The sequence below is a fragment of the Stenotrophomonas sp. SKA14 genome (assembly GCF_000158575.1).
Lineage (GTDB): Bacteria > Pseudomonadota > Gammaproteobacteria > Xanthomonadales > Xanthomonadaceae > Stenotrophomonas > Stenotrophomonas forensis.
Map to the genome: position 1 here is coordinate 3,036,546 of NZ_DS999412.1, position 57,671 is coordinate 3,094,216.

Annotated in this window: 43 protein-coding genes and 1 pseudogene (2 of these 44 cut by a window edge); 33 read left to right on the top strand and 11 right to left on the bottom strand. The window is 67.3% G+C overall.

The window, feature by feature from the left end:
- The 21 genes and pseudogenes from SSKA14_RS13735 to SSKA14_RS13835 all read left to right on the top strand — a co-directional run.
- Positions 1–42, top strand: partial view of a bifunctional diguanylate cyclase/phosphodiesterase gene (locus SSKA14_RS13735; RefSeq protein WP_008268399.1) — the final stretch only. Its footprint begins 2,091 nt before the window's first position; 42 of the gene's 2,133 nt are visible here — the last part of the coding sequence; its start codon lies off the left edge, out of view; the stop codon is at positions 40–42.
- Between the two features lie 138 nt (positions 43–180).
- A complete protein-coding gene (gene flhB, locus SSKA14_RS13740) occupies positions 181–1,311 on the top strand; it encodes a flagellar biosynthesis protein FlhB (RefSeq protein ID WP_006443036.1) in 1,131 nt (376 codons plus the stop codon).
- 44 nt (positions 1,312–1,355) lie between these two features.
- Positions 1,356–3,416, top strand: coding sequence for a flagellar biosynthesis protein FlhA (gene flhA / locus SSKA14_RS13745; protein WP_198283631.1), 2,061 nt, complete (start codon positions 1,356–1,358; stop codon positions 3,414–3,416).
- Between the two features lie 145 nt (positions 3,417–3,561).
- Positions 3,562–5,184, top strand: coding sequence for a flagellar biosynthesis protein FlhF (gene flhF / locus SSKA14_RS13750; RefSeq protein WP_008266184.1), 1,623 nt, complete (start codon positions 3,562–3,564; stop codon positions 5,182–5,184).
- On the top strand, positions 5,171–6,058 hold the full coding sequence (locus tag SSKA14_RS13755; RefSeq protein ID WP_008267550.1) for a MinD/ParA family protein: 888 nt from the start codon (positions 5,171–5,173) through the stop codon (positions 6,056–6,058). The genes flhF and SSKA14_RS13755 overlap by 14 nt, the downstream gene beginning before the upstream one ends.
- Positions 6,055–6,798 carry an RNA polymerase sigma factor FliA gene (locus SSKA14_RS13760; protein ID WP_008266765.1) on the top strand — a complete coding sequence of 248 codons (744 nt, stop codon included), beginning with the start codon at positions 6,055–6,057 and terminating at the stop codon, positions 6,796–6,798. The genes SSKA14_RS13755 and SSKA14_RS13760 overlap by 4 nt, the downstream gene beginning before the upstream one ends.
- A 57-nt stretch (positions 6,799–6,855) precedes the next feature.
- Positions 6,856–7,248 carry a chemotaxis response regulator CheY gene (cheY, locus tag SSKA14_RS13765; protein ID WP_006365466.1) on the top strand — a complete coding sequence of 131 codons (393 nt, stop codon included), beginning with the start codon at positions 6,856–6,858 and terminating at the stop codon, positions 7,246–7,248.
- A complete protein-coding gene (locus SSKA14_RS13770) occupies positions 7,248–7,853 on the top strand; it encodes a protein phosphatase CheZ (protein WP_006442968.1) in 606 nt (201 codons plus the stop codon). Before cheY ends, SSKA14_RS13770 begins: the two co-directional genes overlap by 1 nt.
- Positions 7,854–7,855: 2 nt before the next feature.
- Positions 7,856–9,682 carry a chemotaxis protein CheA gene (locus tag SSKA14_RS13775; protein WP_008266869.1) on the top strand — a complete coding sequence of 609 codons (1,827 nt, stop codon included), beginning with the start codon at positions 7,856–7,858 and terminating at the stop codon, positions 9,680–9,682.
- A gap of 101 nt (positions 9,683–9,783) precedes the next feature.
- Positions 9,784–10,524 (top strand): flagellar motor protein, encoded by a 741-nt coding sequence (locus tag SSKA14_RS13780; RefSeq protein WP_006442919.1) that lies wholly within the window; start codon positions 9,784–9,786, stop codon positions 10,522–10,524.
- Position 10,525: 1 nt separating this feature from the next.
- Positions 10,526–11,392, top strand: a pseudogene (gene motD / locus SSKA14_RS13785) (flagellar motor protein MotD); the annotation flags it as partial.
- Positions 11,393–11,546: 154 nt separating this feature from the next.
- Positions 11,547–12,329 carry a ParA family protein gene (locus tag SSKA14_RS13790; protein ID WP_008267261.1) on the top strand — a complete coding sequence of 261 codons (783 nt, stop codon included), beginning with the start codon at positions 11,547–11,549 and terminating at the stop codon, positions 12,327–12,329.
- Complete coding sequence (locus SSKA14_RS13795; RefSeq protein ID WP_008265588.1) at positions 12,326–13,549, top strand: chemotaxis protein CheW; 1,224 nt, start codon at positions 12,326–12,328, stop codon at positions 13,547–13,549. The genes SSKA14_RS13790 and SSKA14_RS13795 overlap by 4 nt, the downstream gene beginning before the upstream one ends.
- A gap of 81 nt (positions 13,550–13,630) precedes the next feature.
- Entirely contained in the window at positions 13,631–13,939 is a 309-nt protein-coding gene (locus SSKA14_RS13800; protein ID WP_040007804.1) for an STAS domain-containing protein, read from the top strand.
- The gene (locus tag SSKA14_RS13805) at positions 13,936–14,301 is read left to right on the top strand and encodes a response regulator (protein ID WP_005409521.1); all 366 of its coding nucleotides are present in this window, start codon (positions 13,936–13,938) and stop codon (positions 14,299–14,301) included. The genes SSKA14_RS13800 and SSKA14_RS13805 overlap by 4 nt, the downstream gene beginning before the upstream one ends.
- A gap of 45 nt (positions 14,302–14,346) precedes the next feature.
- Positions 14,347–16,338: a chemotaxis protein CheA gene (locus tag SSKA14_RS13810; protein ID WP_008266824.1), complete on the top strand. Its 1,992-nt coding sequence runs from the start codon at positions 14,347–14,349 to the stop codon at positions 16,336–16,338.
- 382 nt (positions 16,339–16,720) lie between these two features.
- Positions 16,721–18,970: a methyl-accepting chemotaxis protein gene (locus tag SSKA14_RS13815; RefSeq protein ID WP_008264588.1), complete on the top strand. Its 2,250-nt coding sequence runs from the start codon at positions 16,721–16,723 to the stop codon at positions 18,968–18,970.
- Positions 18,971–19,173: 203 nt separating this feature from the next.
- A complete protein-coding gene (locus SSKA14_RS13820; RefSeq protein WP_006442864.1) occupies positions 19,174–19,947 on the top strand; it encodes a flagellar brake protein in 774 nt (257 codons plus the stop codon).
- 182 nt (positions 19,948–20,129) lie between these two features.
- Positions 20,130–20,621, top strand: a complete 492-nt coding sequence (locus SSKA14_RS13825) for a chemotaxis protein CheW (protein WP_006442860.1) — start codon at positions 20,130–20,132, stop codon at positions 20,619–20,621.
- A gap of 136 nt (positions 20,622–20,757) precedes the next feature.
- Positions 20,758–21,141, top strand: coding sequence for a hypothetical protein (locus SSKA14_RS13830; RefSeq protein ID WP_006442858.1), 384 nt, complete (start codon positions 20,758–20,760; stop codon positions 21,139–21,141).
- 101 nt (positions 21,142–21,242) lie between these two features.
- On the top strand, positions 21,243–23,618 hold the full coding sequence (locus SSKA14_RS13835) for a methyl-accepting chemotaxis protein (RefSeq protein ID WP_008268031.1): 2,376 nt from the start codon (positions 21,243–21,245) through the stop codon (positions 23,616–23,618).
- 55 nt (positions 23,619–23,673) lie between these two features.
- Here the strand turns inward: SSKA14_RS13835 and SSKA14_RS13840 are convergent, their stop codons facing one another.
- A complete protein-coding gene (locus SSKA14_RS13840) occupies positions 23,674–24,684 on the bottom strand; it encodes a hypothetical protein (protein ID WP_040007808.1) in 1,011 nt (336 codons plus the stop codon).
- A gap of 109 nt (positions 24,685–24,793) precedes the next feature.
- Here SSKA14_RS13840 and SSKA14_RS13845 point away from each other — a divergent pair, with 109 nt between their 5' ends.
- The 6 genes from SSKA14_RS13845 to SSKA14_RS13870 all read left to right on the top strand — a co-directional run bounded on the left by SSKA14_RS13845 (position 24,794) and on the right by SSKA14_RS13870 (position 33,178).
- On the top strand, positions 24,794–26,128 hold the full coding sequence (locus SSKA14_RS13845; RefSeq protein ID WP_008267395.1) for a PLP-dependent aminotransferase family protein: 1,335 nt from the start codon (positions 24,794–24,796) through the stop codon (positions 26,126–26,128).
- A gap of 127 nt (positions 26,129–26,255) precedes the next feature.
- On the top strand, positions 26,256–28,526 hold the full coding sequence (locus tag SSKA14_RS13850) for a methyl-accepting chemotaxis protein (protein ID WP_008264606.1): 2,271 nt from the start codon (positions 26,256–26,258) through the stop codon (positions 28,524–28,526).
- 37 nt (positions 28,527–28,563) lie between these two features.
- Positions 28,564–29,433 (top strand): CheR family methyltransferase, encoded by an 870-nt coding sequence (locus SSKA14_RS13855; RefSeq protein ID WP_040007811.1) that lies wholly within the window; start codon positions 28,564–28,566, stop codon positions 29,431–29,433.
- On the top strand, positions 29,430–30,026 hold the full coding sequence (gene cheD / locus SSKA14_RS13860) for a chemoreceptor glutamine deamidase CheD (RefSeq protein WP_008264676.1): 597 nt from the start codon (positions 29,430–29,432) through the stop codon (positions 30,024–30,026). The genes SSKA14_RS13855 and cheD overlap by 4 nt, the downstream gene beginning before the upstream one ends.
- On the top strand, positions 30,023–31,096 hold the full coding sequence (locus SSKA14_RS13865) for a chemotaxis response regulator protein-glutamate methylesterase (RefSeq protein WP_008268640.1): 1,074 nt from the start codon (positions 30,023–30,025) through the stop codon (positions 31,094–31,096). The genes cheD and SSKA14_RS13865 overlap by 4 nt, the downstream gene beginning before the upstream one ends.
- Before the next feature lie 84 nt (positions 31,097–31,180).
- Positions 31,181–33,178 (top strand): hypothetical protein, encoded by a 1,998-nt coding sequence (locus SSKA14_RS13870; RefSeq protein WP_008265429.1) that lies wholly within the window; start codon positions 31,181–31,183, stop codon positions 33,176–33,178.
- 69 nt (positions 33,179–33,247) lie between these two features.
- On the opposite strand, the gene SSKA14_RS13875 is transcribed toward SSKA14_RS13870, so the two are convergent.
- From SSKA14_RS13875 to SSKA14_RS13890, 4 genes are all read right to left on the bottom strand, one after another.
- Entirely contained in the window at positions 33,248–33,673 is a 426-nt protein-coding gene (locus SSKA14_RS13875; RefSeq protein ID WP_008265594.1) for an energy transducer TonB, read from the bottom strand.
- Positions 33,674–33,790: 117 nt separating this feature from the next.
- A complete protein-coding gene (gene acnB / locus SSKA14_RS13880; protein WP_008268105.1) occupies positions 33,791–36,394 on the bottom strand; it encodes a bifunctional aconitate hydratase 2/2-methylisocitrate dehydratase in 2,604 nt (867 codons plus the stop codon).
- Positions 36,395–36,438: 44 nt separating this feature from the next.
- Entirely contained in the window at positions 36,439–36,837 is a 399-nt protein-coding gene (locus SSKA14_RS13885; RefSeq protein ID WP_008267153.1) for a type II toxin-antitoxin system VapC family toxin, read from the bottom strand.
- A gap of 6 nt (positions 36,838–36,843) precedes the next feature.
- Positions 36,844–37,068 (bottom strand): AbrB/MazE/SpoVT family DNA-binding domain-containing protein, encoded by a 225-nt coding sequence (locus tag SSKA14_RS13890; RefSeq protein ID WP_008268694.1) that lies wholly within the window; start codon positions 37,066–37,068, stop codon positions 36,844–36,846.
- Positions 37,069–37,369: 301 nt separating this feature from the next.
- On the opposite strand from SSKA14_RS13890, the gene acnA reads away from it, so the two are divergent.
- On the top strand, positions 37,370–40,123 hold the full coding sequence (acnA, locus tag SSKA14_RS13895; RefSeq protein WP_008265509.1) for an aconitate hydratase AcnA: 2,754 nt from the start codon (positions 37,370–37,372) through the stop codon (positions 40,121–40,123).
- A gap of 151 nt (positions 40,124–40,274) precedes the next feature.
- On the opposite strand, the gene SSKA14_RS13900 is transcribed toward acnA, so the two are convergent.
- Positions 40,275–41,825 (bottom strand): BCCT family transporter, encoded by a 1,551-nt coding sequence (locus SSKA14_RS13900; RefSeq protein WP_008264452.1) that lies wholly within the window; start codon positions 41,823–41,825, stop codon positions 40,275–40,277.
- A 170-nt stretch (positions 41,826–41,995) separates the two neighbouring features.
- On the opposite strand from SSKA14_RS13900, the gene betI reads away from it, so the two are divergent.
- The 5 genes from betI to SSKA14_RS13925 all read left to right on the top strand — a co-directional run bounded on the left by betI (position 41,996) and on the right by SSKA14_RS13925 (position 48,886).
- Complete coding sequence (betI, locus tag SSKA14_RS13905; RefSeq protein ID WP_008264954.1) at positions 41,996–42,586, top strand: transcriptional regulator BetI; 591 nt, start codon at positions 41,996–41,998, stop codon at positions 42,584–42,586.
- 39 nt (positions 42,587–42,625) lie between these two features.
- On the top strand, positions 42,626–44,098 hold the full coding sequence (betB, locus tag SSKA14_RS13910) for a betaine-aldehyde dehydrogenase (protein WP_008264682.1): 1,473 nt from the start codon (positions 42,626–42,628) through the stop codon (positions 44,096–44,098).
- 101 nt (positions 44,099–44,199) lie between these two features.
- Positions 44,200–45,882, top strand: a complete 1,683-nt coding sequence (betA, locus tag SSKA14_RS13915) for a choline dehydrogenase (RefSeq protein ID WP_008268752.1) — start codon at positions 44,200–44,202, stop codon at positions 45,880–45,882.
- Positions 45,883–46,140: 258 nt separating this feature from the next.
- On the top strand, positions 46,141–47,817 hold the full coding sequence (locus tag SSKA14_RS13920) for a long-chain fatty acid--CoA ligase (RefSeq protein ID WP_008265257.1): 1,677 nt from the start codon (positions 46,141–46,143) through the stop codon (positions 47,815–47,817).
- Between the two features lie 199 nt (positions 47,818–48,016).
- Positions 48,017–48,886: a crotonase/enoyl-CoA hydratase family protein gene (locus tag SSKA14_RS13925; protein WP_008265715.1), complete on the top strand. Its 870-nt coding sequence runs from the start codon at positions 48,017–48,019 to the stop codon at positions 48,884–48,886.
- 12 nt (positions 48,887–48,898) lie between these two features.
- Here SSKA14_RS13925 and SSKA14_RS13930 read toward each other — a convergent pair whose 3' ends face one another.
- From SSKA14_RS13930 to SSKA14_RS13950, 5 genes are all read right to left on the bottom strand, one after another.
- Complete coding sequence (locus tag SSKA14_RS13930) at positions 48,899–51,622, bottom strand: response regulator (RefSeq protein WP_083797370.1); 2,724 nt, start codon at positions 51,620–51,622, stop codon at positions 48,899–48,901.
- 1 nt (position 51,623) lies between these two features.
- Positions 51,624–52,763: a two-component system response regulator gene (locus SSKA14_RS13935; RefSeq protein WP_008267350.1), complete on the bottom strand. Its 1,140-nt coding sequence runs from the start codon at positions 52,761–52,763 to the stop codon at positions 51,624–51,626.
- Positions 52,764–52,980: 217 nt separating this feature from the next.
- Positions 52,981–54,492 carry a lysine--tRNA ligase gene (lysS, locus tag SSKA14_RS13940; protein WP_040007817.1) on the bottom strand — a complete coding sequence of 504 codons (1,512 nt, stop codon included), beginning with the start codon at positions 54,490–54,492 and terminating at the stop codon, positions 52,981–52,983.
- Between the two features lie 178 nt (positions 54,493–54,670).
- Positions 54,671–56,311 carry an acetolactate synthase large subunit gene (locus tag SSKA14_RS13945; protein WP_008267048.1) on the bottom strand — a complete coding sequence of 547 codons (1,641 nt, stop codon included), beginning with the start codon at positions 56,309–56,311 and terminating at the stop codon, positions 54,671–54,673.
- Positions 56,312–56,374: 63 nt separating this feature from the next.
- Positions 56,375–57,671, bottom strand: the 3' portion of a protein-coding gene (locus tag SSKA14_RS13950; RefSeq protein WP_008268567.1) for an NAD-dependent succinate-semialdehyde dehydrogenase. The gene runs 89 nt beyond the window's last position; 1,297 of the gene's 1,386 nt are visible here — the last part of the coding sequence; its start codon lies beyond the right edge, outside the window — the gene reads right to left on this strand; its stop codon occupies positions 56,375–56,377.

The window sequence follows — 57,671 nt, forward strand, 5'->3', positions numbered from 1 at the left end:
GAACTGGCGCAGAGCCCGCCGACCCAGCATCCACCGGGGTAACTCCGGGCTGCACGCCTGCGGGGTACGGCCTGGTGCTGCCCGCACCTGCCCTGGCAGGTGCCCATCCTGGTTGGCACCTGAACCCGTCGCGGAACAGTTCTTGCACGCACCCCGGCATCCCCTGCCGCAGTGCCCGTGATGTCCGAGAACGAATCCGCCGGCGAAAAGACCGAACAACCCACCGAAAAACGCCTGCGCGACGCCCGTGAACAGGGCAACCTGCCGCGCTCGCGCGAACTCGGCACGGCCGCCGTGTTCGGCGCCGGCGTGCTGGCGGTGATGGCCATGAGCGGCTCGATCGGCCGCGGCGCGACCGCCTGGATGAAGCATGCGCTCAGCCCGGAACAGAGCCTGCGGCAGAACCCGAAGGAACTGTTCGGCCACTTCGGCGACCTGCTGCTGCAGTTCCTGCTGGTGATCGCGCCGCTGGTGCTGGTCTGCCTGCTGGCCAGCTTCGTCGCACCGCTGGTGATGGGCGGCCTGCGCTGGTCGCAGAAGGCGTTGCTGCCCGACATCAACCGGCTGAACCCGATGAGCGGGCTCAAGCGCCTGTATGGCCCGGAGGCCATCGCCGAGTTCACCAAATCACTGCTGCGCGTGGCCTTCGTCGGCGTGGCCGCCGGGCTGGTGGTGTGGACCGGTTTCGACACCCTGCGCGGGCTGATCCACCACCCGCTGGAGACCGCCATCACCGACGGCCTCGGCTTCACCCTGCGGCTGCTGCTGGCCACCGCCGGCGCGATGCTGGTACTGGCCGCCATCGATGCCCCGTACCAGCGCTGGAACTGGATGCGCAAGCTGAAGATGACCCGTGAAGAGCTGCGCCGGGAAATGAAGGAAAGCGAGGGCAGCCCGGAAGTGAAGGGGCGCATCCGCCAGCTGCAGCAGCAGATGGCCAACCGCCGGATGATGGAAGCGGTGCCCACCGCCGACGTGGTGGTGGTCAACCCGACCCACTACGCGGTGGCCCTGAAGTACGAAGGCGGCGCCATGAACGCCCCCACCGTGGTCGCCCTGGGCGTGGACGAGACCGCCCTGCGCATCCGTGAAGTGGCCGACGGCAACAAGGTCGCGATCGTCTCTGCCCCGCCTTTGGCACGCGCCTTGTATCGGGAAGGCCAACTCGGAAAGGAAATCCCCGTGAGACTGTATTCGGCCGTCGCCCAGGTCCTGTCCTACGTCTACCAGCTGCGCTCCTGGCGCACTGGGCCGATGCCGGACGCCCCGCACATCCAGGTGGATGAATTCGGCAAGGGAGGCCGCCCGTGAGCGCCCAGCCCTCCTCCGGCTTCAACACCCGCCGCGCCCTGGAGATGATCCGCCAGGGACTTGGCGCGCCGCTGATCGTGCTGGCCCTGCTGGCCATGGTCGTGGTGCCGCTGGCCGCACCGGTGCTCGATGCACTGTTCACCTTCAACATCGCGATCTCGCTGATGGTGCTGCTGGCGGTGGTCTACGTGAAGCGCCCGCTGGACTTCACCATCTTCCCGATCGTGCTGCTGATCACCACCATGCTGCGGCTGGCGCTGAATGTGGCCTCCACCCGCGTGATCCTGCTCAACGGCCAGAACGGTCACGACGCTGCGGGCAAGGTCATCGCTGCGTTCGGCGAGTTCGTGATCGGCGGCAACTATGCGGTCGGCATCGTGGTGTTCGCGATCCTGACCATCATCAACTTTGTGGTCATCACCAAGGGCGCCGGCCGCGTCTCGGAAGTGACCGCGCGCTTCATCCTGGACGCGATGCCCGGCAAGCAGATGGCGATCGACGCCGACCTCAACGCCGGATTGCTGACGCGTGAAGAGGCCAAGGCGCGCCGCGAGGAAGTCCGCGAGGAAGCCGACTTCTACGGCGCGATGGACGGTGCCAGCAAGTTCATCCGCGGCGACGCCATCGCCGGCATCCTGATCCTGTTCATCAACATGCTCGGCGGCCTGGCCGTGGGCGTGATGCAGCACGGCATGCCGTTCGGCCAGGCGGCCGCCACCTACACCCTGCTATCGATCGGTGACGGCCTGGTGGCGCAGCTGCCGGCGCTGCTGGTGTCCAGTGCGGTGGCGATGCTGGTCACCCGCGCCTCGCGTTCTCAGGACATGGCCCAGGCCATGACCGGCCAGGTGTTCGGCCAGTACCGCGCACTGGCGATCACCGCCGGCATCCTCGGCCTGGTCGGGCTGGTGCCGGGCATGCCCAACGTCGCTTTCCTGACGCTGGCGGCAATTCTCGGCTTCATCGCCTGGAAGCTGTACCGCAAGGAGAAGGCACCGGCAGCCAATGCGGCGGCCGCGGGCGGCGACGCTTCCGCGCTCAATGCACTGGGCCGCCCGGCCGCACCGGCACCGACCGCCGAACTGAGCTGGGATGAGCTGCGCCCGGTCGATCCGCTGGGCCTGGAGGTCGGCTACCGATTGATCCCGCTGGTGGATGCCAACCAGGGTGGCGAGCTGATGGCGCGGATCAAGGGCGTGCGCCGCAAGCTGACCCAGGACGTCGGCTTCCTGATCCCCTCGGTGCACATCCGCGACAACCTGGAACTTCCGGCCAACGGCTACCGCGTGCTGGTGCATGGCGTGCCGGTGGCCACCGCCGAGATCCACCCTGACCGCGAGCTGGCGCTGGACCCGGGCAGCGCGTTGGGGGCACTGGAAGGTATCGCCGGCAAGGACCCCGCGTTCGGCCTGGATGCCACCTGGATCCAACCGCACCAGCGTGCCCAGGCCGAAACGCTGGGCTATACCGTGGTCGATCCGGCCACCGTGGTTGCCACCCATCTGTCGCACCTGATCCGCGAGCACGCGCCGGAACTGCTCGGCCACGAGGAGGTGCAGCACCTGCTGGCCAACCTGGCCAAGAGCGCGCCCAAGCTCGTCGAAGATCTGACGCCGAAGGCCCTGCCGCTGTCGGCGGTGGTCCGCGTGCTGCAGAACCTGCTGGTGGAGCGCATTCCGATCCGGCAGCTGCGCAAGATCGCCGAAGCGCTGGTCGAGCATGCGCCCAGCAGCCAGGACCCGGCCGTGCTGACCGCCGCGGTGCGCACCGCACTGGGCCGTTTCATCGTGCAGGAGATCGCCGGAATGTCGGCGGAGCTGCCGGTGTTCACCCTCAACCCGCAATTGGAACGTGTCTTGCAGGAGTCCACGCAGGGCAACGGCGCCGCGCTGGAACCCGGACTCGCTGAGCGACTGCACCAGAGCCTGGCCGAATGTGTCAGCAAGCAGGAAGCCCGCAACGAGCCCGCGGTCGTGCTGGTACCCGGCCCGGTGCGCGCCGCGCTGGCCCGCCTGGTCCGCCACAGCGTTCCGTCGCTGTCGGTCCTGGCCTACAGCGAGGTGCCGGAAGACAAGCGCCTGAAGCTGGTCGGAACGATCAGCTGACGCCGCCCTTCGATGCGCCAGAAAACAGACACCACCTTCGAACCAACGCAACAGACAGACACCAAGGGGAACCCGCACCGTGCAGACCACCGACCACCCGAGTTCCCCGACCGCCACCCCGCCGTCTTCGTCCCGTGACCACAGCATGAAAATCAAACGATTCGTCGCCGCCGACATGCGCTCGGCCATGAACCTGGTGCGCAAGGAACATGGTCCTGACCCCGTGATCCTGTCCAACCGCCGGATCGAGGAAGGCATCAAGATCGTCGCCGCCGCCAACTACGATGAGAGCGCCGTGCAGCGAGCACTGGAACCCTCGCGCCGCGACTTGGCCCCGCCGCCGGCGCCCAAGCCGCGTACCGCCGCCGATGCGGTGATCGCCGCCGTCACCCGCCGCCGCAGCAACACCCCGGCGCCGGAACCGGTGGCCGCCACCACATCGGCCGTGGCCGCCCTCGCCCGCGCCGCCGTCGGCGCCACCGGCCGCACCCTGGACAGCGCCGACGAGATCGTACCGACCCGCGGCAGCACCGGCTTCGCCGCCACGTTGGCGCGCGCCGCCGTCAACGAACCGGCGCTGCCGGAGCAGATCTTCGCCCCGTTCGCCGAGGCCATCGTCGCGCCGGCCGCCGTCGCTGCCGCACCAGCCAACCGCGCCCGCTTCCCGATCGACCCGCCGCACGAGGCGCATCACGAAAGCCCGGCGGCGGCCGTGCAGCCGCCGCCGCTGCCGACCGCTGCCGTGGCCGACGTGCAGCCCGGCATCGCCGCCAGCGAACCGGCGCCGGTGGACGCCAACGACGAAGCCAGCCCGGCCCCGGTGCTGGCTCCGGCCCCGACGCTGACGGTGGTCGCCCAGGACGATGCCGAGATCCGCCAGCTGCGCCATGAAGTGGCCGGCATGCGCCAGGTGATCGAGCGCGAGATGAACCGCTTCACCGACGAGCGCCTGCGCGGCTGCCCGGTACGCGCCACCGCGCTGGACCTGATGGACGAATACGGCTTCGACGCCGGCCTGGCCCGCGACGTGGCCATGCAGATCCCGCTGGAGACCGAAGCGCACCGTGGCCGCGGCCTGATGCTGGGGCTGATCTCGCGCAAGCTGCCGATCGCTCCGGTCGACCCGCTGGAAGAAGGCGGCGTGATCGCCCTGGTCGGCCCGACCGGCGCCGGCAAGACCACCACCATCGCCAAGCTGGCCTCGCGCTTCGCCGAGAAGCACGCCCCGCGTGACGTCGCCCTGGTGACCACCGATACCACCCGCATCGGCGCCCGCGAGCAGCTGTACGGCTACGGCCGCCAGCTCGGCATCGCCGTGCACGAGGCCAACAGCGGCACCGACCTGGACCAACTGCTGGAACGCCTGAAGGACTACAAGCTGGTGCTGATCGACACCGCCGGCCTGGGCCCGCGCGACCGAGCACTGGCCGCCCAGCTGCAGTGGCTGCGCGCCGCCCGCCAGGTCCGCACCCTGCTGGTGCTGCCGGCCAACACCAGCTTCGGTGACATGGACGAGGTGGTCCGCCGCTTCGGCGCCGCCAACCTGCAGGGCCTGGTACTGAGCAAGCTGGACGAGACCGGCCGCTTCGGCAACGCGCTGTCGGTGGCCGTCGACCACGCCCTGCCGATCACCTGGGTGACCGATGGCCAGGACGTTCCGGAGGACCTGCACCGGGCCAGCGCAGCCAATCTTGTACTTCGCCTTGAAGATTTGCGCCGAGCGGCCGATATGCCCTGCAACCCGGAGTTGAACCATGCCGTCGCGTGAGTACGCCAAGCTGACCAAGACCTTCCCGCTGTCGGCCACCCGCAGCGAGCCGCTCGGCCCTGTGCGCACCATTGCCGTCACTGGTGGCAAGGGCGGCGTGGGCAAGACCAATGTCTCTGCCAACCTGGCCGTGGCGCTGGCCGGCATGGGCAAGCGCACGCTGCTGCTGGACGCCGACCTCGGCCTGGCCAACATCGACGTGATCCTGGGGCTGAACCCCACCTTTACGCTGGCCGACCTGGTCGCCGGCCGCTGCTCGCTGGAAGACGTCATCGTCGAAGGCCCGAATGGCGTGCTGGTGGTCCCGGCCGCGTCCGGCCGCCGCCACATGGCCGAGCTGGCCCCGGCCGAGCACGTCGGCCTGGTCAACGTGTTCTCCGAACTGGAACGCGAGCTGGACATCATGGTGGTGGACACCGCCGCCGGCATCACCGACGGCGTGCTGACCTTCTGCCAGGCCGCGCAGGACACCGTGGTGGTGGTCTGTGACGAGCCGGCCTCGATCACCGACGCCTACGCACTGATCAAGGTGCTGTCGCGCGAACGCGGCGTGGACCGCATCCAGGTGGTGGCCAACATGGTGCGCGACCCCAACGAAGGCCGTGTGCTGTACGAGAAGCTGACCCGCGTCTGCGAGAAATTCCTCGCCGATGTCTCGCTGAACTACCTGGGCTGCGTGCCGCAGGATGACTGGCTGCGCTTGTCGGTGCAGCGCCAGCAGCCGGTGGTGAAGGCCTACCCGTCCAGCCCGGCGGCGCTGGCAATCACCGAGATCGCCCGCCGCACCGCACGCTGGCAGGCGCCGACCGAACCGCGCGGCGGCGTCGAGTTCTTCCTCGAACGCATCCTCAAGCAACGTGGGGTGGCCGCATGAAAGGCGCAGCCCAGTACCGGGAGGTCCAGCGCTCGGCCGCCAACGAGGTGATCGCCCAGCACTCGGACCTGGTGCGGCGCATCGCCCACCACCTTGCCGCGCGCCTGCCGGCCAGCGTCGAAGTCGACGACCTGATCCAGGCCGGCATGATGGGCCTGATCGAAGCTTCGCGCAGTTACGACGCCGACCAGGGTGCCTCGTTCGAGACCTATACCTCGATCCGCATCCGCGGTTCGATGATCGATGAAATCCGCCGTGGCGACTGGGTGCCGCGCTCGGTGCACCGCCGCGCCCGCGACGCCGCCGCCACCATCCGCCGGCTCGAGCAGAGCAGTGGCCGTGCCGCCAGCGCTACCGAAGTGGCTGCCGCGATGGAGATGCCGCTGCCCGAATACCTGCGGCTGATGGAAGACGCCGCACGCGGCCAGGTGCTGAGCCTGGAGTCACGCATCGAGGACCAGGGCGAGCTGGACACCGTCGCGCAGGGCGGCCCGACCCCGCAGCAGGTGCTGGAGCGCGGCGAGTTCGGCCGCGAGCTGGGCAAGGCCATCGGCCACCTGCCCGAGCGCGAACAGCTGGTGCTCTCGCTGTACTACGAGCAGGAACTGAACCTGAAGGAGATCGGCGCGGTGCTCGGCGTCAGCGAGTCGCGGGTCTGCCAGATCCACGGCCAGGCCGTGCTGCGCCTGCGCGGCCGGCTGAAGATTTTCGAGGCGGCGGACGCCGGCCTGGAAGAATGAACATCCCCGAGGCGGCTGCCCCCGGCCGCCCGGAATGAACAACAAAGGAACTCTGCTTTGAACAAGAACATGCGCATCCTGATCGTCGACGACTTTTCGACCATGCGTCGAATCGTCAAGAACCTGCTGGGCGATCTGGGCTTCACCAATACCGCCGAAGCCGAGGACGGGCATGCTGCGCTGTCGCTGCTGCAGAGCCAGCCGTTCGATTTCGTGGTCACCGACTGGAACATGCCGGTGATGACCGGCATCGAGCTGCTCAAGGCGATCCGTGCCGATGCCAAGCTGAAGACCCTGCCGGTGCTGATGGTCACCGCCGAAGCCAAGCGCGAGCAGATCATCGAAGCCGCCCAGAGCGGCGTGAACGGCTACATCATCAAGCCGTTCACCGCGCAGACCCTGGAAGAAAAGCTGGGCAAGATCTTCGAACGCCTGGCGGCCAGCGCCTGATGGACACCACGGTCGACAAGAACGCCCTCGCCCTGCGCCTGCAGGAAGCCCTGGACGCACTGGAGTCGGGTGACGAGGCCGCCTGGCGGCAGCGCATCGACGGACTGGTCGCGCTGCGCACGCAGCCGATGATGAGCGGCCTTTCGCGGCTGGCCCGCGAACTGGGGCAGGCGCTGGGTGAACTGCCGACCGTACCCAGCGAAGCCGGCGAGCTGGATGACGCCTGCGCGCGCCTGGACCACGTGGTGGCGATGACCGAACAGGCCACGCACCGCACCCTCGACCTGGCCGAGGAATGCCGCAGCCTGACCGAGCAACTGCGCGCCGAAGGCCTGCAGCCGGGCCAGGACGCGCAGCTTGAGCGCATCCGCCACAACCTCACCGAGATCGCCCTGACCCAGAGCTACCAGGACCTGACCGGGCAGATCATCCGTCGCGTGGTCGGCATCGTCCGCCGCGTGCATGAAGGCTTCGGCGCGCTCGGCCTGCCGCCGGAACAGCATCGCACCGACCCGGAACTGGCCGGGCCGGCACTGAAGGGACTGGACCGCCACGCGGTTTCGCAGAACGACGCCGACGACCTGTTGTCGGATCTGGGGCTGTAAGCATGAGCGCGGTATCCGACGACATCACTGCCGATTTCATCATCGAGGCCCAGGAAATCCTGGATCGGCTGGGCGAACAGCTGGTGTCGCTGGAGCAGGCACCGCAGGACAGCGAGCAGCTCAATGCGGTGTTCCGCGGCTACCACACGCTCAAGGGCGGCGCCGGCTTCCTCGGCGTCACCGCCATGGTCGAGCTGTGCCACGCTGCCGAAGAAGCCCTCGGCATCGCGCGCGCTGGCCAGGCCGTGTTGCAGGCCCATCACTTCGACGCGGCCCAGCAATCGCTGGATTACCTGCAGTCGATGCTCGATGCAGTGTCTTCCGGCACCGAACCGGGCTACGCCCCGCCGGAGCTGATCGCACAATTCGACATGCACGGTGGCGGAACCGTGGCCCCCACCGCCTCGGCACCCGCTGCCGCTGGCGGCGACCTGATCACCGAAGACGAATTCGAGGCCCTGCTCGACCAGCTGCACGGCGGCAACGCGCCCACTGCGGTTGCGCCAGCGCAGAAGGCGGACGACGGCCTGATCAGCGAAGACGAATTCGAAGCCCTGCTCGACCAGCTGCACGGTGGTGCGGCCCCCGGCAGCAAAGCGGTCGCCGCCGCGGCGGTTGCTCCGCCGCCGGCACCCCGCCCGGCGGCGCCCACCCCGCCCGCGAAGCCGGCCGCCAAGCCGCTGGCCGAGGCCGAGCACACCGTGCGCGTGGATACCAAGCGCCTGGACGCGATCGTCAACCTGATCGGCGAGCTGGTGCTGTCACGCAATCGGCTCAAGACCCTGCGCGCACGCCTGCGCGACGAAGAGCTCGACCGCGCGGTCTCCACCCTGGACATCGCCACCGCGCGCCTGCAGTCGGCGGTGATGCGCACCCGCATGCAGCCGGTCGGCAAGGTGTTCTCGCGCTTCCCAAAGGTTGCCCGCGACGTCGCCCGCTCGCTGAAGAAGGAAGTGGACCTGGAACTGATCGGCGCCGAGACCGAGCTCGACCGCAACCTGGTCGAGGCCCTGGCCGACCCGCTGGTGCACCTTGTCCGCAACGCCATCGACCATGGCGTGGAAATGCCCGACCTGCGCGAAGCGCAGGGCAAGCCGCGGATGGGCCATGTGCGGCTGTCGGCCCAGCAGGAAGGCGACTATGTCAGCATCGAGGTGCAGGACGATGGCGCCGGCATCGACCCGGAAAAGCTGCGTGCGAAGGCACGCGAGAAGGGCCTGATCGACCCGGAAGCCGCGGCCCGCCTGAGCAGTGAGGAATGCCTGCACCTGGTGTTCCTGCCCGGCTTCTCGACCAAGCAACAGGTCACCGATATCTCCGGCCGTGGCGTCGGCATGGACGTGGTGCAGTCGCGCATCCGCGAACTGAGCGGCCAGATCCAGATCCAGTCGGAACTGGGCCGTGGCAGCCGCTTCCTGATCCGCGTGCCGCTGACCCTGGCGATCCTGCCGACCCTGCTGGTGCAGGCCGGCGAGGATGTCTATGCGCTGCCGCTGGCGCGCGTGATGGAAGTGCTGCATGCGCCGCGCACCTCGCTGGGCTGGTTCGATGGCCGTGCCGTGCTCGACCGGCGCTCGCATACCCTGCCGCTGGTCGATCTGCGCCAGTGGCTGGATGTGACGCCGGCCGCCTCGACCCTGCTGACCATCGTGGTGCTGCAGGCTGGCGAGGCCCGCTTCGGCCTGGTCGTGGACCAGGTGCGCGGGCGCGAGGAGGTGGTGATCAAGCCGCTGCCCAAAACCCTGCGCGGCCTGCGTGGTTATGCCGGTGCAACCTTGATCGGCGATGGTCGCATGGCGCTGATCCTGGATGTGGATGGCCTGCGATGAACCCCGCCGGGCCCTGCCCGGCGGCCCGAAAACTGTGACTACCGTCTGTACGCGATCTCCCGGTGTCTCAAGTCCCATTCATACACGCCGATACCGGAACCATGGATAGACTCAGCCTCATTGGACTCTTTCTCGCCCTGGCCTCGCTGGTCGGTGGCAGCATCCTCAAGGGCGCCGGCCTGGCGTCGTTGTGGTCGCCTGCGGCGTTCGTGATCGTCATCGTCGGCACCATCGCCGCGATCCTGCTGCACACCTCGCCGGCAGTGTTCAAGCACGCGTTCAAGATCGTGCGCTGGGTCGTGCGCCCGCCGCACAGCGACCGCCGCGAGTTGATCCAGCAGATCGTCGAGTGGAGCAACATCGCCCGCCGCCAGGGCCTGCTGGGCCTGGAATCGCAGGTGGAAGCACAGCAGGACCCGTTCCTGCGCAAGGGCCTGCAGTTGCTGGTCGATGGCGTTGAACCGGAGTCGATGCGGCACATGCTGGAAATCGAACTGGGCAGCCAGGAACACCAGGACCAGGCCGGCGCCAAGGTCTTCGAGGCGATGGGCATCTATGCGCCGACGCTCGGCATCATCGGCGCCGTGCTGGGCCTGATCGCGGTGATGAAGAACCTGGCCGATCCGAGCAAGCTCGGCCACGGCATCGCCGCCGCGTTCACCGCCACCATCTACGGCATCGCCTCGGCCAACCTGCTGTTCCTGCCGATCGCCGCCAAGCTCAAGAGTGTGATCTCGCACAATACCCGCGACCGCGAAATGGTCATTGAAGGCCTGATCTCGATCGCGCAGGGCGAGAACCCGCGCAACATCGAAACCAACCTCTCCGGCTTCCTGCACTGACATGGCCCGCCGCAAGCACCACGAAGAGCACGCCAACCATGAAGCATGGGCGATCCCCTATGCCGACCTGATGACGCTGCTGCTCGCCTTCTTCGTGGTCATGTATGCCATTTCCTCGGTCAACGAGGGCAAGTACCGGATCATGGCCGACGCGCTCACCGATGCCTTCGGTGGTGCGCCGCGCACCATCAATCCGGTGCAGGTCGGCAACAAGCAGGTGCAGGGCGGCGGCTGGGACAGTCCCTCGGTGATCAAGTCCGGCACCAAGATCGGCCCGTCCGCACCGGCGCCATCGCATGACCCGACGCTGCTGCCGTCGATGGCCTCGCAGATGCGCATGCCGGTATCGGTGCACAACCAGGAACAGATCGCGCGCGCCGAGCGCCAGCTCAACAGCATCGCCGACCGCCTGACCGCCGCGCTGGCGCCACTGATCGACCGCGGCATGATCAGCGTGCGCCGCACCGAACTGTGGATCGAGGTCGAGATCAACAGTGACATCCTGTTCCCCACCGGCTCGGCCGCACTGGACGTGCACGCACGCCAGACCCTGGCCAGCCTGGCCGACGTGCTGCGCGATGTGCCCAACAGCGTGCGCGTGGAAGGCCACACCGACAACGTGCCGATCGCCACCGCCACCTTCCCGTCCAACTGGGAACTGTCGGCCGGGCGCGCGGCCAGCGTGGTGCACCTGTTCGCCGACCAGGGCGTGCAGCCGTCACGGCTGGCGATGGTCGGCTACGGCCAGTTCCGCCCACGCGAAGAGAACGACAGCGCGCAGGGCCGCAACCGCAACCGCCGGGTGATGGTCATCATCCTGGCCGACACCTCGCACTCGGTCGATCCGCTCGGGCAGCGCCTGAACGCTGCCACCGGCGCCGTCGACACCAGCACAACCGAACAAGCCGCCGCAACTCCGGCTACCACTCCCACCTCCCCCATCGCACCGGTGAAGTTGCCGCCGGTGCCGGCTGGCAGCCGCGTCGGCGCCGCCGTTCCCCCGGCAATGAAGGAGTAAACCGATGCGCATCTGGGCAGTCGCCAACCAGAAGGGCGGAGTCGGCAAGACCACCACCACCCTCGCCCTCGGCCGCGGCCTGGCCGCGCTCGGCCACCGCGTGCTGCTGATCGACCTCGATCCGCATGCCTCGCTCAGCCGCGCCTTCGGCGTGCCGGTGGATCCGCCGCCGGCCGGCGTGCTGGAACTGTTCGGCGCCCCACCGGCCGACCTGTCCAGCCTGTGCCATGCCAGCAACATCCACGGTCTGGACTACGTCTGCGCGCAGTCGGCACTGGCCACGCTGGAGCGTCGCAGCGCCAACCAGCCCGGCCTCGGCCTCGCCCTGCAGAATGCACTGGCGCGCCACCAGGGCCAGCACGACTACATCCTGCTGGACTGCGCGCCGACCCTCGGCCTGCTGATGATCAATGCGCTGGCGGCTGCCGATCGCCTGATCATCCCGACCCAGGCCGAACCGCTGGCCCTGCACGGCCTGGATGGCATGGTCCGCACCGGGGAGATGGTCGAGCGCTCGCGCCGCCGCCCGCTGCCGATCTCGATCCTGCCCACCCTGTTCGACCGCCGTACCCGCGCCGGCAACGAGTCGCTGCGCACCATGCAGGACCGTCATGGTGCGCGCGTATGGGAAGACGCGATTCCGATCGACACCCGCATCAGCAATGCCGCCGGCCTTACCCTGCCCAGCATCGGCGAGGACTACCCGGGCCGCGGCCTGGCGGCCTACCGCCGTGCGTTGAACTGGATTCTCGGCGAGGACGCTCGCGCCCTGGAGCAGGCCGCATGAACAGCACCGGCGTACTCGACGACTACCTGGACGAACTGCTGGGCGAAGCGATTGTCGCCGCGCCACCCGCTGCGCCGGCGCCCGCCAGCACCCGGTCGAACGCGGCGAGCGAAGCGGCCGCCGAGCGCGAGCCGACCTGGGACGACCTGCCGGCCGAAGTGATCTACGAGACCGACACCGTGGCCGCGGCCGCGGACGAGGCCGCGCTGGAAGCCGCCTTCGAGGCGGCCGCAACGATCGAGCGCGAGCCAACCTGGGACGACCTGCCGGCCGAGGTGATCTACGAGACCGAAACCGTGGCCGCTACCCCGGCCGCGGACGACGCCGCGCTGGAGGCCGCGTTCGAGGCCGCCGCAACACCTGCCGCCGCCGAAGGCGAACCGACCTGGGATGACCTGCCAGACGAGGTGCTGCATGAGACGACCGCGGCCCCGGCCACCGCAAGCACCGGCCCGGAACCCACCTGGGACGACCTGCCGGACGAAGTGATCTACGAGACCGATACGGCTGACAGCCATCGCCTCGCCCATACCGACAGCCCGGGCCTGCAGGCGGCATTCGAAGCCGCCGCGGGCGGCGAGGATGTCACCACACCGCCGCCGGCCGTGGTTGCGGCGCCGGTACCACCGGCGGCACCGCGGGCGGCCCCCGCACCCACCGCACGCGCCGCAGCCGCACCGCCACCGCGGGTCGCCGTGGACGCCCCCGCAGCCAGCCGCCCCGGCAGCTGGCAGGAGCTGCAGGCCCAGGCGCAGCACCCGGCCAGCAGCCCGCACCCGCAGAACCGCCGCGCCGGCGAGCGCACCTCGCGCTGGCTGCGCCTGCGCTGCGGCACCCAGGCCTATGCGCTGGAGCTGCTGAAGGTGCAGGAAGTGGTGCTGCCGGTGCCGCTGCTGCCATTGCGCGGCACCGCACCGGCCATGCTCGGCATCATGAACCTGCGCGGCCAGGTGGTGCCGGTGATGGACCTCGGCCTGCACCTCGGTGCCGCCGCCGCCGAGGACGACGCGCAGACCCGCATCGTGGTGCTGGAGGAAGACGGCGAGACCATCGGCCTGCGCGTGTCGGCAGTGGAAGACGTCGCCAACCTCACCGACTCACAGATCGAGCCACCCGATACCGCGCGCATCTGCCAGATCTCCAACGATCTGTTCCGCGGCGTGGCCCGGGTCAGCCAGCGCCCGATGATCCTGCTCGACGCCACCCAACTGTTGAGCTGAGTCCGCGCATCGCGCCGATTCTTCTAAAGAACCCCGCCGGGGTGCCGTTATGGATCACGGAACCGTTTGTCCGGAGCAACGATGAGCACTGTCGAACTGGGTGAGGATCTCGGCATCGAGAGCAGCACCGAGCTCAAGAACCGCCTCGCCCCGCTGGTGGCGCAGGCCGGCGAGCTGACCCTGGATGCAAGCCAGGTCGCCCGCATCCACACCGCTGCCATACAGGTGCTGTGTGCGTTCGTGCAGGCCCGCCGCGAGGCAGGCCTGGGCACCGGCTTCCACGGTTGCACCGCAACCTTCCGTGACGCCGCGCGCCTGCTGGGCGTCACCCAGGCCCTGGGCCTGGACGCAACCCATGACAACCTGAAATCTGTGGAGAACGCTGCATGAGCGCACGTATCTTGGTGGTGGACGATTCGGCGTCGATGCGCCAGATGGTTTCCTTCGCCCTCACCTCGGCCGGTTTTGCCGTCGAAGAAGCTGAAGACGGCGCGGTCGCGCTCGGTCGCGCCAAGGGCCAGCGCTTCAATGCGGTGGTCACCGACGTCAACATGCCGAACATGGACGGCATCGCGCTGATCCGCGAACTGCGCCAGCTGCCGGACTACAAGTTCACCCCGCTGCTGATGCTGACCACCGAGTCGGCCGCCGACAAGAAGTCCGAAGGCAAGGCCGCCGGTGCCACCGGCTGGCTGGTCAAGCCGTTCAATCCGGAACAGCTGGTCGCCACCGTGCAGAAAGTGCTGGGCTGATCGCCCGGCACCGCTCCCCTTCTTCGCTTCCGGACCACCACTGCCATGAGCATGGACCTGCAACGCTTCCACGCCACCTTCTTCGAGGAGAGCCGCGAAGGCCTCGACGCGATGGAGGCTGGCCTGCTGGCCCTGGAATCGGGGCAGCAGGACGCGGAGATCATCAATTCGGTGTTCCGCGCCGCCCACTCGATCAAGGGCGGCGCCGGCACCTTCGGCTTCGATGCGATCGCCGGCCTGACCCACGTGCTGGAAACGCTGCTCGATGAGCTGCGTGCCGGCAAGCGGGCACTGGAAGGCCACGCCGTCGACGCCATGCTGTCCTCGGTGGACGTGCTGCGCGCCCTGTTGCGCGAAGCCGAACACGGCCAGGCCGCCGATCCCGCGGCCGTCGCCGCGGTGAAGGCATGCCTGGAAGCGGTGCTCTCCGGCCAGGCCGCGCCGAGTGCCCCGGCCGCCGCAGCCGCCAAGGTGGACGACACGCCGGAAGCCTGGCAGATCGGCTTCACCCCGGCACCGTCGCTGTTCATGAGCGGCAACGATCCGCTGCGCATCATCCGCGAACTGGAACACCTCGGGTCGCTGCAGGTCGCCGCGCGCATCGAGCGCCTGCCCGGCTTCGCCCAGCTCGACCCGCTCGAGGCCCACCTGGCGTGGGACCTGGGCCTGGTCGGCAAGGTGCCGCGCAGCAAGATCGAAGACACCTTCGCCTGGGTGCTGGACGACTGCGAACTGGACATCCGTCCGGCGGCGCCGCCGAGCCTGGCTACCCAGGCACCGGCCGCATCAGCCCCTTCCACACCGGCTCCTGCGACCCCGGCCGCACCCGCTGCGCCTGCGGCCAGCAGCGGCGCACCCCAGGAAGCCGAGACCTCGATCCGGGTCAGCGTCGACAAGGTCGATGCGCTGATCAACCTGGTCGGCGAACTGGTCATCACCCAGGCCATGCTCAAGCAGGTCTCGCATGCGCTGGACCCGGTCCACGCCGAGAGCCTGTTCGCAGGCCTGGACCAGCTTGAACGCAACACCCGCGACCTGCAGGAAGCGGTGATCGGCGTGCGCATGCTGCCGGTCGACGCGGTGTTCCGCCGCTTCCCGCGCCTGGTCCGCGATCTGTCCAGCCGCCTCGGCAAGCAGGTGCGCCTGCGTACCGTCGGCGAAGGCACCGAGCTGGACAAGGGCCTGATCGAGAAGATCGCCGATCCGCTGGTGCACCTGGTGCGCAACTCGATCGACCACGGCCTGGAAATGCCCGACGTGCGCCGCGGTGCGGGCAAGGACGAAACCGGCACGATCACCCTGGCCGCCTCGCACCAGGGCGGCCACATCGTCATCGAAGTCAGCGACGATGGTCGCGGCCTGGACCGCGCCAAGATCCTGTCCAAGGCGCACGAGCGTGGCCTGGCCGTACCGGACAACCCGACCGATTCGCAGGTCTGGGACCTGATCTTCCAGCCCGGCTTCTCCACCGCCGATGCGGTAACCGATCTGTCCGGGCGTGGCGTCGGCATGGACGTGGTCCGCCGCAACATCCAGGCGCTGGGCGGCGAGGTGCAGATTGAAAGCAGCCTCGGCGCCGGTACCCGCACCCTGATCCGCCTGCCGCTGACCCTGGCCATCCTTGATGGCATGACCGTGGCGGTGGCCGGTGAAACCCTGATCCTGCCACTGGCCTATGTGCTGGAAGCCCTGCAGCCGCAGGCCGAGGACATCCGCAGCATGGCCGGCGAAGGCCGCGTGCTGCGGGTGCGTGGCGAGTACCTGCCGATCCTGTCGCTCAGCGAGTACTACGGCTACGGCAACCGTGCGCCGGGCAGCGAATCGCTGGTGGTGGTGGTCGAAGGCGATGGCCAGAAGATCGCGCTGGAGGTGGACGAGCTGGTCGGCCAGCAGCAGGTGGTGGTGAAGAACATCGAGAACAACTACCGCCGCATCGGCGGGGTATCCGGTGCCACCATCCTCGGCGACGGCCGCGTCGCCCTGATCGTCGACATCGGCGGTCTGGTGCGCTCGCTGCGGATGCCGCAGGCCGCCTGATTCCCATTGCAGGTTGTCCAGAACCGCCGCCCTTCGGGGCGGCGGTTTTTGTTTGCGCGCGCCCCGGCGATGGGCTCCGATCCCTTTCCTGCGAAATGGGATCGGAGCCCAGCCCACGGCGCGGCGCATTCCGTGAACTCCGTCGGCGCGATGGTTTCGCGTGCAACCTGGACAACGCAGCGAAAGCCCCGTCACGGCAGCACTTTCGCGCCCGCACCCCTACGCAACCGAATGTGATCTGCATCCATAAAGTCCGCGCGGGCCGCGCCGTTATCCCGCAATGACGGCCGTCACCGAACCCCACCGGGCACCTCCGTTCGCTCTGCAACCACCCCCAGCCGCCGCGTCTGCGCCGGCACCCTGCCCACCTGGAGCACCCTGCATGAAGTGGTTCCAAGATCTGCCCATCGCCCGCAAGCTGGCCGTGGGGTTCACCCTCACCACGTTGATGACTCTGGTCCTTGGCGCCTTCGCACTGTTGCGCCTGAGCGAGGCCAACACGCAGCTGGGCGAGATGGCCGGCAACGATATTCCGTCGGTTCAGCACCTGGGCGAGGCCCGCTCGCAACTGGGCGAGTTCCGCACCTACGAACTGGCGCTGCTGAGCATGCTCGACCAGCCCGACAAGGTGGCCGACTACAACAAGCGCATGGACGACACCGCCAGGACCGTGCACGAAGAACTGGCCGCCTACGCGGCGTTGCCAGCGCTGGCCAGGGAACGCGAGCTGTACCAGGCCGCCAACGTGCAGCTGGAGCGGTACTTCGCCGCCAACAAGGCGATGCGTGACGCCGTGGCTGCCGGTGACGGCGCACTCGCGCAGCAGATCTCCGACGAGCAGTCGCGCCCGGCGCGTCGTGAACTGTTCGCGGCAATGAAAGCGCTGGGCACCCACATCGCCGGCCTGATGGACGGCAAGATCGCCGCCGCCAATGCCACCCACCGCACCAGCATGATCGCCATCATCGGCTGCGTCGTGCTGCTGTCGCTGGTCGCGGCGGCGCTGGCCACGGTGATCTCTCGCGCCGTCACCGGCCCGCTCGGCAAGGCCGTGCACGCGATCCAGGCCGTCGCCCGCGGCGACCTCAGCGTCAGCACCCAGGCCACGAGCAAGGATGAGGCCGGCAAGATGCTGGCCGCCACCGCCGAGATGACCGCCATGCTGCGCCGCTTCAGCGAGCAGACCCAGCTGATGGCGCAGATGCATGCCGGCCCGGACATCAGCCACCGCATCCCGGAAGACTTCCCGGGTGTCTACGGGCAGCTGGCCGGCGGCATCAACACGGTGATCTTCGAGCACCTGGACGCGATCCGCGATGCCATCGACGTACTCAACCAGTACGCCAGCGGCAATCTGGCCCCGGATGCGCGCCGCCTGCCCGGCAGCCGCGCGATCCTGCACGAATCGATGGACGCAGCGAAGGCCAGCCTGCTGGCGATCAACACGCAGATCCAGCAGCTGGCCGAGGCCGCCGCCGCCGGTGACTTCAGCCAGCGCGGCGACGCCCAGCGTTTCCAGCACGACTTCAAGCTGATGATCGAGCACCTGAACACCATGATGCAGGTGGCCGACGGCAACCTCGGCCAGCTTTCGCAGCTGCTGCAGTCGATCGCCGCCGGCGACCTGACCGCACGCATGGACGGCCGTTTCAACGGCGTGTTCGCCCGCATGCGCGACGACGCCAACACCACCGTTGCGCAGCTGACCCAGATCGTCGGCCAGATCCAGGCCAGCGCCTCCAGCATCACCCTGGCCGCCGGCGAAATCGCCTCGGGCAACAGCGACCTGTCGCGCCGTACCGAACAGCAGGCCGCCAACCTGGAAGAAACCGCCGCCTCGATGGAGGAACTGACCTCCACCGTGCGCCAGAACGCCGAACATGCCCGCCAGGCCAACCAGCTGGCCATCGGCGCGCAGGGCGTCGCCTCGCAGGGTGGCGAGGTGGTCGGCCAGGTCGTCACCACCATGTCGGCCATTGAAGCCTCGTCGAAGAAGATCGCCGAGATCATCTCGGTCATCGACGGCATCGCCTTCCAGACCAACATCCTGGCGCTGAACGCCGCGGTGGAAGCGGCACGTGCCGGTGAACAGGGCCGTGGCTTCGCCGTGGTCGCCAGCGAGGTGCGCACCCTCGCCCAGCGCTCGGCCGCCGCCGCCAAGGAAATCAAGGGCCTGATCGACGACTCGGTCGGCAAGGTCGCCGAAGGCTCCAGCCTGGTGCACCAGGCCGGCAGCACCATGGGCGAGATCGTCGCCTCGGTGCAGCGCGTGACCGACATCATGGCCGAGATCTCCGCCGCCTCGCAGGAACAATCGGCCGGCATCGAGCAGGTCAACCAGACCGTGGTGCAGATGGACGAAACCACCCAGCAGAACGCTGCGCTGGTGGAAGAAGCCACCGCCGCCGCCCGCGCCATGGAAGACCAGGCTGTACAGCTGGGTGAAGCCGTGGCCCGCTTCCGGCTGGCATCGCCGGCGACCACCGCCGTTCCGGCACGCCCGCTCGCGGCACCGGTACCGCGCCAGGTCGCGGCCGCCGCACCGGCAGTCAAGCCGGCGTCGACACGCACGCTGCGCAGCTCGGCAGCACTGCCGGCATTGGCCGCCGACGGCGACTGGCAGGAGTTCTGAGCCCACGCGCAACGCATCCGCGCATGACGTGGGTCTACCTGCGCAGCACGCCGGGGTCAGGTTCCTTTCCTCCGGGAAAGGGATCTGACCCCTCGCGCGTGGAAAGTGATGCAATTCTCACTTCATAATCCGATGCAGAGGCCGATATCCCCATCGAGCCTCGCGCCAACGCGTGCTGGCGCCCGCCCCTGACCGTAGATTCCATGTCCGACGGCAACGACACTGCAGTGCATGATGTCCACGCGGCCGATGCCGCTGACGAACGTTTCCTGGTCCGCAACCCGCGCCAGCTGCGCCAGTTGCTGCGCTCGCTGATCGACCAGCGATCGCTGATCAATGCGCATATCGACGGCCGCGACCGCTCGTTCCCGACGGCGCTGCTTGATCTTGACGAGGACGAGGATTACCTGCTGCTCGATGGCAGCCCGCAGGAAGCGTCCAACCGCGCCGCCGAGCAGGCCGACCACCTGCTGTGCTTCGCCCAGCTTGAACGGGTGCTGGTGCGGTTCCGCCTGCATGAACTGCAGCGCGTGGACAACGACGGCCACGTTGCGTTCCGTGCGCCCTTGCCGGACGAGCTGGTGCACCTGCAGCGACGCGAGCTGTACCGGCTGGAGACCCCGGTCACCGACTCGCCGCAACTGCTGCTGCCGCCCGGCGAAGCCCGCGCCGAAGCGCTGTCGATGCGGGTGGTGGATATCAGTGGCGGCGGCCTGGCCGTGGTCGTGCCCAACGACTGCGCGGTGTTCGGCCTGCAGAAGCGTTATCCGGCGCAGCTGTCACTGCCGGATGGCCCGGACCTGGACATCGAACTGGTGGTCTGCAACCTGCTGCCGCAGCGCCAGCCCAACGGCATCGAGGTCAAGCGCGTGGGCATGCGCTTCGACACCCTGCCGCGTGGCGCCGACAGCGCCATCCAGCGCTACATCTTCCGCATCGACCGCCAGCGCAAGGCCCGCCGCAACGGCGAGATGTAGTCACGTGGTAGTGCCGGCCGCTGGCCGGCAACCTCGCGACAATGCGGGTCCGGCCATTGCCGGCCAGCGGCCGGCACTACCGCTCCCCGGTAGGATGCCCAGGGCGCCACAGCTAAAGTCCCCCAGCGAGGGGCCGATATCGAGCCTGACACCGGGACTTCCGGCAGAACCAGGACCCCTCGATGAACGACAAGACCAGCTCCGCCGCCAGCGCCGGTGGCGAATTCCTCAGCTTCACCCTCGGTGCCGAGCACTACGGCGTGGACATTCTCAAGGTCCAGGAAATCCGCGGCTATGACGCGGTGACCCGGGTGCCGGATGCCCCGGACTACATCAAGGGCGTGATCAACCTGCGCGGCACCATCGTGCCGGTCATCGACCTGCGCCTGAAGCTGCGCCTGGACAACGCCCGCTACGACGCCTTCACGGTGATGATCGTGCTGAACGTGGAAGACCGCGTGGTCGGCATCGTCGTTGACAGCGTCTCGGACGTGATCCCGCTGTCGGCCGAACAGATCCGCCCGACCCCGGAGTTCGGCGCCGCCGTCGACACCCGTTTCATCTCCGGTATCGGCACCCACGACGACCGCATGCTGATCCTGCTGGACATCGAGACCCTGCTCGACAGCGCCGACATGGGCCAGGCCGCCGTTGCCGAAGACGCCGCCGCCTGATCCAGCGGACCTGCTTCACGTTCTGGTCACACAACCCTTCAGTTCCCCCTGGCGGTGCCGATAGGGGGACAGAAGCCGGTCGCGCAGGAGCGCGCAGAACCGGAACGACCATCACCATCCCCGGAGATACACCTCGATGAAGTCCCTGCTTGCGTTCGTCTCGGCCGCTGTCCTGGCCACCACCGCCTCCTCGGCATTCGCCCAGTCGGCCGACATGATCCCGCCGGAACTGGCACCGCGTTCGGTCGGCAAGGACGGCATGGTCTGTGGCAAGGTCGAAAAGGCCCGCTACGCAGAAGGTTCCGAAGGCCAGCCGACCTTCCTGTACATGGGCGGCGCCTTCCCGCGCCACACCTTCTCGGCCCGCATCGCCGGCGAGAACCGCGGCAAGTTCTCCTTCCCGCTGGAAACCCTGGAAGGCAAGACCGTGTGCGTGATCGGCAAGATCCAGCGCGACGCCTCGCGTGCGGAAATCGAAGTCAGCTCGCCGGCTGGCCTGAAGCTGGCCAACATCAAGTAATCCGCTGTCCGTCGAACCACGCCGGAGCTCGTGCCGGCGTGGTTTCTGCTGCAACCGGGCCCGATGCCCGGGCGCGTCTGCCTTAGGAGCTCGCAACGCCCATGCCGTGGATCAACAACCTGAAACTGATGCCGAAGCTGCTGCTGACCTTCGGCGTCCTCCTGCTGGTGATGCTGCTGCAGGGCATCGTCGCCTATCGCGGCCTGCATTCGCTGAACAACGTCACCACCGAGTTGGCCGGTTCGCGCATGGAAAGCATCCGCATGGCCGGCGAGATGCGCGGCATGCTGGGCGAGTACCGCAATGCCGCCTACCAGCAGCTGATCCGCGCCAGCGATGACGTCAAGTCCGACGCACGCAAGCAGGCCGTAGAGCTGCGCGAGAGCATGGACAAGTCGATCAAGGGCTACCCGGCGCTGGTCGACAATGCGCAGCAGAAGAAGCTGTTCGACACTTTCGCCAAGGAATGGAAGGACGCCCTGGCCTCCTATGACAGCGTCACCGAGATGCTGGAACTGGACCTGCCGGACGACGCCATCGATACCTTCGTCGGCGAGACCCGCACCAAGCACCGCAAGGCCGCTTCGGCGCTGGAAGCACTGATCGCCGAAGACAACCGCCTCGCCCGCGCCTCGCGCGAAGAGGCCGAATCCACCTACGCCGCCTCGGCCGTGCTGACCGTGATCGCCCTGCTGGGCGGCGCCGCGCTCGGCCTGGTGCTGGTCTGGCTGTTCGCCCGTGCCCTGGTCGGCAGCGTGCGTGGTGCCGTCTCGGTGGCCAACGACGTCGCCGGCGGCAAGCTCGACGGCCACATCGACGTCAGCCGCCAGGACGAAGTGGGCGAGCTGATGCAGGCCATGCAGCGCATGCAGCGCGACCTGCGCGAACGCATCGAAACCGACCAGGCCGTGGCCCGCGAGAACCTGCGTATCCGCACCGCGCTGGACTACAGCTCGACCGGCGTGTTCCTGACCGACACCAGCAACACCATCGTCTACAGCAACCGTGCGCTGCAGCAGACCCTGACCCAGTACCAGGATGAAGTGCGCCGTGACCTGCCGGACTTCGACGCCCAGGCCTCGCTGATCGGCAAGCCAGTCACCGTGCTGGAACACCGTGGCGAGATGGACCAGACCCTGCTGGCCAACCTGAAGTCGCACGGCGTCGCCCGTCGCCCGATGCAGTACGGCGATGCCCAGTTCGCGCAGGTGGTCTCGACCATCCGCAATGAAGGCGGCGACACCGTCGGCTACGTGGTGGAATGGCGTGACCGCACCCAGGAAGCGCTGGTCGAGGCCGAAGTGGCCCGTGTGATCGCCCAGGCCGCCGCCGGCGACCTGTCCGGCCGCATCGATGCCAGCGACAAGGAAGGCTTCTTCCTGCAGCTGGCCCAGCAGATCAACGGCCTGCTCGACGCCAACGCGGGCAGCATCGAACAGATCTCCGGCCTGCTCGCCGCGCTGTCGCAGGGTGACCTGACCGTGCGCATGCACGGCGACTACCAGGGCGTGTTCGCCCGCATGCGCGACGATGCCAACGCAACCGCCGCACAGCTGAGCGAGATCGTCACCCGCATCAAGCAGTCCAGCCGCGCGATCAATTCGGCCGCCGGCGAAATCGCGTCGGGCAACAGCGACCTGTCGCGCCGCACCGAACAGCAGGCCGCCAACCTGGAAGAAACCGCCGCCTCGATGGAGGAACTGACTTCCACCGTGCGCCAGAACGCCGAACATGCCCGCCAGGCCAACCAGCTCGCCATCGGCGCGCATGGCGTCGCTTCGCAGGGTGGCGAAGTGGTCGGCCAGGTGGTCACCACCATGTCCGCCATCCAGGCCTCGTCGAAGAAGATCGCCGAGATCATCAGCGTGATCGACGGCATCGCATTCCAGACCAACATCCTGGCGCTGAACGCCGCAGTGGAAGCGGCGCGTGCCGGTGAACAGGGCCGTGGCTTCGCCGTGGTCGCCAGCGAAGTGCGTACCCTCGCCCAGCGTTCGGCCGCTGCCGCCAAGGAAATCAAGGGCCTGATCGACGATTCGGTCGGCAAGGTCAACGACGGCTCGGCGCTGGTGCACAAGGCCGGCGCCACCATGGGCGAAATCGTCGCCTCGGTGCAGCGCGTGACCGACATCATGGCCGAGATCTCCGCCGCCTCGCAGGAACAGTCGGCCGGCATCGAGCAGGTCAACCAGACCGTGGTGCAGATGGACGAGACCACCCAGCAGAACGCTGCGCTGGTGGAAGAAGCCACCGCCGCCGCCCGCGCCATGGAAGAACAGGCCGGCCACCTCAGCGAAGCCGTGTCGATCTTCGTGGTCGACGAAGCCGAGGTCGTGACCGCCCCGCGCGTCGCCCCCCCGGCACCGCGCGCCGCCGCCCCAGCAGCTCCGGCTGCGGTGGCACCGCCGGCCCGCCGCACGGCGGGAGGTCGCCCGATGGCCACCGAACTGGCCGACGGAGACTGGCAGGAGTTCTGATGCCACGCCTGGAGGGCCGGTCGCAGCACCGGCCCTCCCTTTTCCGTCGCAGCCGTCACTGCGGCTGGCGGAGCCTGTAACTCTTGTGCAGCAGGCCATCGGGGCTGCCCGCATTGACGATTGCGGCGCGCACCCACACCAGCTTTTCCTTCAATCGCCGGATGTGACCCCGGCGCACGTGGGTGCGTGGCCCTGCCGTACCCCCGCCTGGCCCCGTGCCGTCTGACGCGGCCGTGGCGCCATCCACCTCGAACACCCGGTAGCTGAAGAACGGCTGCTTGCCTCTGCGCATCCGCCGCTTGTTCAGCGCCACCGATGCCGGCCGCTCCACCGACGCGACATTGGCGCAGTTGAGCACGCAGCAGGTCTGCAACAGCATGGCGACCTCGTCGCGACAGTCCTGCACGATCTGCGCCTTCACCGCCGCACTGCCCTGCTGCTCCACCGCCCAGGCGTGCCATTCCGGCAGCAGCGCGAACGGCGCAACCCGGAACTGCTGCAAGGGTTTCCCGGACGCCATCGCTTCCACCGGGGCATTGACCAGGCGCGTGGGCAGGCTGGCCTCTTCTGGCCGGTACAGGCTCAACGGATTCTGGTGCGGCAGGAACACACCTCCCAGTGGCACTTTCCACGCGGCCGCATCGGCCTGCCAGTAGATCGGGATCACCACCACGCCACCGGCCGGTTCATCCAGGAAGCACTCCGTGGCCGGAAAGGCCGCGGCGACTTCGCGGTTCATGTTCAGGCACAGCGCGATGCGTCGAGGCGCCGCATGGCCCGCCCCTTTGTGGCCCGGCAACCCGTCAGGCAGGATCCACGACGCTTCCAGCGCCATCACCTCGAACGGCGGGCGCGCCATGTCCACGTGCACCTGGCGCAGTTCACGCAGATCGATCATCTCCGCGCAATTGGGCAGCAGAAACTTCACGCTGCGGTGCAGGTAGCTGGCGATGGCTTCATGGGCCTGGCGGATGCCCGGCATGCTGCCCTTGATCCGGGGAATCAGCACGTTCATTTCTTCCAGTGCATGCGCTGCATAGTTCAATAATTCGATGTGACCTTCCATCGCCGTACAGATGTGCTCCATTCCTTTCCGCCCGTCCGGCGGTGCGATCGAAGTCTAGGAATGGCATCAGTACAATCAACAAATTGTCCTAGATACACTCGGCGCACGGATGGCACGCTCACGGTTCAAGCAGGTAGTCGATGGCCTCGTATCGGACATCCAGAGCGGGAACCTGCGCCCTGGAACCCGCCTGCCCACCCACCGCGAGCTCGCCCGCCGCCATGATCTGGCGCTTGCGACCGCCAGCCGCGTCTATGCCGAGCTGGCCCGGATGGGCCTGGTCATCGGTGAGATCGGTCGCGGCACCTATGTGCGCGAGGCGTTCGGCGCACAGGGCATGGCCTGCGACAGGCTGGCCGGTCTCGGCAGCGGCATCGATCTCAACGCCAACATGCCCACCGCGTTCGGCCAGGACACGCAGCTTCGCCGGGCCCTGCGCCACCTCTCGCAGCAGGGCGACCTGGAAGCGCTGCTTCTGTACCAGCCGCCCCTGGGTCGGCCCCAGGAGCGCCAGCTCGTGGCCGACTACCTGGTGCAGCGCGGGGTACCTACCGATGCCGGACGCGTGGCCCTGGTCCAGGGCGCCCAGCACGGATTGACCGTCGCCCTGCTGGGCGCACTGTGCCCGGGCGATGCCATCGCCGTGGATGCGTTGACCTATCCTGGATTCAGGCAGATCGCGGCGATGCTGCGGATGGAGATGATCCCGGTGCCGGTCGGCCCGGAGGGCACCGACCTGCAGGCACTGCGTACGCTGTGCAGCCAGCGCCGGGTCAAGGCCGTGTACTGCATGCCGACCATGCACAACCCGCTGGGCTTCGTCCTGACGCTGCAACAGCGCCAGGAGCTGGCCGCGATCGCCCGCCAGCATGGGCTGCTGGTGCTTGAAGACGCAGCCTATGCCTATCTGGCCGCGCCCGCCGTGGTACCCGTGGCGGCGCTGGCACCGGAACGCACCGTGTACATCGGCGGCCTGTCCAAGAACCTCGCCACCGGCCTGCGTTTCGGCTACATCAGTGCGCCGCCGGCGATGATGGGTGCGATCGAGCGCGCCATCCGCGCCACCACGGTCAACTCGCCGGCACTGGTGACGGCGCTGGTGCGCCGCTGGCTGATGGATGGAACCGTTGACCGCATGGAACGCCACCGCCGCGCCGACGCCCGGCACCGGCAGGCACTGGCACGGCGCCTGCTGGAAGGTGTGGCGCTGGTCGGCCACCCAGGTTCCTACCTGCTGTGGCTGCCACTGGAAGGGCGCGACCGCGCCGAGGCGATCTGCCAGGACCTGCATGAGCAGGGCATCGTGCTTTCGACCGCCGCGCCGTTCGCGGTCGGAACCCACGTTCCCAACGCGCTGCGCATCGCGCTGGGAACGGTCGATCCGTCCACCCTGGAACGCGCCCTGGCGCAGGTACGCATACGCCTGGACCAGCTGGCTGGCTGAACGGCCGCGGCCTGCTTTCCGCGCGCGGCTCAACCCTGGGCCCGCGCGGCCGATAACGGGGTTGTCACCGCTTGTCCCGCCGTGACCGGCTCGGCGCCGCCCGCCCGTTTCGACCTGGTCCTGCTCGATGAATCTCCTGCATCGCTGGCAACACTACTTCAGCAACCTCTCCGTCCGGCGCAAGCTCAACCTGCTGACGCTGCTCATCGCGCTCGGCGTGATCGCGCTCTCGGTGATCGCTGCCCGCATGCAGTACCTGGACCTCACCGAGACCCGCAAGACCGCGCTGAAGACCCAGGTCGAACTGAGCTACGGCATCCTCCAGCACTACCACCGCCTGGCCGGTACCGGCGAGCTCAGCGAAGAGGCCGCCAGGAGCGCCGCGCTGCAGGCGCTGGAATCGATGCGCGCCGAGAACGATACGTACTACTTCAACATCTACGACACCGGCTACCACCTGCTGATGCATCCGTTCCGCAAGGACCTGGTCGGCAAGGACATGAAGGACTTCCGCACCGACGACGGCGTGCGCATCTACTACGACCAGGTCGAAGCAGCGAGGGCCGGCGGCGGCTTCGTCAACTACCGCTGGGCCAAGCCCGGCAGCAAGGGCGACGTCGAGAAGGTGGCCTACGCCGGCCTGTTCGCGCCCTGGAACTGGGTGGTCAGCAGCGGCGTCTACATGGACGACGTGCAGAAGCAGGCACTGGTGTTCACCGCCATCATGGCAGTCTCCGGCGGCGTGCTGGTGCTGATCGTGCTGGCCCTGAGCTGGGTCATCGGCAACCGCATCGCGCGCCCGCTGAAGCAGGCCACAGCCGTCGCCGAAGGCATTGCCAGCGGCAAGCTGGACAGCCACATCGGCCCGCAGCCGCACGACGAACCCGGCCGCCTGCTGCACGCCATGTCGGGCATGCAGCAGCAGCTGCACGCGGTGATCGGCGGCCAGCGCGAAATGGCGCGGCGCCACGATGCCGGCGAACTGAGCTACCGCATCGACGCCAGTGCCTTCCCCGGCGAGTACGGGCTGATGGTGCAGGAGACCAACGCCCTGGTCGGCGGCCATGTGCAGACCCTGCACGACGTGCTCGACGTGGTCCAGCAATACGCCGTCGGCGACCTCAGCCGCGACATCGCGCGCTATCCGGGCGAGAAGGCCACCATGACCGCCACCGTCGATACGGTGAAAACCAATCTCGGCCGCATCAATGCCGAGATCAAGCAGCTGGCCAGCGCCGCCGCCGCAGGCGATTTCAGCCGTCGTGGCGACGCACAGCGCTTTGATCACGATTTCCGCCTGATGCTGGAAAACCTCAATGCGATGATGGCGGTCAGCGATGACAACCTCGGCAAGCTCTCGCAGCTGCTGTCGGCCATCGCCGAAGGTGACCTGACCGCGCGCATGCACGGCGACTACCAGGGTGTGTTCGCCCGCATGCGCGACGACGCCAACACCACCGTCGCCCAGCTGACCCAGATCGTCGGCCAGATCCAGGCCAGCGCCTCCAGCATCACCCTGGCCGCCGGTGAGATCGCGTCGGGCAACGGCGACCTGTCGCGCCGCACCGAGCAGCAGGCCGCCAACCTGGAAGAAACCGCCGCCTCGATGGAGGAACTGACCTCCACCGTGCGCCAGAACGCCGAACACGCCCGCCAGGCCAACCAGCTCGCCATCGGCGCGCAGGGCGTCGCCTCGCAGGGTGGCGAAGTGGTCGGCCAGGTGGTCACCACCATGTCGGCCATCGAAGCCTCGTCGAAGAAGATCGCCGAGATCATCAGCGTCATCGACGGCATCGCGTTCCAGACCAACATCCTGGCGCTGAACGCCGCGGTCGAAGCGGCGCGTGCCGGTGAACAGGGCCGTGGCTTCGCCGTGGTCGCCAGCGAAGTGCGCACCCTCGCCCAGCGCTCGGCCGCTGCCGCCAAGGAAATCAAGGGCCTGATCGACGATTCGGTCGGCAAGGTCGCCGAGGGCTCCAGCCTGGTGCACCAGGCCGGCAGCACCATGGGCGAGATCGTCGCCTCGGTGCAGCGCGTGACCGACATCATGGCCGAGATCTCGGCCGCCTCGCAGGAGCAGTCGGCCGGCATCGAGCAGGTCAACCAGACCGTGGTGCAGATGGACGAAACCACCCAGCAGAACGCCGCGCTGGTGGAAGAAGCCACCGCCGCCGCCCGCGCCATGGAAGACCAGGCCGGCCAACTGGCGGACGCGGTGGCGATCTTCCGCCTCGACAACCAGGTCTCGGCTGCGATGAAGGCGGTGGCCGCGCATGTCGAGCCGGTCCGTGTCCCCGCCAGCGTGTCGCGCCGGGCGGCGCCCGCGCCGGCACCGGTCCGCCGCAGCAGCAATGCCAGCACCTTCGTCGCCAGCGACAGCGACTGGCAGGAATTCTGAGACCCACCCGCGGCGGCTTCGGCCGCCGCCCCCGCCGATGGACACGTCCCCCGTGCAAAGTCCTACTCCCATCGTCACCGGCCCCCGCGAATTCGAGTTCGCCGACCGTGATTTCCGCCGCGTCTGCGACCTGATCTACCAGCGCGTGGGCATTGCCCTCGCGCCGGCAAAGCGCGACATGGTCTATGGCCGCCTGTCGCGCCGCCTGCGCACGCTCGGCATGCGCAGCTTCCAGCAGTACCTGGATCATCTGGAACAGGAGGATGGCGATGAGTGGCAGGCGTTCACCAATGCGCTGACCACCAACCTGACCTCGTTCTTCCGCGAGCCGCACCACTTCGACAAGCTGCGCGAGGAGTTGCAGCAGCGCAACGGCCGCACGCCGCTGTTGCTGTGGTCGTGCGCCGCGTCCACCGGCGAAGAGCCCTACTCGATGGCGATCACCGCCTGCGAAGCATTCGGCACGCTGAAGCCGCCGGTACGCATCGTCGCCACCGACGTCGACACCCAGGTACTGGCCACTGCAGGCCGCGGCGTCTACAACATCGATCGTGTCGCCAACCTCGATCCGGACCTGCGCCGCCGCTACTTCCAGCGCGGCAGCGGCCCCAACGAGGGCCAGTGCCGCGTGCTGCCGGCGCTGCGCGACCTGATCGAGTTCCGCCCGCTGAACCTGCTGGCCCCGCGCTACGACGTCGGCGGCCCGTTCGACGCCCTGTTCTGCCGCAACGTGATGATCTACTTCGACAAGCCCACCCAGCGCGCCATCCTCGGCCGCCTGGTGCAGCACCTGGCCGACGACGGCCTGCTGTACACCGGCCACTCGGAGAACTACCTGCACGCGGCCGACCTCATCCAGCCCTGCGGGCGCACCCTGTACCGCCGTGCGGCAAAGGCCGGCGCATGAATGCCTCGCTGCGTACCGACGATGTGATGCGCTACCAGGACGCACGCTTCAAGACCATCGCCGCCAAGCTGCTGCCCACCCAGTACCTGGTGGTCGATGACACCACCGCGCTGACCACCACGCTCGGCTCCTGCGTGGCCGCCTGCCTGCGCGACCCGGTGCTGAAGATCGGCGGCATGAACCACTTCCTGCTGCCCGAAGGCAACGCCGGTGATGGCGCCCCCGCGCGCTACGGCAGCTACGCGATGGAACTGCTGATCAACGACATGCTCAAGCGCGGTGCGCACCGCAAGCGCATCGAAGCCAAGGTGTTCGGCGGCGCCAACGTGCTCAAGGGCTTCACCAGCAACCCGGTCGGCACCCGCAACGCCGAGTTCGTGCGCCAGTACCTGCAGGCCGAGCACATCCCGATCATCGCCGAGGACCTGTGCGGCATCCATCCGCGCAAGATCTGGTTCTTCGCCGATACCGGCCGCGTGGTGGTGCAGCGCCTGCCGCACGCCCATGAAGCCGAAGTGGCCGCGACCGAATCGGCCGTGCGTGCACGCCTGTCCAAGGCCCCGGTCACCGGTGGCGTGGAGCTGTTCGAATGACCCTGACCGGCAACGCCCCCTGCCGGGTCCTGATCGTCGACGACTCTGCCGTCGTGCGGCAGATGCTCACCGAGATCCTGTCCAGCGATCCGGCCATCGACGTGGTCGGCACCGCCGCCGACCCGCTGCTGGCGCGCGAGAAGATCAAGCGCCTCGCCCCGGACGTGATCACGCTGGACGTGGAAATGCCGCGCATGGACGGGTTGGCGTTCCTGGAAAACCTGATGCGCCTGCATCCACTGCCAGTGGTGATGATCTCCTCGCTGACCGAGCGCGGCGCCGACACCACCCTGCAGGCATTGTCACTGGGCGCCGTCGATTTCGTCTCCAAGCCCAAGCTCGATGTGGCCCGCGGGCTGCAGGGCTACGCCGATGAGATCATCGCCAAGGTAAAGATGGCGGCGCGCTCGCGGGTACGTCCGCTGGTGCGCGCCGCCACGCCAAAGCTCACGCTCGAAGCCGCCCCGGCGATGCGCCCGGCCGCACCGCAGTTCCGTACTACCGACCGCCTGATCGCGATCGGCTCATCCGCCGGTGGCACCGAAGCCCTGCGCGTGGTGCTGGAAGGCCTGCCCGCCGACGCGCCGGCCGTGGTGATGACCCAGCACCTGCCGGCCAGTTTCAGCACGGCCTTCGCCGAGCGCCTGGACCGGCACTCGGCGATGGCCGTGCGCGAAGCCAGCGACGGCGAAGCGGTGCTGCCCGGGCATGCCTACCTGCCTCCGGGCGGCAAGCACCTGCGCATCATCCGCGACGGTGCGCGCTGGCGTTGCCGCGTCGACGACGGCCCGGCGGTGAACCGGCACAAGCCGGCGGTGGACGTGCTGTTCCGCTCGGTCGCGCAGAGCGCGGGCGGCAACGCCATCGGCGCCATCCTCACCGGCATGGGCGACGATGGTGCACGCGGCCTGCTGGAAATGCGCCAGGCCGGCGCACCGACGCTGGTGCAGGACGAGGCCAGCAGCGTGGTCTGGGGCATGCCCGGCGCCGCGTTCAAGCTGGGCGCTGCCGAAGAGCAGGTGCCGCTGGAGCGGATTGCCGAGCGGTTGCTGGCGTTGGCGCGCGGCTGAGCCCACGCGCAACACACCTTTCCCGAACGGCCGGCCAAGGGGACCCGGCCGTTCTTCATCGCGTTTTCCCCAAGGAGCTCCACTGTGGCACTACGCCTGACCTGCCTGCCTGCCGCCATCGCGTTGGGCCTGATGCTGTCTCCGCCGGCATCGGCAGAAGAACCCGCTGCCGTCCAGGCACACGACGCTGCACTTGCCACCGATGCGGCCCGCACCCACCCGGCCGACGGCGCGGCCGCTCCGCCGTCTCCCGATGACTGGAGCACGCGCGTCCAGGTGGTACAGGGTGCGCCTGCCGGGCTGCCTGGACACCGCGATGTCGATCTGAAGCTGCGCCTGGTCTCGCGCGGCGACACCGGCAAAGTGGTCACGCTCAAGCTTGTTCAATTGGCGGCTGCCGCCAAGGCCGGCGGTGGCCGTGTCGATGGCTTCTCGAAGAAGAATCTGCGTGGCACCGTCATCGACTCAGTGTCCAGCCCGGCCGTCGACGAAATCCCCGCACTGCTGCGCCGCCATCTGGCCGAGTACTTCATCGCACATCCGGATGCGCTTCCCGAGCACGCGCAGATCGTCAGTGCAAACGCCGGCCTGTGGTCGCTCACCTACCAGTCGCTGTCGGGCAACGCGGTTCCATACGATCTGCAGCATGAGGCTACCCTCACCATTGCACAGTCGTCCCCCATCAGCCCGCCCTGGCTGAGCATCACCTGCAGCGATCCCGTACAGACGGCGCCGCTGGAACACTGGCAGGCAGATGACTACGCGCAGGTCAGGACTGCGGCACGCCAGTTCGCGCAGCGCTGTGTTGACCGGCTCGTGGAACAGCTGCCTACCGTGTTCCCTTCGCCAAGCGTCCAGCTGGCCGCTGCGATCAGTGCCGCCTCGCTCGATCCAGTGACAACAGGCGCAGCGCCCCAGGACGAGGCCGCAACGGCCACAGACGCCGGCCATCCGGCACCGGTACTGTCCACGGACTGGATGAAGGCGGTCCACATCGACCATGGCACCGGCATCGATGCCAAAGGCAAGCGTTCCGGTGACGCAGACCTGCGACTGGTGACCCGATCGGATATGGGCGTGGCCACGCTGGCCAAGATGAACATCTTCGCCCTGGCCGTGGTCGGTGCACGCAAGGCTCGTGGCTTCTCCAAGGACACCCTGCGCGGCGACACCGTCGAAGGCGTGTCCAGCCCTGCAGTCGAGCGGGTGCCGGCACTGCTGCAGCAGCGTCTTTCCGAGTACTTCAATGCCTATCCCGACGCGGTTCCCAGCGCCCCCGTGACCGTGCGGGCCGACCCGCACGAATGGGCGCTGGTCTACGGGCAGCTCAGCGGCTCGCAGATTCCCTACGAGCTCAAGCACAGCACCACGATCGAGGTGCTGCCGGCCTCGGGCGCATCGGCCATGACCGTTGACTGCACCGATGGCACGCAGTCGGCTGCGCTGCCGCAGTGGCAGGCGGATGACTATGCCGAAGTGAGGAGCGTGGCCGACGAGCTGGCCGAGCAGTGCGTGGCGCGATTCGTCGCGCGGCTGCCAGAGGCGTTTCCGTCGGCGATGCGCGCCGCAGCGCCTTCCAGCGCCGTTGCCGCTGCCCTGCCCGCCGGCAATCGCTCCCGCATCCGCATCTTCGGTGCCAACGGCCGCAGCATCACCATGCATGTCGGTGGCCAATGCCGCGGCGACGCACGAAGGAAGATCGTGGTCGCGCGCAGCAACAGCGCGGCCGTAGGCAGCCTGGTGGGCGGCAGCCCGCAGAACATTTCCATCGGAATGCCGGAAACCGACACCGTGCGTGCGATGAAGAGCGTCCTGTTCTCGAACCCGAACTTCCAGGAATATTCGGTGGAGGCCGGCAAGCCGTTGATCTTCGACGCACAATTCCAGAACGTTGCCCACCTCCGCTGCGGAGCAGCAGCGGACTCGCTGTCGATCCAGTTCGTGCCGAAGGCGGGTCAGGACTACGAAGTGATGATGCGGCTCGAGAACGAGATGTGCGTGCTGGAGAGCAAGCAGGTGGCTGCCGATGGCAGCCTGCGCGTCAACCTCGTGCACGCCCCGAAGGCGTGTGCCGCGCAGTAAGGCGTCGGCACCGGGCAGGACCAACGCCGTTGCCAGGCAGTGCCGGGCAACGGCATCACCAACGCGTGATCACAGCTTGAACGACACCGGCACGCGGATCTCTCCCGGCACGGGTACGCCATCCTCGCTGGCCGGCAGGTAGCGCCACTTGCGTGTCGCCGCCTGCGCCGCCTCATCCAGTTCCGGCCATCCAGTGCTCTGCAGCACGGTCGCGCCGGCCCACTGCCCATCGGCAGCCACCTGCACCATCAGGATCGCTTCACCCTCTTTCTCATCACGGAATGCCTGCGACGGATAACGCGGCGGATTGCTGTGCTTGGTCTCCATCACGATCGACGCCGGCACGTGCGCCGGCCGAGCGCGCTCGACAGCGGCGTGCTGCACCGCCTGCTGCGCCATCGCGGCGTGCCCCATCATCAGCGTGGCCAGCACCACCGCACTGCCAGCCCAGTGCCCGTAGCGCGTGCGACTGCCCTTCAATCGATCCTGCAACATCCGTGTACTCCAACAAGCGAGGCGGCAAGTCTAACGCTGCACGCACAAAAAACCCCCGGCTCTCACCGGGGGTTCTTCGTTTCAACGGGGTGCCGCCCAATGGCCGGCACTACCGCATCAGGCAGCGACCGTCTTGGCCACGTCCTGGTATTCCTCGATCTGGTCGAAGTTCATGTAGCGGTAGATCTCCGCGCCGCTGGCGGCAATCACGCCCACATCGGCCATGTACTCTTCCTTGGTCGGGATGCGGCCCAGACGCGAGCAGATCGCGGCCAGTTCGGCCGAACCCAGGTACACGTTGGTGTTGCGGCCCAGGCGGTTCGGGAAGTTGCGGGTCGAGGTCGACATCGCGGTGGAACCCTCGCGGATCTGCGCCTGGTTGCCCATGCACAGCGAGCAGCCCGGCATTTCCATGCGTGCACCGGTAGCGCCGAAGGTGCCGTACACGCCTTCCTTGGTCAGCTCGGAGGCATCCATCTTGGTCGGCGGGGCCACCCACAGGCGGGTCGGCAGGTCGCGCTTGCCTTCCAGCAGCTTCGCGGCCGCACGGAAGTGACCGATGTTGGTCATGCACGAACCGATGAAGACTTCATCGATCTTGGCACCGGCGACTTCGGACAGGGTCTTCACGTCGTCCGGGTCGTTCGGGCAGGCCACGATCGGCTCGTGGATGTCGGCCAGGTCGATCTCGATGACGGCGGCGTACTCGGCGTCGGCATCCGGCTCCAGCAGCTCCGGGTTGGCCAGCCACGCTTCCATCTTCTCGATGCGGCGCTGCAGCGAACGCGGATCCTGGTAACCCTCGGCAATCATCCACTTCAGCAGGGTGATGTTGCTGGTCAGGTACTCGATGATCGGTTCCTTGTTCAGGCGCACCGAGCAACCGGCGGCCGAACGTTCGGCCGAAGCGTCGGACAGCTCGAACGCCTGTTCGACCTTCAGCTCCGGCAGGCCTTCGATTTCCAGGATGCGACCGGAGAAGATGTTCTTCTTGCCGGCCTTGGCCACGGTCAGCAGGCCCGACTTGATCGCATACAGCGGGATCGCGTTGACCAGGTCACGCAGGGTCACGCCCGGCTGCATCTTGCCCTTGAAGCGCACCAGCACCGACTCCGGCATGTCCAGCGGCATCACGCCGGTGGCAGCGGCGAAGGCGACCAGGCCCGAACCGGCCGGGAACGAAATGCCCACCGGGAAACGGGTGTGCGAGTCACCACCGGTGCCGACGGTGTCCGGCAGCAGCATGCGGTTGAGCCAGCTGTGGATCACGCCGTCGCCCGGACGCAGCGAGACGCCGCCACGGGTGGAGATGAACTCCGGCAGGGTGTGGTGGGTCTTCACGTCCACCGGCTTCGGGTACGCAGCGGTGTGGCAGAACGACTGCATCACCAGGTCGGCCGAGAAGCCCAGGCAGGCCAGGTCCTTCAGCTCGTCGCGGGTCATCGGGCCGGTGGTGTCCTGCGAGCCGACCGAGGTCATCTTCGGTTCGCAGTAGGTGCCCGGGCGCATGCCTGGCTGCACGCCGTTAACTTCAGGCAGGCCACAGGCGCGGCCGACCATCTTCTGTGCCAGCGAGAAGCCCTTGCCGGTATCGACCGGCTGCACCGGCAGGCGGAACAGGTCGGTCGGGGCCAGGCCCAGCGCTTCGCGCGCCTTGCCGGTCAGGCCGCGGCCGATGATCAGCGGAATGCGGCCACCGGCGCGCACTTCGTCGAACAGCACTTCGCTCTTGACCTGGAATTCGGCGATCACTTCACCGTTCTTCAGCGCCTTGCCTTCGTACGGACGCAGCTCGACCACATCGCCGTGCTCCATCTTCGACACGTCCAGCTCGATCGGCAGTGCGCCGGCATCTTCCATGGTGTTGTAGAAGATCGGGGCGATCTTCGAACCCAGGCAGACGCCACCGGCACGCTTGTTCGGGATGAACGGAATGTCATCGCCAGTCCACCACAGCACGCTGTTGGTGGCCGACTTGCGCGAGGAACCGGTACCGACCACGTCACCGACGTAGGCGACCAGGTGGCCCTTGTCCTTCAGCGACAGGATCTGCTGGATCGGACCGCGCTTGCCGTCTTCTTCCGGGGTGAACGGCGCGTCATCGCGCTTGTTCTTCAGCATCGCCAGCGCGTGCATCGGAATGTCCGGGCGGGTGGTCGCGTCCGGCGCCGGCGACAGGTCGTCGGTGTTGGTCTCGCCCGGCACCTTGAACACGGTGACGGTCAGGCTCTGCGGCACTTCCGGGTTGCCGGTGAACCACTCGGCATCGGCCCAGCTCTGCAGCACGGCCTGGGCGTTGGCGTTGCCCGCCTTGGCCTTTTCCTGCACGTCATGGAAGGCATCGAACACCAGCAGGGTCTTCTTCAGGCCGTTGGCGGCGATGGTGCCGACGCTGGCGTCGTCCAGCAGCTGCACCAGCGGGGCAACGTTGTAACCGCCGAGCATGGTGCCCAGCAGTTCGGTGGCGCGCTCACGGCTGATCAGCGGGTTCTGCTCGCTGCCCAGGGCGATCGCCGCCAGGTACGAGGCTTTGACTTTGGCAGCGTCATCAACGCCGGCCGGCACGCGGTGGGTCAGCAGGTCGAGCAGGAACTCGGCCTCGCCCTGCGGCGGGTTCTTCAGCAGTTCGATGACATCGGCCGTCTGCTGCGCGCTCAGCGGCAGCGGCGGGATGCCAAGCGCAGCGCGCTCGGCGACGTGGTGGCGGTAGGCTTCCAACATGACAACTCCCGGGTAATGCGTAGGTTGAAAAAAAAAAAGTGGGCTCAGGCTTGCGGCACGATCAGCTTCAGGCCCTTGAAGTAGTCGCGGTAAAACGTATCGTTCCAGGTGATCAGGCCGTCGCACTGCAGCAGTGCGTGGGCGCCGACCATGAATTCGTCCAGGCTGCGGCGGCTGCCGCTGCGCTGGCGGTGGCGGCGGTGCATCTCGCCGGCGCGCAGCGCCGATTTGGCTTCCATCGGGTTGAAGTGCACACCCATCTCTTCCAGCGCTTCGAGCACCTCGGCACCGCCGCGCAGCGAAGCGCAGACCTCGGCCAGGGTCGCGCCACAGACCACCACGCGGCCGCCAACCAGGCTCTGCCGCAGGATGGCCTCCACCGCATCAGCCTGTGGGCCGTTGCTGAGCAGTTCGACCAGCACCGGCGAATCGACGGCGATCATCACCGGTCAGTCCTCGTCGCGGACCGAACGCACGGCGGCGTCGGACGATTCAAAGCCGTCCAGCGCGAACTTGCCGCGCGCCCGTGAAATGGCATCGTCAACACTCTTGCGCAGGATGATGCGGCTGCCGTCCAGCTCGACCTTCAGCAGCGTGCCCTTGGTCAGGCCGAGGGCGTCACGCACCGCCTTGGGCAGGGTGATCTGTCCGCGTTCTGCAACAGTGGCTTCCATCGGTAGGCCCTCCAGAGTATGCACAAATTATACATACTTCCCCGGGCATACTTCCACCCTGAACCGGACCGGCACCCCGCCAGCCCTTGCCTCGCAAAGGATCGGCCACAAACGTGACATACGCCATACACCTTCCCCTGTAGTCTGGAACCGATGCCGCAGGCCGGAACCGGTCCGGGTGAATCCATTCAGTTTCGGGTTCATACTGGAACCACCGGGGCCACCAGGCCCGCGGCGACCGCAAGCAGGCCCGCCCAGGCGCGAGCCACTGCAAGCCATCCGCAAGAAGGAGTTACCCCGCATGAGCGATTCGTTCTCCACCCGCAGCCAGCTGAACGTCGGCGGCAAGACCTACGACTACTTCAGCCTGCCCACGCTGGGCCAGCGCTTCGATATCTCCCACCTGCCCTACTCGATGAAGATCCTGCTGGAGAACCTGCTCCGGCATGAGGACGGTGGCGCCACCGTCGGCCCGGACCACATCGAAGCCGTGGCCCGCTGGAACCCGTCCGCCGAACCGGACACCGAAATCGCCTTCATGCCGGCGCGTGTGGTCCTGCAGGACTTCACCGGCGTGCCCTGCGTGGTCGACCTGGCCGCGATGCGCGACGCCGTGGTCAAGCTGGGCGGCTCGCCCGAGCAGATCAACCCGCAGATTCCCTCCGAACTGGTCATCGACCACTCGGTGCAGGTCGATGTGTTCGGCAAGCCCGATGCGCTGGACCTCAACGGCAAGATCGAATTCCAGCGCAACCAGGAACGCTACGGCTTCCTGCGCTGGGGCCAGAAGGCCTTCGACAACTTCAAGGTGGTGCCGCCCAACACCGGCATCGTCCACCAGGTGAACCTGGAAAACCTGGCCCGCGTGGTGATGACCGCCGACAAGGGCGGCACGGCCATCGCTTATCCGGACACCGTGTTCGGCACCGACAGCCACACCACGATGATCAACGGCATCGGCGTGCTGGGCTGGGGCGTGGGCGGCATCGAGGCGGAGGCGGCCATGCTCGGACAGCCGTCGTCGATGCTGATCCCGCAGGTGGTCGGCTTCAAGCTGACTGGCAAGCTGCCGGAGGGCGCCACCGCCACCGACCTGGTGCTGACCGTCACCCAGATGCTGCGCAAGCTGGGCGTGGTCGGCAAGTTCGTCGAGTTCTACGGTGACGGCCTGCAGCACCTGCCGCTGGCCGACCGCGCCACCATCGGCAACATGGCCCCGGAATACGGCGCCACCTGCGGCATTTTCCCGATCGACGCCGAATCACTGAACTATCTGCGCCTGTCCGGCCGCAGCGAAGAGCAGATCAACCTGGTCGAGGCCTACGCCAAGGCGCAGGGCCTGTGGCACGAGCCGGGCAGCCCGCATGCCCAGTACAGCACCACGCTGGAACTGGACATGGGCACGGTGAAGCCGTCGCTGGCCGGCCCGAAGCGCCCGCAGGACCGCGTGCTGCTGGAAGACGTGCAGAAGAACTACCGCGAAGCGCTGGTGGGCATGACCGCCAACCGCGACAAGCGCAGCGAGGATGTGTCCTCGTTCGTCAATGAAGGCGGCGGTGCGGCGGTCGGCAACGAGCAGCTGGCCAAGGGCTTCGCCGACATCGAGATCGAGAACCGCAAGGTGCGGCTGAAGGATGGCGCGGTGGTCATCGCCGCCATCACCTCGTGCACCAACACCTCCAACCCGGCGGTGATGATCGGTGCCGGCCTGCTGGCCCGCAACGCGGCAGCCAAGGGCCTGAACCGCCAGCCGTGGGTGAAGACCTCGCTCGGCCCAGGTTCGCGCGTGGTCACCGACTATCTGGAAAAGGCCGGCGTACTGAAGGAGCTGGAGAAGATCGGCTTCTACGTGGTCGGCTACGGCTGCACCACCTGCATCGGCAACTCCGGCCCGCTGCCCACCGAAGTCAGCGCCGGCATCGCCGCTGGCGATCTGGTGGTCACCTCGGTGCTGTCGGGCAACCGCAACTTCGAGGGCCGCGTGCATCCCGAAGTGAAGATGAACTACCTGGCCAGCCCGCCGCTGGTGGTGGCCTACGCCATCGCCGGCACCACCGACATCGACCTGACCACTCAGCCGCTGGGTACCGGCAGCGATGGCCAGCCGGTGTTCCTGCGCGACATCTGGCCGAGCAACAAGGAAATCGGCGACGTCATCGCCGCCACCATCGGCCCGGAGATGTTCAAGCAGAACTACGCCGATGTGTTCAAGGGTGACACCCGCTGGAACACCATCGCCTCGCCGGATGGCAATCTGTATGAGTGGAGCGACGCCTCCACCTACATCAAGAACCCGCCGTACTTCGATGGCATGACCATGCAGACCGGCAGCATCGACGACGTGCACGGCGCACGCGTGATGGGCCTGTTCGGCGACTCGATCACCACCGACCACATCTCCCCGGCCGGCAACATCAAGAAGGACTCGCCCGCAGGCCGCTTCCTGCAGGAGCGCGGCGTGCAGCCGGCCGACTTCAACAGCTACGGCAGCCGCCGCGGCAACGATGACGTGATGGTCCGCGGCACCTTCGCCAACATCCGCATCAAGAACCTGATGTTCGGTGGCGAGGAAGGCGGCAACACCCTGTACTACCCGGCCGGCGGTGGCCAGCCGGAGAAGCTGGCGATCTACGATGCGGCCATGAAGTACAAGGCCGACAAGGTGCCACTGGTGGTGCTGGCCGGCAAGGAATACGGCACCGGCTCATCGCGTGACTGGGCGGCCAAGGGCACCCTGCTGCTGGGGGTGAAGGCAGTCATCGCCGAGAGCTTCGAGCGCATCCACCGCTCCAACCTGGTCGGCATGGGCGTGCTGCCTCTGCAGTTCCGCAGCGGCGAGAATGCGCAGAGCCTGGGCCTGGACGGCTCGGAAGTGATCGACATCACCGGTCTGCAGGACGGTGCCAGCAAGCGCGCCACGGTCACCGCCACCAAGGCTGATGGCACGAAGAAGACCTTCGAGGTCTCGGTGATGCTGCTGACCCCGAAGGAGGTCGAATACTTCCGTCATGGTGGCCTGCTGCAGTACGTGCTGCGCCAGCTGGCCAGCATGTAACGCCCCACCGTGGTTAGAGTCGACTGTCAGTCGACCATCCAACAAAAGGGCCGGATCCTCGCTGATCCGGCCCTTCTGGTTTCTTCGCAGCCAGGCATGGCCTGGCTCTACTGCGTCACCGGCAACGTCGGGATACGTGCCACCTGCCCGGTCACCGGCGCGGTGCGTCCGGGTCGGTGCGCAACGCCTTCAGCAGGCCCCACATGTAGAACGCCAGGGTGAACGAGAACGGCAGGCCGCACAGCACCACCGCCGTCTGCATCGCACTGAAGTTGCCGGCCAGCAGCAGGCCGACACTGGCCACGGTGATGCCCACCGCCCAGAACACGCGCAGCCAGATCGGCGCGTCATGGCCATCCTCCACGCCATCATCAACGCGACGGGTGCACAGGTTGGCGATCATCAGCGTGCCCGAATCGACCGGGGTCAGGAACAGCACGAAGCCGATCACCACCGCGGCACCGGCCACGTACGGCGCGGCGGGCAGGTATTCCAGCAGCTTGAACAGCGTCATCGCCGCATCGTGCTGGGCCACTTCGCCCAGCACCGCCTGGCCATGGTTGAGCACCAGGTCGATGGCGGTATTGCCGAAGATCGACAGCCACGCCAGGGTGAAGCCGAGCGGGATCAGCAGCACGCCCATGATCACTTCGCGGATGGTGCGTCCACGCGAGATGCGCGCCACGAAAAGGCCCACGAACGGTGCCCAGGCGATCCACCACGCCCAGTAGAACAGCGTCCACGAGCCCATCCACTCACGACCCTTCGGGTCGTTGAGGTACATGTCGAAGCTCTTGCGCACGAACGCGCCCAGATAGTCGCCGGTGTTCTGGATCAGGCCGTCGAACAGGTGCAGGGTCGGGCCGGTGACCAGCACGAACAGCAGCAGGCCGCACAGCAGGCGCACGTTGAGGTTGGACAGCCAGGCGATGCCCTTCTCCACACCCGCCACCACGCCGATGGTGGCCACCACCATCATCACCAGCACGATCGCCACCAGCACCTGCGGCGTGTCCGGAATGTGGAACAGGTAGACCAGGCCGGACTGCACCACCAGCGCGCCGATGCCGAGGTTGGTCACCATCGAGATCAGCGTAGCGAGGATGCCGAAACCATCGACCATGTCGCCGATGCGGCCATGGATGCGCTCACCGAAAATCGGGTACAGCGCCGAGCGCAGCGCCAGTGGCAGGTCACGGCGGTAGGCGAAATAGCCCAGCGCCACGCCCACCAGTGCGTACAGCGCCCAGCCGTGCAGGCCCCAGTGCAGGAAGGTCAGCACCATCGCCTCGCGGCCGGCGGCCACGGTGCCGCCGGGCTGCCCGGGCGGATTGAGGAAGTGATCCAGCGGCTCGTAGGCGCCGTAGTAAAGCAGCGCGATGCCGATGCCGGCCGAGAACAGCATCGATACCCAGGGCACGTAGCCGAAGGCCGGCGATTCCTCGTTGTGGCCCAGGCGGATGCGGCCATACGGCGAGAACGCCAGCCACAGCACGAAGCCCAGGCACAGCACGATCAGCAGCATGTACCACCAGCCGAACGCCGCCGACACCTCGGCCTGCGCCCATTGCAGCCAGTGCTCGCTGCCTTCGGGATAGAGAACGGTAAGCAGCCCGAGAATGCCGATCGACACCGAGGAACTGAAGAACACAAAACGGTTCAAGCGCAGGGGCGAACGCTTGGGATGAGCCAGGGAAGACATGGGGTCGTCTCATCAAGTCCGAGGGAGCACATGGGCGGGGCCGGACCGGTAAACCGGGCCCATGGCGTGGGGCGCGAGCGCATCCTAGGGTTTATTGATTGAACGTTCAATCAATAAAAAGCATAATGGCGGGCAGCCCGATCCTTCGGGTCGCAATCCGTGGAGAGACAATGCCGAAGAAAGGCGTGGAACCGGTACGGCGCGAGCAGCTGATCCGGGCCACTTTCCAGACCATCGACGAGATCGGCATGGCCGATGCGACCGTCGCCACCATCGCGAAGAAGGCAGGGCTGTCCAGCGGCATCGTCGCCCACTACTTCGGCGACAAGGACGGCCTGCTCAATGCTGCAATGCGGCAGATCCTGCGCGAACTGAAGGACGCGGTTGCGCGCTACCGCGCCGACGTCGGCGATGACCCGCGCGACCAGCTGCGCGCCATCGTCGATGGCAACTTCGATGACAGCCAGATCAACGGCACCGCCATGCGCGTCTGGCTCACCTTCTGGGCCGCGAGCATGCACCAGCCGGAACTGGCGCGGCTGCAGCGCGCCAACGACCAGCGCCTGTTCTCCAACCTGTGCCACCAGTTCAACCGCCTGCTGCCCCACCCGCAGGCCCGCCTGGCCGCCCGCGGCCTGGCCGCGATGATCGACGGCCTGTGGCTGCGCGGCAGCCTGGTCGGCGGCCAGTTCAATGCCGAGAAGTCCCGGCGCATCGCTTACGGCTACATCGACTTCCAGTTGCAGGCTGCCGCGCTATAAGCGCTTCAGCACCCGCCCCCTTCCAAGGAGTACGCCCCCATGACCACCCTGCCCGTCCAACAGCTGTACATCCACGGCCAGCGCGTCGATGCCACCAGCGGCAAGACCTTCAAGTCGGTGAACCCGGCCACCGGTGACGTGATCGCTGAAGTACAGGTCGCCAGCCAGGCCGACGTCGAGCGCGCCGTGCAGAGCGCGGCCGAAGGCCAGAAGGTGTGGGCCGCGATGACCGCGATGGAGCGTTCGCGCATCCTGCGCCGCGCCGTCGAGATCCTGCGCGAGCGCAATGATGAGCTGGCCCACCTGGAAACCCTGGACACCGGCAAGGCGCTGGCCGAGACCACCACCGTGGACATCGTCACCGGTGCCGACGTGGTCGAGTACTACGCCGGCCTGGCCACGGCCATCGAAGGCATCCAGCTGCCGCTGCGCGAATCGAGCTTCTTCTACACCCGCCGCGAACCGCTGGGCGTGGTCGCCGGCATCGGCGCCTGGAACTACCCGATCCAGATCGCCATGTGGAAGTCGGCCCCGGCCCTGGCCGCCGGCAACGCGATGGTGTTCAAGCCGTCCGAAGTAACCCCGCTGACCGCGATCCGGCTGGCCGAGATCTACACCGAAGCGGGCGTGCCGGCCGGCGTGTTCAACGTCGTGCAGGGCCCGGGCCGCGAGATCGGCCAGTGGCTGACCGAGCACCCGGTGATCGAGAAGATCTCCTTCACCGGCGGCGTCGCCACTGGCAAGAAGGTGATGGCCAGTGCCGCCTCCTCGTCGCTGAAGGAAGTGACCATGGAGCTGGGCGGCAAGTCGCCGCTGGTGATCTGCGATGACGCCGACCTCGACCGCGCCGCCGACATCGCGGTGATGGCCAACTTCTTCAGCTCCGGCCAGGTCTGCACCAACGGTACCCGCGTGTTCGTGCCGCGCAGCATGCTGGCCGCGTTCGAAGCCGCCGTTGTCGAGCGCGTCAAGCGCATCCGCATCGGTGATCCGATGGCCGCCGAGACCAACTTCGGCCCGCTGACCAGCTTCCCGCACATGGAAAACGTGCTGCGCTACATCGAAAGCGGCAAGGCCGAAGGCGCCCGCCTGCTGACCGGCGGCGGCCGTGCCACCGAAGGTGCGCTGGCCAATGGCGCTTACGTGCTGCCGACCGTGTTCTCCGACTGCCGCGATGACATGACGATTGTCCGCGAAGAGATCTTCGGGCCGGTGATGAGCATCCTCGCCTACGACGACGAAGACGAAGTGGTTCGCCGTGCCAACGACACCACCTTCGGCCTCGCTGCCGGCGTGGTCAGCAAGGACGTCAGCCGCGCCCACCGCATCATCCACCGCCTGGAAGCCGGCATCTGCTGGATCAACACCTGGGGTGAATCGCCGGCCGAAATGCCGGTCGGCGGCTACAAGGAATCCGGCGTCGGCCGCGAGAACGGCATCTCCACCCTCGGCCACTACACCCGCATCAAGTCGGTGCAGGTCGAGCTGGGCGACTACGCCAGCGTGTTCTGATCGGCGCGCCCTGAGCGCGCCCCATCGTCCGGCCACCGTGCCGATCCGACATTCCGCCGGGACGCCTGCATGCAGCGCGCCCCGGCCTGCAGGAGACACCCATGAGCACCCATAACGAGTACGACTACATCATCATCGGCGCCGGTTCGGCCGGCAACGTGCTGGCCACCCGCCTCACCGAAGATGCCGAGGTCAGCGTGCTGCTGCTGGAAGCCGGTGGCCCGGACTACCGGCTCGACTTCCGTACCCAGATGCCGGCCGCGCTGGCGTTCCCGCTGCAGGGCAAGCGCTACAACTGGGCGTACAAGACCGATCCCGAGCCCTTCATGAACAACCGCCGCATGGACTGCGGCCGCGGCAAGGGCCTGGGCGGCTCGTCGCTGATCAACGGCATGTGCTACATCCGCGGCAACGCGATGGACTACGACAACTGGGCCAGCATGCCGGGCCTGGAAGACTGGACCTACCTGGACTGCCTGCCCTACTTCCGCAAGGCGGAAACCCGCGACATCGGCGCCAATGACTACCACGGTGGCGACGGCCCGCTGCGCGTGACCACGCCGAAGGCCGGCAACAACGAACTGTTCGCGGCGATGGTCGAGGCCGGCGTGCAGGCCGGCTACCCGCGCACCGACGACCTCAACGGCTACCAGCAGGAAGGCTTCGGCCCGATGGACCGCACGGTCACCCCGAAGGGCCGTCGCTCCAGCACCGCCCGCGGCTACCTGGACCTGGCCAAGCCGCGCCCGAACCTGACCATCGTCACCCACGCGCTGACCGACCGCATCCTGTTCTCGGGCAAGCGTGCGGTGGGCGTGCAGTGGCTGCACAACGACCAGCCGCAGCGTGCCACCGCGCGCCGAGAAGTGCTGCTGTGCGGCGGCGCCATCGCCTCGCCGCAGATCCTGCAGCGCTCGGGCGTCGGCCCGGCCGACCTGCTGCGCAGCCTCGACATCGACCTGGTGCACCACCTGCCGGGCGTCGGCGCCAACCTGCAGGATCACCTTGAGATGTACCTGCAGTACGAGTGCAAGAAGCCGGTGTCGCTGGCGCCGGCACTGAAGCTGTACAACCAGCCGGCGATCGGCGCCGAATGGCTGTTCCTGGGTACCGGCATCGGCGCCAGCAACCAGTTCGAGGCCGGCGGCTTCATCCGCAGCGACGCCGAGTTCGACTGGCCGAACCTGCAGTACCACTTCCTGCCGGTGGCGATCAATTACAACGGCTCCAACCCGATCAAGGCGCACAGCTTCCAGATGCACGTCGGCTCGATGCGTTCGCCCAGCCGCGGCCGCATCCACGTGCGCTCGAAGGACCCGCGCGAACATCCCAGCATCCTGTTCAACTACATGTCGCATGACCAGGACTGGCGCGAGTTCCGCGCGGCGATCCGCATCACCCGCGAGATCTTCGCCCAGCCGGCGCTGGCACCGTACAGCGGCCGCGAGATTTCGCCGGGCAGCGCGCTGCAGACCGACGCGCAGATCGATGCGTTCGTGCGCGAGCACGCCGAAACCGCCTACCACCCGTCGTGCTCGAACAAGATGGGCCACGCCGATGATCCGATGGCAGTGGTCGACGGCCAGGGCCGCGTGCATGGCCTGGAAGGCCTGCGCATCGTCGATGCCTCGATCATGCCGCAGGTGGTGACCGGCAACCTCAACGCGCCGACCATCATGATGGCCGAAAAGCTGGCCGACGTGATCCGCGGCCGCACCCCGCTCGCCCGCAGCACCGCGCCGTACTACAAGGCCAACGGCGCACCGGTGCGCAAGCAGGGCTGAGGAGCCCCGAACCGGTAGGTGCCCACCTTGGTGGGCACTGATCCAAGGCCCCACCTCGGAATCCTGTGCCGACCAAGGTCGGCACCTACCATTGCCGTTTCCGCATCCTGTGCCGGCCGCTGGCCGGCATCCATCCGAACAACGAGGCCCTACGGGGCCTCTTCGCGTTTTCCCTACGGCGGGGTATGCTGCAATGACCGGCCATTGTCGATACGCTCAGGCCGGAACCTAATACATCACGATTCCTGGAGGGGGAATATGAGTCTGGATCGTCCCTGGCTGCAGAGCTATCCGAAAGGCGTTCCCGCCGAAATCGACGTCAACGAGTTCCATTCGGTCGCCTCGGTCTTCGACGCCTCCGTCGCGAAATTCCGCGACCGTCCCGCCTACTCCAGCTTCGGCAAGGTCATCACCTATGGTGAGACCGATGCGCTGGTCACCCAGTTCGCCGCCTACCTGCTGGGCGAGCTCAAGCTCAAGAAGGGTGACCGCGTCGCCCTGATGATGCCCAACTGCCTGCAGTACCCGGTGGCCACCTTCGGCGTGCTGCGCGCCGGCCTCACCGTGGTCAACGTCAACCCGCTCTACACCGCGCGCGAACTCAAGCATCAGCTGGTCGACGCCGGTGTCAGCGCGCTGGTGGTGGTCGACAACTTCGGCGACACCGTCCAGCAGGTCATCGCCGACACGCCGGTCAAGCACGTGATCACCACCGGCCTGGGCGACCTGCTCGGCGCCAAGGGTGCGATCGTCAACTTCGTGCTGAAGTACATCAAGAAGATGGTGCCCAACTACCACGTCAAGGGCGCGGTCCGCTTCAAACAGGCACTCAAGCTGGGCAGCCGCCACACGCTTCCGAAGGTCGAGATCGACCACGACGACATCGCTTTCCTGCAGTACACCGGCGGCACCACCGGCGTGGCCAAGGGCGCGATGCTGACCAACCGCAACCTGATCGCCAACATGCAGCAGGCGTCGGCGTGGCTGTCCACCTCGGGCATCGAGCCGGGCAAGGAAGTCATCATCACCGCCCTGCCGCTGTACCACATCTTCGCGCTGACCGCGAACGGGCTGGTCTTCATGAAGTTCGGTGGCTGCAACCACCTGATCACCAACCCGCGCGACATGAAGGGCTTCGTCAAGGAGCTGAAGGGCACCCGCTTCACCGCCATCACCGGCGTCAACACGCTGTTCAACGGCCTGCTCAATACCCCCGGCTTCGACGAGATCGATTTCTCTTCGGTCAAGTTCACCCTGGGCGGCGGCATGGCGGTGCAGCGCGCGGTGGCCGAGCGCTGGAAGAAGACCACCGGCGTCACCCTGGTCGAGGCCTACGGCCTGACCGAAACCTCGCCGGCGGCCTGCATCAACCCGCTCACCCTGCCCGAGTACAACGGCTCGATCGGCCTGCCGATTCCGTCCACCGATGCCTGCATCAAGGACGACAACGGCAACATCCTGCCTCTGGGCGAAGTCGGTGAGCTGTGCATCAAGGGCCCGCAGGTGATGAAGGGTTACTGGCAGCGCCCGGATGAAACCGAGAAGGCCATCGACGCCGACGGCTGGCTGCATACCGGCGACATGGCGAAGATGGACGAGCACGGCTTCTTCTACATCGTCGATCGCAAGAAGGACATGATCCTGGTATCCGGCTTCAACGTATACCCGAACGAGGTCGAGGACGTCATCGCGATGATGCCGGGCGTGCTGGAAGTGGCCGCAGTCGGCGTTCCGGACGAAAAATCCGGCGAAGTGGTGAAGGTCGTTATCGTGAAGAAGGACCCGAACCTGACCGCCGAAATGGTCAAGGAGCACGCGCGGGCAAACCTGACCGGTTACAAGCACCCCAGAATCGTAGAATTCCGAAAAGAGCTGCCGAAGACCAACGTCGGCAAGATTCTCCGTCGCGAGCTGCGTGATACGCCCGCCCAGTAAGGGTTTACGGGCAAGCAGACAGAACAGGGGCCCCGCCGGCGACGGCGGGGCCTTTTCATTGCCGGAACATGGCCGGCCCAGCGCTTGCGGGCGGTTCACGACAGGTGCATAGAATCAGTCGCCGCCGCACGTTCAGCTCGCCCCCTCACTCTTCTCCGTCCGCTCTGCGGTTGGCCGGACGGTCACACGGAGAACTCCCATGTCTGCAGTACGCCCCATCATCACCCGCCCCGCCCAGCACCCTACCCTGCGCATCACCGAAGAGACGGAGCGGGATGTCTACTGGATCCACATGCACGCCAACCTGGTCAACCAGCCGGGCCGGCCATGCTTTGCGTCACGCCTGGTCGATGACATCGTCGACTACCAGCGCGACCTGGGCGATCGCCTCAGTGCCTCGCATGTTCTGTCACCCCATGTCGTTCTGGCCTCGGACAGCGACGTGTTCAACCTGGGCGGAGATCTCGAACTGTTCTGCCGCCTGATCCGCGAAGGCGATCGCGCCCGCCTGCTTGACTATGCGCAGCGCTGCGTGCGCGGCGTGCATGCCTTCCATGCCGGTCTCGGCGCCCGCGCCCACAGCATCGCACTGGTCCAGGGCAATGCACTCGGTGGCGGCTTCGAAGCGGCGCTGAGCTGCCACACCATCGTCGCCGAGGAAGGCGTACTGATGGGCCTGCCGGAGGTGCTGTTCGACCTGTTCCCCGGCATGGGCGCCTACTCCTTCCTGTGCCAGCGGATCAGCCCGCGCCTGGCCGAGAAGATCATGCTGGAGGGCAATCTCTACACGGCCCGCCAGCTCAAGGAGATGGGCCTGGTGGACATCGTCGTGCCGGTCGGCGAAGGCGTGGCCGCAGTGGAACAGGTGATCAAGGACAGCAAGCGGATTCCGCATGCCTGGGCGGCGATGCGCGAAGTCAACGAGATCGCCACCATGGTGCCGCTGCACGAAATGATGCGGATCACCGAGATCTGGGTCGACACCGCCATGCAGCTCGGCGAGAAGTCCCTGCGTACGATGGATCGGCTGGTGCGGGCGCAGGCCCGGCGCAATGGCGACCCGGCCTGACAGCCCGGCGGTTCAGGACGGGCTGCGCTCACTGTCGTCGCGGTGCGGTGCCCCCGCACTACGGGCAGCCAGCGCATTCCTGCCGTTGCGCAGGGCGGCCGTCAGGTTGCCGAGCCGGGTGATCCACTCACCCTTCAGCTGCCAGTCCGCCATGCGCATGATCTCGCCACTGGAGGCGGCAACCTGGACCAGTCCCAGGTTGCTCGCCACACCCCGCAAGGCGTGGGCATGTTCGCGGAAGTCTTCCCAGGCCTGGCGCTCACCGCAGGCCTGCAGCTGGCCCATGCTGGCGTCGACATCCGCCAGGCACTGGTCGATGAACTTGCGTTCGAAGCCATCGCCCATGCCCAGCGCAGCCAGCTCGTCCAGCACGGCGGTGTCGAGCACGCCATCGGCGACCGGCAACGCGGGCACCGACTGGATGCCGGTTTCGGCGCGGGTATTGGCCGCAACGTCGGCCAGTACTTCCAGCAGCCGGGTTGCGACCACCGGCTTGGCCAGGAACGCGCGCGCGCCTGCCTGTTCGCAGCGCAGGATCGACTCGGGGGTGACATCGGCACTGAGCACCATCACCGGCACATAGGGCATGCCACTGGCCTGCATCACCCGCAGCTGCTTGAGCAGGTCCAGGCCGCTCATGCCGGGCATGTGCAGGTCGACGATCGCCGCGTCGTAACTGGCCTGCTCAAGCGCGTCGAGCACTTCGGCGCCGCCATTGACACAGGTGACCTTGTGACCGGCCTTCTCCAGCAGGCGCTGCAGCACCATCCGGTTGGCCTCATGGTCATCGGCCACCAGCACCCGCAGGCTGCGCACCCGTGCACGATGGCGCAGGAACGGATTGGAGAACGCAATGACGTTGCCGGCTTCGGCCACCTCGGACGCGGCCACCGGCGCCGCCACGGGGTCTGCAACGTCCAGCGTGATTTCGACCCAGAACACGCTGCCGCGCGGGCTGTTCGGGGCGTAACCGACCTGGCCGCCCATCGACTCCACCAGGCCCTTGGCGATGGCCGTACCCAGGCCGGTGCCCTCGTGGCGCCGGGCCAGGCCGACATCGCCCTGTTCGAACGCATTGAACAGGCGGCCACGCAGGGCCACCGGCACACCGATGCCGGTATCGACGATCTCGAAGCGCAGGCGTACCCGCTCGCTGCCCAGTGCATCCGGGCTGGACACGTGCAGCTGCACGTAGCCGCTGTCGGTGAATTTGACCGCGTTGCCCATCAGGTTCAGCAGGATCTGCTGCAGATGGCCGGCATCGCCCAGCAGGCGCGGCGGCACGTTCTCGTCCACCTGCACGCGGTAGTCCAGCGATTTCGAGCGGGTCTGCGGGGTCAGGATCAGGTTGATCGCCTGCAGTACGTCGGCCAGCGCGAACTCGTGCCACTCCACCCGCACCTTGCCCGCCTCGATCGCGGAGATGTCCAGCACCTCTTCCACCAGCGCCAGCAGACTGCGGGTCGAGGCCTGGATGGTATTCAGGCATTCGCGCTGCTCATCGTCCAACCGGGTGGTCGCCAGCACCTCGGTCATGCCGGCCAGGCCGTTCAGCGGTGTACGGAACTCGTGGCTCATGTTGGCCAGGAAACGGCTCTTGGCCTCGTTGGCCTGGCGTGCTTCGGCCACGGCGCGGGTCAGGGCGTGCAGCAGCGAGTCGAAGTACAGCGGGATCGCGCCCAGGCCCAGCAGCAGGCCCCAGCCCAGATAGTCGTGGCTCCGCCAGTACGGCGACAGCATCACCGTGCACAGGAAAGCCAGGCAGCCCATCGCCGTAGCCACGCGCAGATAGGTACTGCCATAGCGCATGCCGTTGCCGATCGTCACCCACAGCATCACCGCGTACAACGGTGCCGCCGGCTCACCCTGGATGGTCATGATCCAGGCCATGCAGGTGTAGTCGGTCAGCATGCCGATCACCCGCCGCACATGCGACACCCCCGGATGCACCAGGATCGCCGCCAGCAGCCCGGCGGAAATGGTCAGCTCGAAGGCCAGGATCAGCCAGGTGGCCGTCAGTGCTTCACCGCCGCCGCTGAGCGAGCGCCAGCCCAGGTAGCTGATGAACAGCGCAGTGATGACGATGCGGATCAGGTTCTGTGCGTGCTCGCTGTCTTCGCGCCCGGACAGGCGCTGCCTGAAGCGGGCCAGCGGCGAGCGCGAGCCGGCAGCGACGGCGGGGGTCGTATCCATGGTCGGATGTCGCATCCTTCGGCGCAGCAGGGAAGAACAGCACAACGGAACCGCCAGCAGGCCCAGCCACAGGGAAAGGGCCAGGCCTGGATTGGCCCGCCAGTAAGGGGTCATCAGTACGGTGGCACCGAAACTGGCCATTGCCAATACGATGGCGGCCACCAGATAGCGGGGGCCGAAACGCAACCCATTGCCGACCGTCACCCACATCACCACGGCATAGACCCAGGCCAAGGGTTCGCCCATCTGGATCATGCCGACGGCGATCAGCCCGTAGTCGGCCAGCATCCCGGCCACCCGTCGCGGGTCCGAGCGGCCCGGCTTCCACAGCAGCCACGCGAACAGCAGCAGCGACAGGCCGAGCCCGGTCACTATCGTCGCCAGTACACCCTGATACTGCTCCAGCCGATGCAGCCGGGCGCCCGACAACAGCACATAGACCAGGATCAGCGAGATCAGCACCATCCGCACGATCGCCTGGCCATGCTCCGAATCCGGACGCTGCGCCAGCCGGCGCCTCACGCGTGCGAACAGGTCCTGCATGTCACCCACCCGGTCGCGTCGATGCCGTCGAGTGCTGGGCGCAGATGTCCATCAGCTGCGGGTGGCCGCGCATCAGCGCATCCACGCAGCGCGGGTCGAACAACCGGCCACGCTGGGCATACAGATAAGCCAGTGTGGCTTCCATGGTCCATGCTTCCTTGTACGGACGGGGCGAAATCAGCGCATCGAACACGTCGGCCACGGCCACGATCCGCGCCTCCAGCGGAATCGCCTCGCCCACCAGTCCATCCGGGTAACCGCTGCCGTCATAGCGCTCGTGATGGCGCAGCGCGATCAACGCACCGACCTGGATGAAGCGATTCTGGCTGCCGCTGAGCAGCTCATGGCCGATCCGCGGGTGCCGGCGCATGATCGCCAGCTCCTCGTCGTTGAGCTTGCCCTGCTTGAGCAGCACGGCATCGGGAATGGCGATCTTGCCCATGTCATGCAGCGGGGCCGCCATCTCGATCAGCTTGACGTCATCCTCGGGCAGGCCGAGCTGCTCTGCGATCAACCCGGCCACCCGTGCCATGCGCTCCAGATAGGCACTGGTGCCGGCATCGCGGAACTCGATCGCACGAGCCAATCGCGACAGGGTTTCGCGTTCGCGTTCCTCGACCTCGTGCATGCTGGCCAGCAGCCGCTGTTCCAGCGACAACGCACGCTGTTTCACGTTCTCGGTCTGCTGGCGCAGCTGCAGCAGGTTGTAGCAGCGCGCGCGCAATTCGCGCGGTCGGATCGGCTTGACCAGGAAATCGATGACACCTGCTTCCAGCGCCGCCTGCCGGATCGGCTCGTCGCCGACCACGGTGATCAGGATGACCGGAATGTCGCGGTGCTTGGGCAGGCGGCGGAAACGACGGGCGAACTCCAGCCCGTCCATCTCCGGCATGCGGTAATCGAGCAGCAGCAGGTCGACCGGATGCGCCTCGCACCAGGCCAATGCGGTCAGCGGGTCACCGAAGTCATACACGCTCAGTTCCGGCGCGATGTCCTCGATGACATGACGCAGCATCGTCCGCGCGGACGTCTGGTCGTCAACAATGACGATGTTCAACGCGTACTCTGCCTGGCTTCTCGACCATGCTGGATCATCAGCAGGCGAGGATACTCTGCCGCTGCGAACGCTCGCACCCTGCATCGGCCTGACTCCCGTGTCATACGTCCCGGTTCATGATCGTCATCACATTGTGAAGCGGACGCTTCACAATGCACCATCCCCCTGGCGCCGATCAAGCCATAACAGGCGTCAAGGTAGTGCATTAACGATACGCCGAGTGCGGGACGCGTCAATCGCGCCGTCTCGTTTCGCGACGGCGCGCACAAACAGGAGTCAGAAAAACGACCTGCTGCTCCGGTTACTGCTCCGGACGCATGTACGGGAACAGCAGCACGTCACGAATCGAGCTGCTACCGGTCAGCAGCATCACCAGGCGATCGACGCCGATGCCGAGGCCGCCGGTCGGGGCCATTCCGTACTCCAGCGCACGGATGTAGTCGGCGTCGTAATGCATCGCCTCGTCGTCGCCACCTTCCTTCGCCGCCACCTGGGCCTGGAAGCGCTGGGCCTGGTCTTCCGGATCATTCAATTCGGAGAAGCCGTTGGCCAGCTCCTTGCCGTTGACGAACAGCTCGAAGCGATCGGTGTAGCCCGGATCGTTGTCGTTGGCGCGGGCCAGCGGCGAGACCTCCACCGGATGATCGGTGATGAAGGTCGGCTGGATCAGGGTGTGTTCGACGGTGGCTTCGAAGATCTCCAGCAGCAGCTTGCCCCAGCCATAGGACGGCTTGACCTTGATCTTCAGGCGCTCGCAATGGCGCAGCAGCGCATCGCGGTCGGTGCAGTCGGCGGCGGAGATCTCAGGGTTGTGGTGACGCACGGCCTCGTCCATGCGCCAACGGCGGAACGCCGGGCCCAGGTCGATCTTCGCGCCGTCCCACTCCACTTCGGTGCCACCGTTCACGGCCTGTGCCACGTCACGGATCACGCCTTCGGTCAGGTCCATGATCTCGTTGTACGTGGCATAGGCCTCGTACAGTTCCATCATGGTGAACTCCGGGTTGTGCCGGGTGCTGACACCTTCGTTGCGGAAGTTGCGGTTGATCTCGTACACGCGCTCCAGGCCACCGACGGTCAGGCGCTTGAGGTACAGCTCCGGCGCCACGCGCAGGTACAGGTCCAGGTCCAGCGCGTTGTGGTGGGTGGTGAATGGCTTGGCCGCTGCGCCGCCGGGGATGTAATGCATCATCGGCGTCTCGACTTCGAGGAAGTCGCGGTTGTCGAGCCACGCGCGCATGGCGCGGATGATCTTCGAGCGCTTGATGAAGACCGCGCGCGATTCCGGGGTCACGATCAGGTCGACGTAGCGCTGGCGATAACGCTGCTCGACGTCGGCCAGGCCGTGCCACTTGTCCGGCAGCGGACGCAGCGACTTGGTCAGCAGGCGGATCGATTCGGCCTTGACCGACAGCTCGCCGGTCTTGGTACGGGTCAGGCCGCCTTCAACCGCGATGATGTCACCCACGTCCCAGCCCTTGAAGGCGGTGTAGGCATCACCGAGGACCGTGCCCTGCAGGAACAGCTGGATGCGGCCGGATTCGTCCTGGATCTGCGCGAAGCTGGCCTTGCCCATGATCCGCTTGGCCATCAGGCGGCCCGCCATCTTCACCTGGCGGCCGTTGCCTTCCAGGGCCTCGGCGGTCCACTGTCCGGCATCGGCGAATTCTTCCTGCAGTTGGCCAGCGAAGTCCTCGCGACGGAAGTCGTTCGGGTACGCGATGCCCTGCCCACGCAGCGCTTTGAGTTTCTCACGGCGCTCGGCGATCAACTTGTTTTCGTCGACGGGGGGGGTATCGGTAGCTTCGCTCATGGATCTGCGGGAATCGTGTAGTGAGGGGGGATGCTGCGCCCGGCACAGCCGGTTCCACAGCATACCAAAACCGCCCTGCCCCCGGCCCCTGGCGGCCCCGCCCCGGTAGTCGCCAACCTTGGTTGGCGCTTCGTGTGTCGACCAGGGTCGACACCTACCGGGCTGCGCGGCGCCGGCGTCAGCCGTTGCCGGGGAACGCCTGGCGCAGTTCGTCCACCAGCACCCGCTCGTTCTCCGAATAGTCGATCGGCACCGACACCAGGTGCACCCCACCCTCATTGAATGCCGCTTCCAGGGTCGGGATGAACTGCTCGATGGCGGTCACCTCGTGGCCCCTGCAGCCATAGGCCTCGGCATACTTGACGAAATCCGGGTTGCCGAAGGTCATGCCATAGTCGGTGAAACCATCCACCGCCTGTTTCCAGCGGATCATCCCGTAGGCGCCGTCGTTGAGGATCAGCACCACCAGATTCAGGCCCAGCCGGCGCGCGGTCTCCAGCTCCTGGCTGTTCATCATGAAACCGCCATCCCCGCACACTGCCAGCACCCTCCGCTGCGGGTACAGGATCGAGGCCATGATCGCCGACGGCAGGCCCGCACCCATCGTCGCCAGCGCGTTGTCCAGCAGCAGCGTATTGGCCACCTGGGTGCGGTAGTTGCGGGCGAACCAGATCTTGTACATGCCGTTGTCCAGCGCCACGATGCCGTCCGGCGGCATCACCTGGCGCACGTCGTGCACCAGCCGCTGCGGGGTGAACGCCTGCTCCTCGGCCCGGTCGGCAAGGTGTTCCAGGATGGTCGCGCGCAGCGGCAGCAGCGCATCGGCGTTCGGCACCGCACCCTCGATGCGGCCGGCCAGCTGGGTCAGCGCGCGGCCGATGTCACCGATCACCTCCACCTGCGGGAAGTACACCTGTTCCACCGCTGCCTGCGAGTAGCCGATATGGATCACGGTCGGCCCGCCCGGGCGCATCACGAACGGCGGCTTCTCGGTGACCTCGTGGCCGATGGTCACGATCACGTCGGCCTGGTCGATCGCCATGTGCACGTAATCGCGCTCGGTCAGCGCCGCGGTGCCCATGTACAGGCCCGAGCCACCGGCGACCGCACCCTTGCCCATCTGCGTGGTGAAGAACGGAATGCCGGCCCGCAGCACGAACGCTGACAGCGCCTCGCTGGACTGCGGCCGCGAGGCCGCCGAAGCGATCATCAGCAGCGGACGCTTGGCGTTGCGGATGATCTCCGCCGCACGGTCGAGCGCCTCCGGGCTGGCAATGGGGCGATCCACCGCGTGCGGCGGAATCAATGCCACGCCCTCGACCTCGTTGGCCGCGATGTCTTCCGGCAGTTCCAGCAGTACCGGACCCGGCCGCTCTTCCTGGGCCACGCGGAATGCCTCGCGGACAATGGTCGGGATGGTGCGCGCCGAGACGATCTGCCGCGCCTGCTTGGTCAGCGGCTTCATCGTGCTGACGATGTCGACAATCTGGAAGCGCGCCTGCTTGCTGGCGACGATGCCCTTCTGGCCGGTAATCATGATCACCGGCCACGCACCCAACAACGCATAGGCCGCGCCGGTGGTGAAGTTGAGCGCGCCCGGGCCAAGCGTGGCCAGGCACACGCCGGGCTTGCCGGTCAGGCGGCCATAGGTGGCCGCCATGAACACTGCCGCCTGCTCATGGCGGGTGACGACCAGCTCGATGCTGGAGTGCCGCAGTGACTCGACCACGTCGAGGTTTTCTTCGCCGGGGATGCCGAAAATACGCTCGACGCCTTCGTTCTCAAGCGCGGCGACGAGCAGGTCTGAACCCTTGGACATTGGAATGCCGTCCTTTTCGCTGGACTGATGGTGGATCGTTGCAGGAAGGATGAGAGCCGCGCGTCAAGGCTTGTCGAACCACACGGTCTGCGCGTTGACGAACTCGCGGATGCCGAAGTGCGAAAGCTCACGGCCGAAGCCGCTCTTCTTCACGCCGCCGATCGGCACGCGCGGGTCGGAGGCCGAGAACCCGTTGACGAACACGCCGCCGGTCTGCAGCCGGCGCGCCAGCTGCATCGCGCGCGCGCGGTCGCCGGTCCACAGGTTGCCGCTGAGGCCGAATTCGCTCTGGTTGGCCAGTTCCACCGCATGGTCGGCATCACGCGCGCGGCTGATCGAGGCCACTGGGCCGAAGGTCTCGGTATCGAAGGCCTGCATGCCCGGCGCCACGCCGGCCAGCACGGTGGGGGCATAGAACGCGCCCGGACGATCCAACTGGTGGCCGCCGACCAGCAGCTGCGCGCCGGCCTCCACCGAGGCGCGCACCTGCGCATCAAGCTGCTCAAGCAGATCCTGGCGCGCCATCGGGCCGATGCGGTTGCTGGGGTCGCGGCCATCGCCAATGGTCAGCGCCTGCACCTTCTGGCAGAACTGCGCCACGAACCGGTCGTAGACTGCGTCTTCGACGATGATGCGCTTGCCGGCGATGCAGACCTGCCCGGTGTTCTGGAAGCGCGAGGCCACTGCGGCATCAACGGCGGCATCGAGATCGGCATCGGCCAGCACGATGAACGGATCGGAGCCACCCAGCTCCAGCACCACCTTCTTCAGCGCCTGCCCGGCCTGGGCGGCAATGCTGCGACCGGCCGCCACGCTGCCGGTCAGGGTCACCGCAGCGATACGGTCATCGGCAATCGCGCGGCTGGTGCCCTCGCGGCTGATGTTGGCGGCGATGAAGGTGCCATCCGGCAGCCCGGCATCACGCCAGGCCGCATCCAGCAGCTGCGCGGTGCCGACGATGTTCTCGGCAGGCTTCAGCAGAAAGCCGTTGCCACCCATCAGGATCGGCACCGCGGCACGCATCACCTGCCAGTACGGGAAATTCCACGGCATGATGCCCAGCACCACGCCCAGCGGCAGGTAGGACACGTAGGCCTTGTCGTCGGGCACCTGGGTCGGTTCGTCGTGCAGGAACTGCGCGCCGTGGTCGGTATACCAGTCGCACAGCACGGCGCACTTTTCGATCTCGGCCAGCGATTCGGCCTGGACCTTGCCCATCTCGGCGGTGGCCAGCGCGGCCAGCTTTTCACGGTCACGGCGCAGTACGGCAGCCATCGCGCGCAGCACCCCGGCGCGCTGTTCGAGGCTGGTTGCGCTCCAGGCGGCAAAGCCGGCCTGGCCGCGATCGAGGATCGCCTCC

What these genes read in the sequence shown, in the direction of transcription:
- lysS (WP_040007817.1), bottom strand. Translation starts at nt 54,492, where the DNA reads ATGAGCGAAGCTACCGATACCCCCCCCGTCGACGAAAACAAGTTGATC.
- SSKA14_RS13790 (WP_008267261.1), top strand. Translation starts at nt 11,547, where the DNA reads ATGCGCATCTGGGCAGTCGCCAACCAGAAGGGCGGAGTCGGCAAGACC.
- acnB (WP_008268105.1), bottom strand. Translation starts at nt 36,394, where the DNA reads ATGTTGGAAGCCTACCGCCACCACGTCGCCGAGCGCGCTGCGCTTGGC.
- SSKA14_RS13920 (WP_008265257.1), top strand. Translation starts at nt 46,141, where the DNA reads ATGAGTCTGGATCGTCCCTGGCTGCAGAGCTATCCGAAAGGCGTTCCC.
- SSKA14_RS13760 (WP_008266765.1), top strand. Translation starts at nt 6,055, where the DNA reads ATGAAAGGCGCAGCCCAGTACCGGGAGGTCCAGCGCTCGGCCGCCAAC.
- SSKA14_RS13830 (WP_006442858.1), top strand. Translation starts at nt 20,758, where the DNA reads ATGAAGTCCCTGCTTGCGTTCGTCTCGGCCGCTGTCCTGGCCACCACC.
- SSKA14_RS13780 (WP_006442919.1), top strand. Translation starts at nt 9,784, where the DNA reads ATGGATAGACTCAGCCTCATTGGACTCTTTCTCGCCCTGGCCTCGCTG.
- SSKA14_RS13885 (WP_008267153.1), bottom strand. Translation starts at nt 36,837, where the DNA reads ATGATCGCCGTCGATTCGCCGGTGCTGGTCGAACTGCTCAGCAACGGC.
- SSKA14_RS13815 (WP_008264588.1), top strand. Translation starts at nt 16,721, where the DNA reads ATGAAGTGGTTCCAAGATCTGCCCATCGCCCGCAAGCTGGCCGTGGGG.
- SSKA14_RS13770 (WP_006442968.1), top strand. Translation starts at nt 7,248, where the DNA reads ATGGACACCACGGTCGACAAGAACGCCCTCGCCCTGCGCCTGCAGGAA.
- cheD (WP_008264676.1), top strand. Translation starts at nt 29,430, where the DNA reads ATGAATGCCTCGCTGCGTACCGACGATGTGATGCGCTACCAGGACGCA.
- flhB (WP_006443036.1), top strand. Translation starts at nt 181, where the DNA reads ATGTCCGAGAACGAATCCGCCGGCGAAAAGACCGAACAACCCACCGAA.
- SSKA14_RS13925 (WP_008265715.1), top strand. Translation starts at nt 48,017, where the DNA reads ATGTCTGCAGTACGCCCCATCATCACCCGCCCCGCCCAGCACCCTACC.
- SSKA14_RS13865 (WP_008268640.1), top strand. Translation starts at nt 30,023, where the DNA reads ATGACCCTGACCGGCAACGCCCCCTGCCGGGTCCTGATCGTCGACGAC.
- flhF (WP_008266184.1), top strand. Translation starts at nt 3,562, where the DNA reads ATGAAAATCAAACGATTCGTCGCCGCCGACATGCGCTCGGCCATGAAC.
- SSKA14_RS13755 (WP_008267550.1), top strand. Translation starts at nt 5,171, where the DNA reads ATGCCGTCGCGTGAGTACGCCAAGCTGACCAAGACCTTCCCGCTGTCG.
- SSKA14_RS13825 (WP_006442860.1), top strand. Translation starts at nt 20,130, where the DNA reads ATGAACGACAAGACCAGCTCCGCCGCCAGCGCCGGTGGCGAATTCCTC.
- SSKA14_RS13945 (WP_008267048.1), bottom strand. Translation starts at nt 56,311, where the DNA reads ATGTCCAAGGGTTCAGACCTGCTCGTCGCCGCGCTTGAGAACGAAGGC.
- betI (WP_008264954.1), top strand. Translation starts at nt 41,996, where the DNA reads ATGCCGAAGAAAGGCGTGGAACCGGTACGGCGCGAGCAGCTGATCCGG.
- SSKA14_RS13850 (WP_008264606.1), top strand. Translation starts at nt 26,256, where the DNA reads ATGAATCTCCTGCATCGCTGGCAACACTACTTCAGCAACCTCTCCGTC.
- SSKA14_RS13810 (WP_008266824.1), top strand. Translation starts at nt 14,347, where the DNA reads ATGAGCATGGACCTGCAACGCTTCCACGCCACCTTCTTCGAGGAGAGC.
- acnA (WP_008265509.1), top strand. Translation starts at nt 37,370, where the DNA reads ATGAGCGATTCGTTCTCCACCCGCAGCCAGCTGAACGTCGGCGGCAAG.
- SSKA14_RS13800 (WP_040007804.1), top strand. Translation starts at nt 13,631, where the DNA reads ATGAGCACTGTCGAACTGGGTGAGGATCTCGGCATCGAGAGCAGCACC.
- SSKA14_RS13890 (WP_008268694.1), bottom strand. Translation starts at nt 37,068, where the DNA reads ATGGAAGCCACTGTTGCAGAACGCGGACAGATCACCCTGCCCAAGGCG.
- SSKA14_RS13855 (WP_040007811.1), top strand. Translation starts at nt 28,564, where the DNA reads ATGGACACGTCCCCCGTGCAAAGTCCTACTCCCATCGTCACCGGCCCC.
- betB (WP_008264682.1), top strand. Translation starts at nt 42,626, where the DNA reads ATGACCACCCTGCCCGTCCAACAGCTGTACATCCACGGCCAGCGCGTC.
- SSKA14_RS13805 (WP_005409521.1), top strand. Translation starts at nt 13,936, where the DNA reads ATGAGCGCACGTATCTTGGTGGTGGACGATTCGGCGTCGATGCGCCAG.
- SSKA14_RS13935 (WP_008267350.1), bottom strand. Translation starts at nt 52,763, where the DNA reads ATGCAGGGTGCGAGCGTTCGCAGCGGCAGAGTATCCTCGCCTGCTGAT.
- SSKA14_RS13775 (WP_008266869.1), top strand. Translation starts at nt 7,856, where the DNA reads ATGAGCGCGGTATCCGACGACATCACTGCCGATTTCATCATCGAGGCC.
- SSKA14_RS13835 (WP_008268031.1), top strand. Translation starts at nt 21,243, where the DNA reads ATGCCGTGGATCAACAACCTGAAACTGATGCCGAAGCTGCTGCTGACC.
- SSKA14_RS13840 (WP_040007808.1), bottom strand. Translation starts at nt 24,684, where the DNA reads ATGGAAGGTCACATCGAATTATTGAACTATGCAGCGCATGCACTGGAA.
- SSKA14_RS13930 (WP_083797370.1), bottom strand. Translation starts at nt 51,622, where the DNA reads ATGCAGGACCTGTTCGCACGCGTGAGGCGCCGGCTGGCGCAGCGTCCG.
- SSKA14_RS13795 (WP_008265588.1), top strand. Translation starts at nt 12,326, where the DNA reads ATGAACAGCACCGGCGTACTCGACGACTACCTGGACGAACTGCTGGGC.
- SSKA14_RS13875 (WP_008265594.1), bottom strand. Translation starts at nt 33,673, where the DNA reads ATGTTGCAGGATCGATTGAAGGGCAGTCGCACGCGCTACGGGCACTGG.
- SSKA14_RS13900 (WP_008264452.1), bottom strand. Translation starts at nt 41,825, where the DNA reads ATGTCTTCCCTGGCTCATCCCAAGCGTTCGCCCCTGCGCTTGAACCGT.
- betA (WP_008268752.1), top strand. Translation starts at nt 44,200, where the DNA reads ATGAGCACCCATAACGAGTACGACTACATCATCATCGGCGCCGGTTCG.
- flhA (WP_198283631.1), top strand. Translation starts at nt 1,356, where the DNA reads ATGATCCGCCAGGGACTTGGCGCGCCGCTGATCGTGCTGGCCCTGCTG.
- SSKA14_RS13820 (WP_006442864.1), top strand. Translation starts at nt 19,174, where the DNA reads ATGTCCGACGGCAACGACACTGCAGTGCATGATGTCCACGCGGCCGAT.
- SSKA14_RS13845 (WP_008267395.1), top strand. Translation starts at nt 24,794, where the DNA reads ATGGCACGCTCACGGTTCAAGCAGGTAGTCGATGGCCTCGTATCGGAC.